This is a genomic window from Algibacter sp. L4_22 (genome assembly GCF_023473045.1).
Lineage (GTDB): Bacteria > Bacteroidota > Bacteroidia > Flavobacteriales > Flavobacteriaceae > Algibacter.
The window spans coordinates 1-57,671 of sequence record NZ_JAMCOK010000004.1 but is presented as its reverse complement, the minus strand read 5'-3'; the positions used below and the strand labels follow the sequence as shown (position 1 = coordinate 57,671).

Sequence of the window (57,671 nt, the reverse complement as noted above, 5' to 3'; positions counted from 1 at the left end):
TGTAATTGTCACAACATAGTTTATATCATCATAAAATGCAGGAATAGTACCTATCATTTTTGATGATGTTAATGATGTAATTTTAATTGTTGATAAACCAATATCTCCAACAATAGGATAATTGTAAATTAAAGGATCTCCAAAAGTTAATTGAGTTTTATCTGAATTAAAAACCCAAGTTGTTTCAATAATAATTTCTTCTGATAAATCTGTTACAACTAATGTACCGTCACTATCAAACTTAAAAGAATAGCTTTTCACTTCATCAGAATCCAGTACTGTAATATCTGATATTTCTATTCCTCCCAAATTGATAGAAGGTTCAACAATTTTACTTTGAACCACCCATGATTTAGCTGTAAGCATTTCACTTTCGGATGAGAGTTTCGATGACTCTTCTTCGCTACAAGAAGATAAACTTATTGAGGCACAAATAATAGTAATTAAAAAGTATTTAATTTTCATAATAGATTAGGGATTAAAGTTATTTTCATTTTTTTATTTAATATTCCCATTGAAAACCAACTAAAAAACTGGTTCCAATAGTATCTGCAAAACCATATTCACGATGTTTGCCTAGCATATTTTTAATAGATATATTTACTTCTGTTTTTTTCAAAATATTATAACTAACTTTTGAATTAATAATTGAGTTAGCCTTAATTTTTGCTGTTTTTCTATGATAAATACCTGTGTAATCCGAAATAACATTATCAATAGGCATTGCTTCAAATACTTGTTTTGAATACACATAACCGTTTATATTTAGGTTCAACTTGTTATTTGGTTTGTAATTCAATAAAAACCCACCATACAATGATGGTGTAAGCTCATCGCTCAATAAAGTCATATTAAGGTTAGAATATGCAGTAGTACTTAAAATATTAGTTTCTGGATTAAGTGAAAGTTTAGTATCGGTTGTGTTAATTTCAAACTCAGTATTATCATTTAAAAATGTTTTTTGCAATGTGCCATATAGCTTACAATCTAATTTGGAATTAGGGCTATAATTTAGCATAAAACTCGCACCAAGTTGAGAGGATCCGTAATCATAATTTTCAAAACTCATAAGTGCAGACCCAGAAACAGAAAGAACTGTTTCTACTTCATTTTCATTATTTAACTGAACTTCTGAATTTATTTCACGATACTCAATAGATGCCAAAAGATTGTCTGATTTCTGGAAAAACACCTCTATATCTATATTTAATTTAGAACTTAATTTACTTCTCCAACTTAATTCTAAACTAGAATTAGTTGGGTATTTTTGATCTCTATCGGCTTTAATATACTGTTCTACTGGAACATATACTGGATTAACATTTGTTTCTGTTTCCAGTCCGTAATAAAAATTCATCTTTGTATTTATAAATGTATCATAAAAAGAAGGAGAACGGTTAGCGCGAGAAATCACAGCTCGTAACAAATTGTTTTTATTTAAACGATAAGTACTAGCAAGTTCAAAATTCACAAAATGGTGTTTATTGATATTAAATTTATCAACACGAAACCCGGCAATCATCCTTAATTTAGATGATAGCTTCCAATCGGCAAGCATAGAACCGGAATAACTAATAAACTTTCTAGGCTCGTCTTTAATTTCATAATTAAGTTTTGAAAGATCAAATACCTCATCATACGTAACTGGACTATTATAACTACTTCTTTTATAACTCAAGCCTGGCCTTAAACTTAAGTTTTTATATCTGAATAAATATTCCAAATTCGCATCTAAATTATCAAATTCGAAAGTGTTAAAGGAATTTCCTAGAACCTCCCCTTGAGAGATATTCCATTGCCCGTAAAAATTATTAATTTTAAACTTATTATCTATATAGAAACTTTGAGATTCGTATTGTGATAGTGGTGTTGCAAAATTTAGAAATCCAATTTTCTGGCTTTCAGATTTTTGCCCACCAAATGAAAGATTAACGTTTGTGTTTTCATTAAATTCGTGTGAAAAGAAAAGATTAGCTGCTCTTTTTTGTAAACTTTGCTCGGTATTATATTCACTAGATACAGCTTCGCTAAAATCCTGATAAGTCCAAATTTCATGTGTATTTGGATCTTTTTCAATTTCCATCATCATGTGCATGTCTTCTAATTGAGTATATTCCTCATCCCACCAATTATAATACATATTATCAAACCTGTCTCTTACAGTAAAATTACCTGTTAATGTTAAGCTTGTTTGATTGTTCCAGTTATAACCAATATTTGCATTAGCAATTTTAGTGTTGGCATTTCCAATTTTACCAGAAGCAAAAATATTCAATCCTTTTACTTTTGAATGAGAGGTTATTATATTAATAACTCCAGTAGCCGCATTGGGTCCATATAAGGCTGAAGCAGGACCTCTTACAATTTCAATTCGCTCAATATCATTAATATCTATTGGCAACGTTTCCCATAGTGTACCTCCAGAATAATAATCGTAAACAATTCTATTATCAATCATTACAAGTATGGTAGTATTGTATGGTAGAGAAACATATGCATTTTTTGTAATATCATCAAAACCACGAATTTGTACATCAAAATTCCCCGGAGTTATTTCTCTTACAATTAGCCCCTGAGATAAACGTAAGGCTTCCATAATACTTGTAGCCCCGGCGTTATCGATATCTTCTCTACTAATAATTGTAACAGATAAAGGGGTTTCAAAAAGATCTTCAGGTTGTTTAGATGCCGTAATTACAACATCAATATTTAAAATTTCATCTAAAGACATGTTTTCATAAACACTTGTATCCTGAGCGAATAAGTGGCCACTAAGCAAAACAAGCAGTAGGTTTAAAATGAATATGCTTAGCCTATTTTTCATTAAATTTTAAATAACTATATGTTATAATTCCCATTTTAAGCCAATTAGCAATTGTCTCTGTATCTGATCAGTAAAACCATACTCAAGATGATTTCCTAAAATATTTTTTATTGTTAAATCTAATGATGTGTTTTTATTTAATTTAAAAGATGCTTTTGTGTTTAAAATTATATTTGTTTTAATGTCTATTTCTATCAAAGCTTCATCAATACTGGCTTCGTCTATTATTTTGTAATAATTATAGTTTGTGAATTTCTGATTAGTATATACATAAGCATCTGTACTAAAATTCCATTTTTTATTTGGCTTATAATTCAACAAAAAGCCTCCAAAAAATGAGGGTGTTGTCTCGTTAGTCCATTGCACAGGATTAGTTAATGTGCTAATTTTAGTATTAAGCACATTATCTGAAGTAATATCATCAAAGCTAATATTAGTAGTTTCAATACTAACATCTTTTTTTCCTGAAACACTAGTGTTTTGATAAGTTCCATATATTTTAGCTCCAAACTTATCAGAAAAACTATAATCTAAAGTAAACCCAGCACCAAACTGGTTTGCTTTTAAATCGTAATTTTCAAATAAAGCATCCCCATTTGCACTTGCAGAAATTACAGACTGTGGTTCCCCAAAGGCATTTAATTGCTGCCCTATATTAGTACTACGATAAATATTAGCATTCACAAAATTATTTACTTTTGAGTAAAACAATTCAACATCTAATTTCAAATTTGAATTTATTTTAGTTCTCCAACCAATTTCATGATTTATAATAGTTGGGTACTTCAAATCTTCTTGACCTCTTATATCTAAGCTTATAGGAACAGTTAAAGTAGTGCCTGAAACACCTGTGGGTTGCTCGTATATTACAAAAATGTTACTATTTAAATAGGAATCGAAAAAGAAAGGCGATTTGCTTGCTTTTGAATACACGCCTCGAATTAAATTGTTTTTATTTATACGATAAGTTAAAGCAGCTTCATAATTAGTAAAACTATTTTTATTAAACTCAAATTTATCATGACGAATAGCTCCTATTAATCTAAGCTTTGAAGTCGGTTTCCATTCTGTTAACAAAAAGGCAGAATAAGAAGAAGTAACTCTAGCTTCATCCTTATATTTATAATTAAGTGTGTTAAAACTGAATGGTTCACTATATGTAAGCGGGCTATTATATGATAAGTATTTATAACTAATTCCTGGACGAATACTAAAAGATTTAAACTGTTTAAAATATTCTAGATTACCTTCTATATTGGTGAACTTATAAGAGTTGAATTTGTAGTTGTTATTATCATGCCCTGAATTAATATTGAATTGTCCACTTAAATTATTATGATTTATTCTTGCATTTACATAATAGCTTTCCGATTCTGTTTGAGACAATGGTGTTGATAGATTTAGTCCTCCCGTTTTTTGGCTTTGAGATTTTTGAACTCCCACAGCAATGTCTATATTTGATTGTTCTGTGAAATTATGTGATAAAAAGATATTTGCACCTAATTTTCTTAAACTCAAGTCTGTATCATAATCGGCACCAAGAGCATTTTTATATTCATTATACGTCCAAACCTCGTTACTATTTTCACCTTTCATTGGTGAAACAAACATAGTAAGATCCTCTATTTCCGTATATCCTTTTTTATTAAAATCATAGTATGTATCATCAAAACGATATCGCTCTGTAAAGTTACCAGAAAATGAAAGTTTTGTTTTATCATCCCAATTATAACCAATATTTATACTAGTATTTCTAGCTTCATTAGTACCAATACTAGATCTAACAGATACATTTTTTCCTTTTTTATTTGCATGCGATGTAATAATATTAATGACTCCTGTAACGGCATTTGCTCCATATAGTGCGGAAGCCGAACCTCTAACAACTTCAATTCTTTCAACATCATTTAAATCAACAGGCAAAGTTTCCCAAAATGTTCCACCACTAAAATAACTATATACAACTCGATTATCAATCATAACAAGTATAGTAGTATTATAAGGAAGCGTTACATATACATTTTTTGTAATATCATCATACCCTCTAATATGAATATCATAATTACCTGGTGTCATTTCTCTAACAATTAACCCCTGTGATAAACGTAGTGCCTCTGGAATACTAGTAACGCCAGAGTTTTCTATTTCTTCCTTACTAATAATTGTAGTAGATAAAGGCGTTTCGAATAGATCTTCTGGTTTTTTAGATGCTGTAACAACCACATCAATATCCAATAATTCCTCTAAGGTCATTTCACTATAAATTTTATCCTTCTGCTGCGCATAAACCTCTACACATAAAGTAGCATTTAGTAACCAAATAAAAACGAATATTTTTCTTTTTATATTCATAACCAGTTAATTAAAAATTTTTGCTATCCTTAAAATATCAGAGGAGAATGACTGCCCCTCTTTATCTAAAGAAGTTAAATTAACCAATATTTTTGGCTTATTATTCTGAATTCCAAATCCGAGTGAAATTTTACCTTGCTCAACATATTGAGATATACCAGTTACCGATAACACCCTATTGTTCTTGCATATTTCTGAATAATCTTGAATTCCAGGCATAAAATAAACAACACTATAATTCGAAATATTTTGTTCTAATTCATTTTCACGAATAGCCTTAACCATCATTGAATTACCTAGCCCTGTAATAAATTCATCCTTATTTAATTCTGAATTATCATCAAATACAACTAGTATTTTAATTTTTATATTTTGTGGAATTTGTGAATCGTATTTTAACACTTTAGTTAAGAGTGCTGCTTGTATTCTTTCGGGCACAGGTATATTTTGTGAAAAAACTGAATTACCCCAACAGAGAAATATGAAAACAAAAAACAGCCCCTTAGCCAAGAAGATTTTATTTTTGGGGTAATTTAAGTTAATCATTTAGTAGGTTTCAATTTAACTTTAAATCAATATTTCTGCAAAATTAGTTGATTTATTTTCAATGTTTTATGACTTTTATCAAGTTATAAAATTTATTCATTTACATAACAGGCAAAGGCTAGAGTGATGGATTGGTAGTAATAAAAAAATATTTGGCTCTTTTTAACTAAACTATCCATTAAACCCCATCAAACAGAATAACTATTTAATTCACCAATTAGTGAGGCTTTGCTAACTATTATAGAAATATTTTATTCAACCTGAATTAATGGCAGAAAAGGATGCGAAAAGAGTGCGAGTACAACGCTTTTATTTGATATCATTTGGGACTATATTTTATTTAGCATTCACTTAAATTACATCTAAAATATAAGACATAAAGTAAATAAACCATAGGTTAATATTGCTAAAATAAACATTTTATCCGATATAAAGGCTTTTTATCGGTGTTTTGATGTAATTATTTTATTATCTCAGCTATCAGATTGAAAGATTGTGATTTTGCATCGGCATTAGAGTTAATTTTGTTGATTACTCAATAATATATCCACTATAAATTAAAAGCATACACCTTACTTTGTTAAACTTGTAACTTCCTTCTTAAAGTAAATAATGTGGTTTGGTAGAATTTTAATAATTGGGAGTATTCTAAAAATCTTATCTTTTTTTATAATTAAATACAATTGTATCTAATTATAAAAAATAAAAGCATCCTCAACTCTTATTAGCCCTTCGTGAAACGCAAAAAACCTTGTAAATTAAATTTACAAGGTTTTTATTAAGTCGGGGTGGCAGGATTCGAACCTGCGACCTCCTCGTCCCAAACGAGGCGCGATAACCGGGCTACGCTACACCCCGAATTGGTTATCTATATTTCATAATGAAATATTTTGCGGAGAGACAGGGATTCGAACCCTGGGTAAGTGTTTCCACCTACGACGATTTAGCAAACCGTTCCTTTCGGCCACTCAGGCACCTCTCCAGTAATATTTAATAAGAACTCTGCATTACCATTTTAATGCGGGTGCAAATTTAGGATTTCATCTTAGATCTAACAAACATTTTTGTGTTTTTTTTTGAAAATTATTCAGGATATTCAATTCTTAAATGATAAATGTTTGCTAGCTTGTGTTTTAGCACTTTTTTTATGGATTCAATTTCTTTAAAAGTAATGTTTGCATTTAAAAATTGTCCCTCACTTATTTGTTTATCTATAATATTTTCAACAAAAGCATCAATTTTTGTTGATGTTGGTTCCTTTAAACTTTTAGATGCAGCCTCAATACTATCACACATCATTAAAATAGCCGTCTCTTTACTAAAAGGTTTTGGACCAGGATAACTAAAATCTAATTTATTAACTACTTCTTCTGGGAAATCCTTTTTTTCTTGCATATAAAAATAATAAACTACACTTGTACCATGATGCGTTCTAATAAAATCTATAACGCGATCTGGCAAATTATTTTTTCTAGCAATTTCTATCCCATCAATAACGTGATCGGTAATTATTCTTGCACTTTCTTTAGATGATAACTCGTCATGTGGATTAATGCCTGTAGATTGATTTTCGGTAAAGTAAGTTGGGCTCTTCATTTTACCAATATCATGATACAAAGCTCCTACTCTAACCAACATGGAATTTGCTCCAATTTCGTTCGCGGATGCTTCGGCTAAATTAGCTACGTTTAATGAATGATGAAACGTGCCAGGTGCCTTATTCGATAATTCTTTTAATAACTTAGAATTTGTATCCGAAAGCTCCAATAAAGAAACATCGGAAACCAACCCGAAAACTTTTTCATAAACATAAATTAAAGGCTGCACAAAAAGAGTAGCTAATCCGCAAAGCACAAAATATCCAAATGTTTGCCATTCTAAAGTTTCTACTGTACCTTCATGAATTACAAAAAACGCAAAATAAGCAATAAAATAAACTAGTGTTATTTGCCCAACCGATATAAATAGATTAGCTCGTTTATAAAGTTCTTTTACTGTTAAAATAGTAACAATTCCTGCAATAATTTGTAAAAACATGTACTCATAGCTATTCGGTACAACAAAACCTAAAAGCAATACGGTAATAACATGAGAAAACAAACCCAATCTGGCGTCAAAAAAGGCTTTAAAAACAAGTGGTAAAATACATATTGGAACGACGTAAATAAACTTCGAATTATAGTTCACCACCAATGTGGTTAAAAATATTAATAAAAATATATTGAAAAATATAAATGTAACTTTCGTATTATTTTCAAACACATCTAATCTATATTTCATTAAAAACAATAACAGCATAAGTAATGCTAAAGCCACCAAAAGAGTATAAGCAAATAGAATCCATAAATAGTTGGATTTACTCCAAACTTGCGATTCGTATTCAGACTGTAAAGACTTTAATATTTCATATTTATCACCTTGTACAACCTCTCCTTTTGCTACAATCAATGTTTGTTTTTCTATACTGCCTCTTGCATAAATTATTTTATTAAGTTCATCTTGTAAAGCCTTATCTGTAAAAGATTTATCGAAAGTTAAATTAGGCTCAACCAAATCATAGAATAACGATACAAATTCAGTTTTATAAGCAGATAAACGGTGTTTTTTTAAAACACGTTCAATTACCGAAGTCACCTTATCGAGTTTAATTAAATCGAAATAAATACCTTCTTCTTTTTTAACCCGCTCGTCTAGAATAACAATTCTTTTTTCATCCGAAAAACTATAACTTTCATTTAAAACCCCAAAGGCATAAAGTTCGGAAATAATATCGGCTCCCGTTTTATACAATTCACTAGACTTGGCAAGCGAAATAGTATCAGAAAAAGCAGAAGAAAACTCACTCTTAAAAGATGTTTTTACTTTATTCTCAATACTATTATCAATAGTAAAATATAACGTTCCGTTATTAATAAGCTCCTCTTTTTCTTGAGCAATTTCATTTTCAGATTTTTTTATAGCAAAATCAAAAGGAGCATATAAATTCTCTGATTGCCAAGGCTTTCCTTTTTCAAAATTATATTTAAATTTCCCGCTTTTAGGAAACAAATAAACAATTAAAAACGTAGTAGTAATATATAAAAGCACTTTATATATTAAAGAATGGTTTCGGTATAATTTATTTATAAAGTCTTTCACGAGTAAATTTTCTAACTAAATTCTTAATTAAAATTCAGTTAATGATTTCATTTTCAAATGTAATAAATTATTAGGCTTTCACCACGTTTTATAATGAACACATCTCTGCATATTATTAAAAAAATCGTTATTTTCGCAATGAATTTATTCTATTCTTATTTTTTTATAATTTGATAAAATATATTCGAAGCTAAACCAAAGTAGATCATTATGAACAAAGAAGTCGTTATCGTTTCAGCCGTAAGAACGCCAATAGGTAGTTTTTTAGGAAGTTTATCAACTATTGCTGCACCTCAATTAGGAGCTATAGCAATAAAAGGCGCTTTAAATAAAATTAATTTAAACCCAAAATTGGTAGACGAAGTTTTAATGGGTAATGTAGTTCAAGCAGGTACTGGTCAAGCTCCGGCAAGACAGGCTGCCATATACGCTGGTATCCCAAATACTGTTCCATGCACAACGATTAACAAAGTTTGCGCTTCGGGTATGAAAGCTGTTATGCAGGCTACACAAAGTATTGCGCTTGGCGATGCAGAAATTATTGTTGCTGGTGGCATGGAAAACATGAGTTTAATTCCTCATTATTTACATGCTAGAACGGGCACCAAATTTGGTTCTGCATCATTAATTGACGGTTTACAAAAAGATGGTTTAGTAGATTCTTATAGCCAAAATGCTATGGGTGTTTGTGCCGATACTTGCGCTAATGAATATGAGTTTTCTCGAGAAGATCAAGATGCTTACGCTATTCAATCGTACAATCGTTCTGCAGCAGCTTGGGAAGCAGGGAAATTTGATAATGAAGTTATACCTGTTGAAGTACCTCAACGCCGCGGAGAACCTCTTATTTTTTCTAAAGATGAAGAGTTTACAAACGTAAAAATGGATAAAATTCCGCAACTGCGACCTGCCTTTAGTAAAGAAGGTACAGTTACAGCTGCTAACGCTTCCACCATAAATGATGGTGCCGGAGCAATGATTTTAATGAGTAAAGAAAAAGCTAACGAACTTGGTTTAAAAATTCTAGCCACTATAAAAGGTTATGCCGATGCTGCACAAGAACCAGATTGGTTTACTACTGCTCCTGCAAAAGCATTACCCAAAGCCTTAAAGAAAGCTGGTATGAAACTTGAAGATGTTAATTTCTTTGAATTTAATGAAGCATTTTCGGTTGTTGGATTAGCAAACATGAAAATTTTAGGACTTACCGATACTAATGTAAATGTAAATGGTGGCGCGGTTTCTTTAGGGCATCCATTAGGCTGTTCTGGTGTTCGAATTTTAATAACATTACTGAATGTGTTAGAACAAAACGATGCCAAAATTGGTGCCGCAGCAATTTGTAATGGAGGCGGTGGCGCATCGGCCGTAATTATTGAACGTAACTAAAAAACAGTAAGCAATGTATTTAGTTAGTTAATAATTGACTAAAATTGAAAAATAAAGAACCTAGAGATTTAAATAAAATATAATTTTATTTAAATTATTAAACAACGATAATTTATTAATGCAATACGGAATTTGTAATTTAAGCATTGTACCACTAAGACTTGAACCCTCGGATGCTAGCGAGTTAGTTTCGCAAGTTATCTATGGTGATTTGTTTAAAGTTTTAGAACAACGCAAAAATTGGAGTAAAATCAGAATTGCCTTTGATACGTACGAAGGTTGGGTAGATAATAAACAATATGCCGAAATAACTGAAGAGCAATATAGCGACTTAAAAATGCAACCGTTAAAACTTTCTGGTGATTTAGTTGAATTTATTCAAGATAAAAATGAACAACTCCATCCTATTGTTTTTGGTTCTGGCTTAAACGGATTATCTGTTTTAAACCATGGTTATGATGGTGGCCTCATTTCTGGAAGACACCCAAAATCACAAATAATACAAACAGCTTTCACGTATTTAAACGCCCCTTACCTGTGGGGAGGAAAAACGCCATTTGGCATTGATTGCTCTGGCCTTACGCAAATGGTTTACAAACTAAATGGCTATAAATTACTTCGGGATGCATCTCAGCAAGCCACACAAGGTGAAGCTTTAAGTTTTATAGAAGAAAGTGAACCTGGCGATTTAGCTTTCTTTGATAATAGTGAAGGTGTAATTACTCACGTTGGCTTAATTATGGAAGATAATTACATCATTCATGCCCATGGAAAAGTTAGAATTGATCGTTTGGATCATTCAGGAATTTATAATGTAGATAGAAATATACACACACACAAACTACGTGTTATTAAAAAAATAATTTAATTTTTATTTTTGAATTTAAAACATAAAAAAAGGTCGCAAATTGCGACCTTTTTTATTTTATAAAAGTAAGGTGATTTATTGAGCACCTTCTAAAGCTTCAACTTTAGCTTTTAAACCTTTTGCTTTATCCGATTCACCTAAAATATTGTAGATGTTCATTAAAGTTTTAGCTGCACTTAAGTTTTCAGTATCAATTTCTAATGCTTTAGATAAAAATGGAACTGCTTCTCTGTATAAGTTTTGACGCTCTTCTCTTAATTCATCGTAACGTAAATCATCTTTTTTAGAACTACCTAAACCATTCATTTCTGTAATAAGTGGCTCCTCTCTTGCCAATACAAGAGCAGAAATATTAATATAAGCATTAACATAAGTAGGATCTAACTCAATTGCTTTTTCATAATAAGCTTTTGCTTCAACTGGATGATCTGATTCTGCAGCAATTACACCTAAATTATACTGCAATTCTGGGTTAGTAGGATCTAATTCTGTAGCTTTACTTAAAAGCTCTTGGAACTTCTCGATATTCCCCATTTTGTAGTGCGCATTAGCTTCAGATAAAATTAAATTAATATCATTAGGGCTTTCTGCTCTAGCTTCTTGAAGTGCTCCAATAGCCTTATCATCATTACCTTGGCTTACATAAATAAGCGCCATGTTTTTAACGATCTCTGGTTTTTTAGATTCCGTCATACGCTCACCCGGTTTAATATGGCTCTTTGCTTTTACGTAAAGATCACGAGTTGCTTTATCAAGAATTTCTTCTTCACCCGTTTCATTATTAGTTGCAAAATATTGCTTTTGGATACCTGTGTAACCTAAACTCTTAAGCTCATCATATAAAACTAAAGCACGATCGTATTCTTGCACATTTACAGCTGTTGCAGCCGCATAATACAAGTAAACTGTATCTTTAGCTTTTACTCTATATGATTTTTCAAAATACTTTGAAGCAGTAGAGTAATCTTGTTTTTCGTAAGCTGTATTTGCTTTAGTTAACAACCCATTAGAAATAGTTTGTTTTAAATTAGTAATTTCCGCTCCATAAGTTCCTTCTGCTTTTGTTAAATTTTCTAGTGCTGAAGCAACATCTGCATCAGAACCTTTACCGTTAGCATAAAGTGCTTGTCCTAATAAATAGTAATATTTGGCTTTAGATTTTTCATCCATAGCACCTAAAAGACCTTCTGCGCTTGTTGCTGCTGCTTTTGCTGCTGCAAAATCACTCGATTTAATAGCTTTTTCAACGGCCCTCAATTCCTTCTTTTGTGCAAATGAAAATGCACCCATTGAAATGGCTAAAGCTATGATTAATTGTTTTTTCATTTTTAAATAATATTAAGTTTAAATTTCAGTGTTATTATCGTCTAAATTATTATCAAGAGTTGTGCCATCTTCAGAATCCTCAGTGTTTTCAATACTTTCAACGCCTTCTACTCCTTCAACTAATTCCTCTCCTTCAACTATTATTTCCTCTTCTTCATGCATTACTTTAGCAACTGCCGCGATAGAATCTTTTCCTTTAAGATTAATTAATTTAACCCCTTGAGTTGCACGCCCCATAACTCTTAAATTAGCAACAGCCATTCTAATCGCTATACCGGATCTATTTATAATCATTAAATCATCTTCATCAGTTACATTCTTAATAGAGACTAAGTTACCTGTTTTTTCTGTAATAGAAATAGTTTTAACGCCTTTTCCACCACGGTTGGTAATTCTGTAATCTTCTAAGCTTGAACGTTTACCATAACCGTTTTCAGACACCACAAGCACGTTGCTTTCCATATCATCAACAGCTATCATTCCGATAACCTCATCAGTTTCTTCATCTTGTAAACGAATACCACGAACACCAGATGCTCCACGGCCCATTGGTCGTGTTTTAGCCTCTTCAAAACGAATAGCTTTACCAGATTTTAATGCTAACATTACTTGGCTTTCACCAGTTGTAAGTTTTGCTTCTAATAAAACATCATCATCTTTAATTGTAATCGCGTTAATTCCATTTGTTCTTGGACGAGAATATTGCTCTAAAGAAGTCTTTTTAACTTGACCCTTTTTAGTTGCCATAATCACGTAATGACTATTAATGTACTCTTCATCTTTTAAATCTTGAGTACAGATAAAAGCCATAACTTTATCATCTTGCTCAATATTTACAAGGTTTTGAATAGCACGTCCTTTTGATGTTTTGCTGCCTTCTGGTATTTCGTAAACACGCATCCAGAAACATTTTCCTTTTTGAGTGAAGAATAACATGTATTGGTGGTTTGTACCAACAAATAAATGTTCTAAGAAATCTTCATTACGAGTTGTTGATGCTTTTTGACCAACTCCACCTCTATTTTGAGTTTTGTATTCTGTTAAAGAGGTACGTTTAATATAGCCTGCATGAGATATAGTAATTACTACACTTTCATTAGGGATCATATCTTCGATACTTAAATCGCCACCCGCATACTCGATAACCGAACGACGCTCATCTCCATATTTATCACGAACTACTACTAATTCTTCTTTAATGATATCCATTCTACGCTCTTTACGATCTAGAATATCTTTAAGGTCGATAATAGTTTTCATAATTTCATCAAACTCAGCACGTAATTTATCTTGCTCTAAACCTGTTAATTGACGCAAACGCATCTCAACAATAGCTTTAGATTGTATTTCTGAAAGTTCGAAACGTTCAATTAAATTACTCTTAGCTTCATCTGCATTTGATGATGCACGGATAATTTTGATAACTTCATCTATATTATCCGAAGCAATAATTAGTCCTTCTAATATATGTGCGCGTTCTTCCGCTTTACGTAATTCATAAACAGTACGTCTAACAACAACATCATGTCTATGCTCTACGAAATAATGAATTAACTCTTTTAAATTCAACATTTGTGGACGTCCATTTACTAATGCAATATTATTTACACTAAATGAAGACTGTAATGCTGTATATTTAAAAAGTTTATTTAAAACGATATTAGGAATCGCATCACGTTTTAAAACGTAAACGATACGCATACCATTTCTATCAGATTCATCACGAATAAGCGAAATACCTTCTAATTTCTTTTCGTTAATTAAATCGGCAGTTTTCTTAATCATGTCTGCCTTATTGACTTGGTACGGTATCTCGTCAACAACAATACATTCACGTCCGTGTACCTCTTCAATATTAGTTTTTCCACGCATAACAATACGTCCACGACCAGTATGAAAAGCTTCTTTTACACCATCGTAACCATAAATAGTTCCACCTGTTGGAAAATCTGGAGCTTTAATGTGTTGTATAAGTTCGTCAATTTCAATATCGCTATTTTCAATATATGCTATTGTTCCATTAACAACCTCTGTTAAATTGTGTGGAGGCATATTCGTTGCCATACCTACCGCAATACCAGATGCTCCATTAACTAAAAGACCTGGAATACGTGTTGGCAAAACTGTAGGTTCTTGTAAAGTATCATCGAAATTCAACTTATGGTCTACGGTTTCTTTATCAATATCTGCCAACATGTCCTCAGATATTTTTTTCATACGGGCTTCCGTATAACGCATTGCTGCCGGACTATCTCCATCGATAGATCCAAAGTTTCCTTGTCCGTCTACAAGCATATAACGTAAACTCCACTCTTGAGCCATACGTACCATTGCATCGTAAACAGAAGTATCTCCGTGTGGGTGATACTTACCTAAAACTTCCCCAACTATTCTTGCCGATTTCTTATGTGCTGTATTTGCTCTAATACCCAGTTCATGCATACCATAAAGTACACGTCTATGAACGGGTTTTAAACCATCTCTTACATCTGGTAAAGCACGTGACACAATGACTGACATTGAATAATCAATGTAAGCCGATTTCATCTCATCTTCAATATTAATTGGTATAAGTTTTTCTCCTTCTGCCATATATATTTTAATTAAGTTTTATGTAATTTTCAAAACATGCTAATATAACAAATCCTTGAGTTATACTAAGGGTTTTAAAATCATTTTTTCATGTTTTTTATTAACAATTTTAAACCCTTTTTTAGTTAATAAGTATGTAATTGAAAATTTTGATTGAATATCCTTTTTTTCGTCAATTAGCATTTTACACACAAAAAAAGGTATAGTTTTTGTCGTTGGTAAAATGTTTTAGTATTTTTAATGCAGAAAGGACAAGAATATGGATGATAATTTTTCCCCAAGAGTAAAAGATGTTATTGCTTATAGCAAAGAAGAGGCATTACGTTTAGGTCACGATTTTATAGGGACCGAACACCTAATGCTCGGGCTTTTGCGCGACGGTAATGGCAAAGCAATTAAAATTTTAGACGCTTTAGATATTGATTTAAATCATTTAAGGCGTAAAGTAGAGATATTAAGTCCTGCAAACCCCAATATAGCAGTAGGTTCCAACCAAAAGAAGAATCTACACTTAACTAGGCAAGCAGAGCGCGCACTGAAAACTACGTTTTTAGAAGCTAAATTATTTCAGAGCACCTCTATAAATACAGCGCACTTACTGCTCTGTATTTTAAGAAATGAAAATGATCCAACTACAAAACTTTTAAATAAGTTGAAAGTTTACTACGACAATGTTAAAGAACAATTTAAAATTATGATTACAAACGATGATAGTTATATAGAACCAAAATCTGAATTTCCAGATGATGATTCTAACATAGAAGACGAATCTTCTAAAGAAAACATTTTTAACGCGCCAACTGGAGCTAAAACCAACAAAAAGTCTAAAACACCTGTTTTGGATAATTTTGGACGCGATTTAACGGCTATGGCCGAAGAAGGGAAATTAGATCCTGTGGTTGGTCGTGAAGAAGAAATTCAACGTGTATCACAAGTTTTAAGTAGAAGAAAGAAAAATAATCCCCTTTTAATTGGTGAACCTGGTGTTGGTAAATCTGCCATTGCCGAAGGTTTAGCGCTTAGAATTGTAAAACGTAAAGTATCGCGTATTTTATTTAACAAACGTGTGGTTACTTTAGATTTAGCAAGTTTAGTTGCAGGCACAAAATACCGTGGACAGTTTGAGGAGCGTATGAAGGCCGTTATGAACGAACTTGAAAAGAACGACGATGTTATTTTGTTTATAGATGAAATTCACACCATTGTTGGAGCTGGTGGTGCTACTGGAAGCTTAGATGCTTCCAACATGTTTAAACCCGCTTTAGCAAGAGGAGAAATACAATGTATTGGTGCAACTACTTTAGATGAATACAGACAGTACATAGAAAAAGATGGCGCCTTAGAACGTCGTTTTCAAAAGGTAATTGTTGAGCCAACAACGGTAGAACAAACTATTGAAATCCTTAATAATATTAAAGGTAAATACGAAGAACACCATAATGTTGATTATACACCAGAAGCTATTGCGGCCTGTGTAAAATTAACAAATAGATACATGACCGAGCGTTTTTTACCAGACAAAGCTATCGATGCTTTAGATGAAGCTGGTTCTCGCGTACACATAACAAATATTGAGGTTCCAAAACAAATTCTAGAATTAGAAAAGAAACTAGAAGAAGTTAAGGAAACCAAAAATACAGTTGTTAAAAAACAGAAATACGAAGAAGCTGCGAAACTAAGAGATGACGAAAAACGTCTTGAAAAAGAATTAGCTATCGCTCAAGAAAAATGGGAAGAAGATACCAAACAACATAGAGAAGTTGTAACAGAAGATAATGTTGCCGATGTAGTTTCTATGATGACTGGTGTTCCCGTAAATCGTATTGCGCAAACAGAAATTAATAAATTGGCCGAATTACCAAACCTTATTAAAGGAAAAGTAATTGGTCAAGATAATGCTGTTGCTAAAGTTGTAAAGGCCATTCAAAGAAACCGTGCAGGGCTTAAAGACCCAAACAAACCAATTGGCTCATTTATCTTTTTAGGGCAAACAGGAGTTGGTAAAACGCAGTTAGCTAAAGTATTATCTAGAGAATTATTCGATTCGGAAGAATCGCTTATTAGAATTGACATGAGTGAATACATGGAAAAATTCGCTATTTCTAGATTAGTTGGTGCACCTCCGGGATACGTAGGATATGAAGAAGGAGGGCAACTTACCGAAAAAGTACGTCGCAAACCTTACGCTGTTATTCTTTTAGATGAAATTGAAAAGGCGCATCCAGATGTGTTTAATATGTTGCTTCAAGTTTTAGACGATGGGTATTTAACGGATTCTTTAGGTCGAAAAATTGATTTTAGAAATACCATAATCATCATGACTTCGAATATTGGAGCTCGTAAATTGAAAGATTTTGGTACAGGAATTGGTTTTGGAACTGCTTCGCAAAAAGCGCAAGAAGATGCCAATGCCAAAAGTGTGATTGAAAATGCTTTGAAAAAATCATTCGCACCAGAGTTTTTAAATAGAATTGACGATGTTGTTGTTTTCAATGCTTTAGAAAAAGAAGACATCAACAAAATTATTGATATTGAGTTAGAAAAACTTTTAGATCGTATTACATTGCTAGGCTACCACCTAACAATAACCGATAACGCAAAAGATTATATTGCAGATAAAGGTTTCGATAAACAATATGGTGCAAGACCTTTAAAAAGAGCTATTCAAAAATATGTTGAAGATGCTTTAGCTGAAGAAATTGTATCATCACATTTACAAGAAGGCGATAATATAAAAATTGATCTTGATTCAAAAACTGAAGAATTAAATATTTCGATTGTAAAAGCTGAAAAATCTACAGAATCATAAATTCTAATTTAGAATAAAACTAAAAGCTCGAAATTAATTTTTCGAGCTTTTTTATGTTTTAAATATTCACTATCTTAAGGATATGAAACACCTCATAAAAATACCCATTGGATTTATACATGTTTATGAGAACTTTGTAGTTTCTATAATTGATGAAGGTGAAACAGTTACCAAGGATTCTAATAATATTCTAGAAGAAATAGCAAGTAAATACTTTAAGTCTAGAAGCTTTGTTTACATCGCACATCGCTTAAACTCATATGCCGTAGACCCTGCTGTTTATAAAAAAACCTCTTTGATTAAAAACTTAGTTGGTTTTGCCGTAGTCTCTAAAAATCGAGTTGCTCTAAGCAATGCTGAAATTGAAAAACTATTTTTAAACAAACCTTTTGAATCATTTACAAATTTAGATGAAGCTATAAATTGGTCTAATATGATTGTAAGTAATAATAATTTAAATACCTTGGATCGTTAATATCTCTAATAAACTTAAAAAGTAAATCTCCTATCCCATCCAAAATGAAATAAAAATTTTACTTAAAGAGCATTTGGTAAATACAAATTACGGACTAAAAACAAGAGGTATTCCAAAAAATAAAAATGTTGTTTTAAGATTATCAATTAACCTTCTAAAGCAATCTTTTTCTTTTCCTCCGGAACTCTAAAAAGTAAAATAATTCCGCCAATAAAAAAGACAACAAGTACTAAGATTGCATTTCTCATGGTTCCGGTAATTTGATCGACAGTTGCAAAAATAACCATACCTATTACAATACCTATTTTCTCGGCAACATCATAAAAACTAAAATACGATGTAGTATCTTCTGTTTCTGGTAAAAACTTAGAATAAGTAGATCGACTAAGAGATTGCACACCTCCCATAACTAAACCTACAATACCAGCAGCTATATAAAATTGAACTGGTGTATGCATTAAATAAGCATAAAAACACAAAAACATCCAAATAATATTTACTGCAATTAATGTTTTAATGTTTCCAAATTTAGAGGACGCTTTCGATGTTATAAACGCTCCTAATATTGCAACTAACTGAATTACCAGTATACTAAAAATTAAACCAAAAGTTTTATCACTATCGGTACCCCAAGAAATTTCTTCTTCACCAAAATAAACAGCAACAAGCATAATAGTTTGTACCGACATACTAAATACAAAAAAGGCATATAAATAGCGCTTCAATCTTAAATTCTGTTTAAGTTCTTTCCATACTTCTCGTAATTCTTTTAAACCATTAAAAACAACAGCTCGAGTTACTTTATGCCCCGATTTAGTTCCTTTTGGTAAAAAGTAAAAAGCATATTGACTAAACAAAGCCCACCAAACTCCAACAGTAATAAAAGATATTTTCATAGCTTTAAATGATGCGGCATCTTTAACAGTATCTAGAGCTAATTGGATTTCGGCATCTGTTCCTGTTTCTCTTATAGATTCTGCAATACTTAAATCAAACCCGAAAAACTGAGGAAACATCACCATTACTAAATTAAACACCAACAAAAGCACACTCCCTAAATACCCCAAAGAAAAACCTTTAGCACTAACGCTATCTTGCTGTTCGGGATACGCAATATCTGGTAAGTAAGAATTATAAAACACCAAACTTCCCCAGTAACCAATTAACCCCATAAAATAGAATAATAAACTAAGGTGAATTTGATCTAAACTAAACCAATATAAACCTATGCAACCCGCGCTACCAACATAACAGAAAAATTTCAAGAAATTCTTTTTATTACCAACATAATCAGCTATTCCTGATAATATTGGAGATGTAAATGCAACCACTAAAAAGGTGAAAGCTGTAACAAAAGTGATTAAAGCTGTACTTTTAAAAACGGTACCAAAAGCTTCAACCATTTTAACTTCTGAAAGAAATAATGCCGAATAAAATATCGGAAAAATTGAAGACGTAATGGTTAAAGTATAAACCGAATTTGCCCAATCGTAAAAAGCCCAAGCATTTAATAGTTTTTTACTCCCTTTTTCAAGTTGAATCATATAAAATATAGCTAAATAAAAAAAGCTGCTATTGATTAGCAGCTTCTAAAGTAAACAAATATTTTTATTATAATGTTATATCGCTCTAAACGATGTTACACCAAATTTCGCAGCTTCCTTTTTTGCGTCTGGAGCCCATTGCGTTAAGTTATTAATTCGAGTATCATTTGATGGATGCGTACTCATAAATTCTGCTGGAGCATCTCCTCCACTGTTTGCTTTCATACGTTTCCATAATTCGGCAGCTTCATCTGGGTTATACCCTGCAACAGCCATTAAATACAAACCTATTTTATCTGCTTCTGTTTCATGACTTCTACTAAAAGGTAACATTCCTAAAACTTGAGATCCAACACCATAATATTGATTAAAAGCATTTCTAGATTGTTCATCTTGTATAGCAACATTACCCGCTACAGCTAAACCTTGTTGTACATATCCAGCACTCATACGTTGCTGTCCGTGATTTGCTAATGCATGTGCAACTTCATGGCCCATAATAGCCGCAACACCAGTTTCGTTTGCCGCAATTGGTAAAATACCTGTGTAAAATACAATTTTACCTCCTGGCATACACCAAGCATTTACGGTTTCATCGTTTACTAAATTATACTCCCATTTATAATCATTTAAATAACCTGCGTTTCCATTTGCTGTTAACCAACGTTCAGCGGCTACAGCTATACGCTGCCCTACTCTAGTTATCATTTCGGCATCTTTTGTACCTGTTACAACATTATTATCCGTTAAAAATTGATCGTATTGAGCAAAGGCTGTTGGAAACAATTGATCGTTAGATACAAATGCTAGGGTTTTTTTTCCGGTAAACGGGTTCGTTGCACACGAAAATATCATGGCACAAATTCCTAGTGATATAAAAGTTGTTTTTAGTTTCATTTTCTTGGGTTTTATTTGATCTCAAAAATACAAAAACTGTATCTTTAGTTATTAGACACAATTTTCTTTAATTTGTCACATCCAAATTAACAAACTTTGAATAGAATAAAATAGCTTTTTCATTAAAAATTTAACTCTATTAAAAATTAGGCTCATGTTATTTTTATGCCTTTAGTTCGACAAACATAATAAACATCCTTTATAATGAACAAAATATTAGTCGCACTCAGTATATTTTTAGTTTTTAGTTGCAACTCCTCAGCACAAAAGAAAAAAACGGAAACAAAGAAAATTTTTGAAATCACAAAAACAAAAACCGAATGGAAAGCCCAGTTATCGGCAACCGAATATTATGTATTGCGTGAAGCTGGAACAGAACGCGCTTTTTCTAGCGCCTTAAACAATAATAAAAAAGCAGGAACTTACGTTTGTAAAGCTTGCGAAACGCCTTTGTTTAAAAGTGAAAACAAATTTGACTCTGGATCGGGATGGCCTAGTTTTGATCAAGACATTAAGGGTAATGTAGATTTTTCTACCGATTACGATTTAGGATATGCGAGAACGGAAGAACATTGTGGCACTTGTGGCGGACATTTAGGTCATGTTTTTAACGACGGACCAAAAAACACAACCGGCATGCGCCATTGTATTAATGGTGTTTCTTTAACATTTGTTCCTGAAAAATAAGATTCAAAATACATGTTTATAATAAAGACTTTTAATTTGCTTTTTCACACGCTCTAAACTATTTTTATACCATGGAAAGTTATTTAGAAAGTATTATTAAACAGTTTGAATATTACAAAAGTTTAGGAGATAAAACTTTTGAGCAATTATCGTTTGAAGAATTACAAAATGAAATCGCTGAAGACGCTAATTCTATAGCTATTATTGTAAAACATATTTCCGGAAATATGTTGAGTCGCTGGACAAACTTTCTAACTGAAGATGGCGAAAAACCATGGAGACACCGCAACAGAGAATTTGATGATACTTACGAAACCAAAGACCAATTATTAGAAAATTGGAATGCTGGTTGGTATTGTTTATTTAATGCGATTAAACCATTAAAACCTGATGATTTAGAACGCATTATCTATATTAGAAATGAAGGCCATACGGTTACCGAAGCCATAAACCGTCAGCTAGCTCATTATTCTTATCATATTGGGCAAATTGTGTTTTTAGGAAAAGTTTTTAAAGGGAAAGATTGGCAAACATTATCTATTGCTAAAGGTGCATCTAAAACATATAATGATAAAAAGTTTAATGAAGAGAAGTCTAGAAAACATTTCACTGATGATTTGTAATGGTAATTTATTCATAGTGAAGAGTATTGAAATAGATATTTCAGTTTGAAAAACTTACTCTTATTTGATTTATTCTAGTGTCCAAAGAACTCAAGATACAATACTTTTTTTGGTGTTATAATGAATATTGAAACGCCCCAGTTTTAAAATTCTCCTCTTATAAAAACAAATCGCCCACGTCATTTCGATGTGAGAAGAAATTCCGTAATACTTTGAACGATTGTTTATACTCCTATGCGATGGTTTCTAGCATCGACATGACAAACTTACTTTTGCAAACACACACAAATATAAATACCTAAAAACACTTTTGCGGATATGCCTTGCGAGAAGGATTGATGCGGCATCCTTTTTTTGTGCTTGCCTATTTTTTTACTGTTTAGTGCTAAACTTATTGTTATCCTTATATTTTAAGGCGAGACTAAAGTTACTTGAGCACAAGAAAAAGATATAGCGGAAAGCCTGTTTGCCATTTTTCATGGCAACTCGCCCAAAACTATTTTCAATTTAAACATCTATAAAAATACAAATGGTATTTTAGGTTTTAAACTTCTTTTTAAACGGACGAATTATCAGGCGTGCTTCGCGATCGAAACGTATGTAATTGTAAACCCAGTTTATAAAAACAACCATACGGTTTCGGAAACCGATTAGAAAAAACAAATGCACAAACATCCAAACATACCAAGCAAAAATGCCTTGAAATCTAATGTTTTTTAAATCGACCACTGCTTTATTTCTACCAACAGTTGCCATGGCTCCTTTATCTTTATAGGAGAAGGGTTTCATGGGTTTTTCTTCTATAAGTTTAAGAATATTATCTCCCAACTGCTGGCCTTGTTGAATGGCTGGTTGCGCCATCATGGGTAAGCCATGCGGAAACTCATCTGTTACCATACAGGCAATATCCCCAATGGCAAAAATATGATCAAAACCTTTAACTTGGTTGCATTGGTTTACTAAAATACGGTTACCACGCGTTACAAAATCTTTGGCGTCTAAGCCTTTTATTATAGCTCCTTCTACACCTGCTGCCCAAACTAAGGTTGCTGTATCGAAAGTTAAATCGGAATTTGTAGTTACCGTTTTGCCATCGTAATTTGTTACTCGTACGTTTTTCCAGACATGAACTCCTAATTTTTCGAGAAAATCTTCAGCTTTCGCAGATGCATTTGCACTCATACCTTTTAATAAACAATCTCCAGATTGAATGATGTTTATTTGAGCCAAACGGGTATCTAAATCGGGATAATCTTTAGGTAGAATTCCTTTTTTTATTTCGGCTAATGCGCCAGCAAGCTCTACTCCTGTAGGCCCGCCGCCAACAATTACAAAGCTCATAAGAGCAATACGCTCATGCAAATCTGTTGTTAACAGTGCTTCCTCAAAATTTTCGAGAATTAAACTTCTTAAATCTAAAGATTGCGGTATGGTTTTCATGGCCATACTGTGTTTTTCTATTTCCGTATTGCCAAAATAATTGGTTTTAGATCCGGAAGCGACTACTAAATATTCAAACTTTAAATCGCCTATATTAGTTTTTATGGTATTACAAGTAGTATCTATTTCGTTAACTTCTGCTAGTCTAAAATGAAAGTTTGGAAAATCTTTTAAAATTTTCCGTATTGGGTATGCAATCGAGTCTGGCTCTAGTCCACCCGTAGAAACCTGGTATAACAACGGTTGAAACGTATGGTAATTATGTTTGTCTAAAAGCACCACTTGTACTTCTTGCTTCGATAATTTTTTTGCTAAGGCAACTCCTGCAAAACCGCCACCAATTATTACAATTCGTGGGTAACTTGTTTTAGGTATGTTCATAAATAATAACTTGCAAAGCAAAGGTAGTAAAACATTGATAGATTCCGTTATTGGTTGAAACTTCTAATACAACGAAACCTACTGAAGGCTAACAAAGTATTTTTTTACGATTTAAGGCTTAGTTAATTCATTATTACATTTCGATTTTGTAAATTCGTAACCTAAAATTTAACAAATGAGTAAATACGATATTATTGTTCTTGGAAGTGGCCCAGGTGGTTATGTAACAGCTATTCGAGCTTCACAATTAGGTTTTAAAACTGCTATTGTTGAAAAAGAAAATCTTGGTGGGGTTTGCTTAAACTGGGGTTGTATCCCAACTAAAGCCTTATTGAAATCTGCTCAAGTTTTTGAATATCTTAAACATGCTGAAGATTACGGTTTAAAAGTAACAGGTGCAGAACACGATTTTGATGCTGTTGTAAAACGTAGCCGCGGTGTTGCTGATGGTATGAGTAAAGGTGTTCAGTTTTTATTGAAGAAAAATAAAGTAGACGTTATTAACGGTTACGGAAAACTTAAACCTGGAAAAAAGGTAGACGTTGAAGGTACTGAATATAGCGCCGATAATATTATTATTGCTACAGGAGCCCGCTCTCGTGAGTTACCAAATTTACCACAAGATGGTAAAAAAGTAATTGGATACAGACAAGCTTTAACTTTAGAGAAACAACCTAAAAAGATGATTGTGGTTGGTTCTGGTGCTATTGGTGTTGAGTTCGCATACTTTTACAACTCTATGGGAACTGATGTAACTATTGTAGAATATTTACCAAACATTGTTCCTGTTGAAGATGAAGATGTTTCTAAATTAGTAGAACGTTCTTTCAAAAAAGCAGGTATTAAAGTAATGACTTCTGCCGAAGTAACTACTGTTGATACATCTGGAGAAGGTGTAAAAGCTACCGTTAAAACAAGTAAAGGCGAAGAAGTTCTTGAAGCTGATATTATTTTAAGTGCTGTTGGTATTAAAACAAACATTGAAAACATTGGATTAGAAGATGTTGGAATTGTTGTTGATAGAGATAAAGTTATTGTAAACGATTTTTACCAAACTAATATTCCTGGATATTTCGCTATTGGCGATATTACTCCTGGACCAGCTTTAGCACACGTTGCTTCTGCTGAAGGCATTCTTTGTGTAGAAAAATTAGCGGGACAACATGTTGAAGCTCTAGACTACGGAAACATTCCTGGTTGTACTTACTGTACTCCAGAAATTGCATCTGTTGGTTTAACTGAAAAGCAAGCTAAAGCACAAGGTTTAGACGTTAAGATTGGTAAATTTCCTTTCTCTGCTTCTGGAAAAGCTAGTGCTGGTGGAAACAAAGAAGGTTTTGTAAAAGTAATTTTCGATGCTAAATATGGCGAATGGTTAGGTTGCCACATGGTTGGTACTGGTGTTACCGATATGATTGCAGAGGCTGTTTTAGGTAGAAAATTAGAAACTACAGGTCATGAAGTATTAAAAACTATACATCCACACCCAACAATGAGTGAGGCCGTTATGGAAGCTGTTGCAGCTGCTTATGATGAAGTAATTCATATCTAATACAAAACGTTATTACACGTTAGAAATATAAAAAGTGCTATTCAATAAATATTGAATAGCACTTTTTTTTTAGAACTTATATTTAGCTCCTAATTTAAAAAGTGAGTTTGTACTTGGTAAACTTTGTTTAAACGGACTGTCGTTGCTTAAATTATAATTAAACCGAGCTTCCATTAAAAAAGACTCGGTAAAATCATATTGAACACCAAGAGTTCCTGATGCTGAAACATCTTCAACAGTTCCATTTTTTAGAAGTAAATTTGTGGTTGACCCAAAGAGCACACTAAACTTTTCAGTAAAGCTATATTTTGCTAATAATGGAAATTCTTTAATACGGTAACTCTCACCAAAACCTCCAAAGTTAGTTTCAATATTTTCGGCCCGAACAACCCAATTATCATTTAATCTATATTCTGAAAAATAGTTTGAAAATGGTAAAACCTCATTATTTATATTAACTTGATCACTAATTACAAATGAGTTTTCTTTCTCTTTCTCTTGAGCATTTAAAATAAAAAAAGCTGGATAGATTACACATAAAATAAGTAAAGCTTGCTTCATATCTAATTGGTTGTAAATTTAATACAACACAAAGCTAGCTTTAATATTTGTTAATCCTTCATAACGGTTTTATAATTTAAACTTAATTTTTTTACAAAAAACTCTGAATAGCTAACCCATAACTTGGCATTCCGAAACCTAAAATAACACCTTTAGCATTTGGCGAAATGTAAGATTGATGACGGAATTCTTCTCTAGAAAACGTATTAGAAATATGCACTTCTACAACAGGAGAGGAAATACCTTTTATTGCATCACCAATACCTATTGAAGTATGCGTATAAGCACCAGCGTTTAATATAACGCCATCATAACTAAAACCGACTTCATGCAACTTATCAATAAGTTCTCCTTCTATATTAGATTGATAATACTCCAAGCTTACTGTTGGATATTTTTCTTTTAAGTCCTTAAAAAATTCTTCAAAAGTTAAACTACCATAAATTTCAGGTTCTCTTTTTCCTAATAAATTTAAATTGGGGCCGTTGATGATGATTAGTTTTTTCATATGGTAAATATATTTAATTTTTAGGCATAAAAAAAAGGAAGCCATTACGACTTCCTTTAATTAAATATTTTTTTGAACTATTATTTAGAATACAAATAATACTCCAAAATTAGCCGTTCCACCAAAAGGGTTGTTTACCTCTCCTACTCCAAAGTTGAAGTTGCTTGTCGCTTTAGCTCCAGATACATCTACTTTAGAAGAAGAATATGCCAAAACATTATCTAATCCAAAAGTAAGTGCAATGTTTTCTTTTACAAAATAGTTAAGACCTAAATCTAAACCAGCTCCAATTGAATTAACTTTAACATCAGAAATTTTGTCGTCTAATGAGTTATACCCAACACCAAGCTCAGTATAAGTTTTAAAACGTTTTCCTAAATCTAAAAAGTAATAACGTCCAAAAGCACCAATTCCAATATTTGAGTTTTTAGAAGTATCTGTTCCAGATGTAGAGGTTTTAGCTGTACCAAAATCTAATTGAACACCAACTGCTAAATCATCATTTAAAAAATAACCTACTTTTGGAGTAAAGTTAAAAGCGCTAGATTTTGTATCAAAGTTTTTGTCATTAGTACTGTTAAAGCCTAGGCTCCCTTCAACAAAAACGTTACCTTCTTCAAAACCAAATTCACTAATATCATCTTGTGCATTTACTGAAGTAAATCCGAAAACTGCAATTGCTGCAGCAAAAAATAATTTTTTCATAATTTAAATGTTTTATTATAAATATTCCGCAAATAAAAGGCTGTTTATCCTTTTAATTAACCTTTAGTCTTGTTTTATGATAATTTTAACAATTTTTATACTACAAGTTATTGAGAATCAACATGTACAGAAAAAACTTTTTTTTTAACACAAAAAAGACCTAAAATCGTTTTTTTTATTTCTCTAAATTTGCAATTATTCCTTATTCATTTGTTTACTAAACACTTCCAAAAATATAAACAATTCTGCCTTAATTTAATCCGAAAAATTCTTTACTTTTATCCTAATGAAATGGAGTCAAGCCATAAAGGATTATACTTTTTATTTAAAGATAGAAAGAGGTTTATCACAAAACTCAATAAATAGTTATGTGTTAGATGTTCAAAAACTAATTTCTTTTTTAGACGATAAAGAGATTAAAGAAGCGCCTATTTCAATTACTGATACAACTATTAGGGAATTTATTTATAGCGTATCAAAAAAAATTAACGAACGCTCACAATCTAGACTCATTTCTGGTTTACGAAGCTTTTTCAATTATTTAGTTTTTGAAGATTATCGAATAGACAATCCGCTAGAGCTTATCGAATCCCCTAAAATTGGAAGAAAACTTCCCGATACCTTATCGGAAGAAGAAATTGACAATCTAATAAAAGCCATAGATTTAAGCAAACCCGAGGGAGAACGCAATAGAGCAATGCTAGAAACACTATACGGCTGTGGTTTACGGGTTAGTGAATTGGTTAATTTAAAATTATCGGATTTATTTTTTGAAGAGGGTTTCATAAAAGTGACAGGAAAAGGAGACAAACAACGTTTCGTTCCTATTATAGATATTACTAAAAAGTATATTAATATCTACAGAACAGAAATTAGAAATCATATGAATATTCAGGCTGGTTTTGAAGACACTTTATTTTTAAATCGCCGTGGCAAACAATTAACACGCGCCATGATTTTTACTATAATTAAACAATTAGCAGTAAAAATTGATTTAAAGAAAAGTATTTCTCCACATACTTTTAGACATTCATTTGCCACGCATTTACTTCAAAACAATGCCGATTTAAGATCTATTCAGCTCATGCTTGGGCACGAAAGTATAACAACAACTGAAATTTATGTACATTTAGATAGAAACCATTTAACTAAGGTTGTAGAACAATTTCATCCAAGAAAATAAAAAATTTAGTAAGCAACCCAAATAAATCAAGACCTATTGTGACGTGTAAATAATTAAGGAGTCTAAATTAATACCTACTTAAGTTTTATTTTAAATTTTAACCCTAAGAAAACCATATGGTAAAGAGCATATTCTCTCCGATTCGTAATCTTTTTAAACGCACATCAAATTCCACTGAATCTGACAGTTTAAAATGGCAATTTGCCGTAGAAAACTCTAAAATAGGAGTTTGGGATTGGGATGCAAAAACAAACAAAGTATTCTATTCTGCTGAATCAAAAAACATTTTAGGCTACGAAGACAACGAAATCGGAAGCAATGCAGACGAATGGAATAATCGTGTACATCCTGAAGACAGAGATGCTTATCATTATGATTTTCAAAAACATTTATCTGGAGAAATAGAAATATACAAGAATGAACATCGGGTACTGTGTAAAGATGGAACCTACCGCTGGATTTTAGATCAAGGAAAAATTGTTAGTAAAGATAAAATAGGCAAACCATTACGTATAATAGGTACACATATCGACATTACCAAACGTAAAGAAGATGAGATGCTTTTAAATGAAAATTTTAATGTAATCACTAGCCAAAATAAACGGCTTTATAATTTTACACATATTGTTTCTCATAATTTAAGAACTCATATTGGTAATTTTAAAAACGTTTTAGAATTTCATGATTCTGCTAAAACTCAAGAAGAAAAAGATGAAATGTTTAATTATTTAAAAACCATTTCTTCCGCTTTAACCACTACTATTAGCAATTTAAGTGATGTAATTAGTGTAAACTCTGAATATAACGACCTAACAAATAATGTTAATATAAGTAATGTTATTATAGATAGCTTAGATAATCTTTCTATTGATATAGCTTCAAAAGAAGCAATTATAAATACAGATATACCTTCTAATTTATTCCTTACGGGTAATTCGGCATATTTAGAAAGCATTTTTCATAATTTAATATCTAATGCTATAAAATATGTTGATGCCAGTGTTACTCCAAAAGTTAATATTAAGAGTACTGAAAAAAATGAAGGTTTCGAAATTTCTATTACCGACAATGGTATTGGTATTGATTTAAACAAATACAAGGATCAAGTTTTTGGCATGTACAATACATTCCACGAGAGTAACAGAGAAGACTCTGAAGGTATTGGTCTTTACCTAACCAAAATACAAGTTGAAGATTTAGGTGGGCAAATTACGATTGAAAGTGAATTAAATATAGGGACCACCTTTAAACTCTTTTTTCCAAAAGAAAAAGCTTTCCTTCTTAATAAAAAAAAGGAAAGCTTTAAAAAACTTTAACTCTAAATAATTACTTCGCGATATTCACGGCACGAGTTTCTCTAATTACAGTTACTTTTACTTGTCCTGGATACGTCATATCTGTTTGTATTTTTTGAGAAATACTAAACGATAAATCAGCAGCAGTTTGGTCGTTAACCTTTTCGCTTTCAACAATAACACGTAGTTCTCTACCTGCCTGAATAGCGTATGCTTTCTTAACACCGTTAAAACCGAAGGCTATTTCTTCTAAATCTTTTAAACGTTGAATATAACTATCTAAAACTTGTCTACGTGCTCCTGGTCTTGCTCCAGATATAGCATCACAAACTTGAATAATAGGTGCTAATAACGATTTCATTTCTATTTCGTCGTGGTGAGCACCAATCGCATTTATTACATCGTCTTTTTCTCCATATTTCTCAGCCCATTGCATACCTAGAATCGCGTGTGGCGTTTCCATATCTGTTTCTGCATCTGGCACTTTACCAATATCATGTAACAGTCCGGCACGTTTAGCTAACTTAGGGTTTAATCCTAATTCTGCTGCCATTACACCACAAAGCTTAGCAACTTCACGCGAGTGTTGTAGTAAGTTTTGCCCGTAAGATGAGCGGTATTTCATTCTACCAACCATTTTAATTAATTCTGGGTGTAGATTATGAATTCCTAAATCGATAACCGTACGCTTACCAACTTCTATAATTTCTTGCTCAATTTGTTTTTGAGTTTTCTTTACAATCTCTTCAATTCGTGCAGGATGTATTCTACCATCTGTAACTAATTTATGAAGTGATAATCGTGCAATTTCACGTCTCACAGAATCGAAACATGATAAGATAATTGCTTCTGGAGTATCATCAACAATAATTTCTACACCTGTTGCAGCTTCAATGGCGCGAATATTTCGACCTTCACGACCAATAATTCGTCCTTTAACATCATCAGATTCTATATTAAATACAGATACACAGTTATCAACTGCTTCTTCTGTTCCAATACGCTGTATAGTATTTATAATAATTTTCTTCGCATCTTGCTCGGCTGTTAGCTTCGCTTCCTCTAAAGAACTTTGTATAAAAGCCATCGCATCATTCTTAGCTTCACCTTTTAAAGACTCTACTAATTGCTCCTTAGCATCTTCTGCCGAAAGGCTAGAAATAACTTCGAGTTGTTGTACTTGGCTTCTGTGTAATCTTTCAACCTCTTCTTGTTTACTTTCTAGTACATCAAGTCGATGGTTATAATCTTTTATTTTACTATCTAAACTATCGTTAGCTTTTTTACTTTTAGAAAGCTCGTTAGATATTTGCGATTCTTTATCTCGGGTGCGCTTTTCAGCTTCTCCCATTTTTTTATCGCGACTTAAAATAACTTTTTCATGCTCTGCTTTTAGCTCTAAGAACTTCTCTTTAGCCTGAAGCATTTTATCTTTTTTAATACTCTCACCTTCTACATTGGCTTGTTTAAGTATTAACGCTGCATTTTTTTTTGCGTTTTTTATGAGTTTTGAAGCATTGTTTTTTTCTAACATTTTTGCTATAATAAAGCCTATTGCAAGCCCTAAAACAACACCACCTACTGCAAATATAATTGAGTTATCCATCGTTTAATTTAGTTAATAATAATATATAAAAAAGCCTACACCGGCATAAAGTTTTGTATAAACTCCTTAAAAACAAGTTTAGGGCTAACAAGCTGATCAAGGATCTGCCAAATACTAAATAAATTTAGTATTGCAGCCTGCTTTTACAACTTAAACTCACCCTTTTTAAAGAATTAACGTTGAGTTTATCAAAAAAAATAACCAATGTAGGCAGTAACTTTTTAGTTTATTTTAAAGAACGAATTAAGAAACTATAAACGAATCCAACAAATTATTAAGCGCCACAAGTTTTTCTTCAACATGCTCATTTACATTTGTTTTATCTATAGACTTCTGCTCTACTTGAGAGGCAAATTGTAAGGCACACATGGCCAAAACATCTTGTTTATCTCGAACAGAATAACTTTGCTCAAATTGTTTAATCATTACTTCAATGCTTTTTGATGCTTTACGGAGTCCTTCTTCTTGACTTGGATCAATAGTTAAAGGATATACCCGATTAGCAATAGACAGCTTTATTTTAAGCTTTTCCGACATTGAATTTAATTAGCATTACTCAGATAGTTGTCCAATACAATGGTCAATTTCTCTAATTAAGGCATTTATTTTAAGCTTAGTTTCTCTTTTATTATCGTCACCACCAAGCATTGAATTTGCAATTCTAAGAGCTTCATATTTTTCTTCCCAATTAGCATTTAGCTTTTTTTGGTTCAAAATTTCCTGCTTTGAAACTTCTAATTCTTCATTTAATTTCAAATTAGTTTGCTTTAAAAGCTCTACCTTGTGTAATACCTTGCTAATTTTGTTTTCTAACGAATCTACAATATCCTCAATATTACTCATTTACCAATTTCAATACTTATATCACAAAGTTAACCAACCTAGCTATAATTTACAATTGTTTTTCAATAAATTTTTAGATTATTCCTTAAAATTCTTTTTCAATACAATGCTTACTTTTTGCTTTATCCTTTGTGTTTTCATCTCAAATGAATATTTTTGCAGTTACAATTATCCTATGAAATTTATCCTTTCTCTTTTTCTGTTTTGTTCATTGTTTTTGAACGCTCAAAATAATTATCCGCAAGATTACTTTGCAAACCCTTTAGATGGAACTTTAGTTCTAGCTGGTACTTTTGCAGAACTGCGTTCCAATCATTTCCATTCAGGACTCGATATAAAAACGCAACAACGCACGGGTTTAAAAGTTAAAGCTTCGGCCAGTGGATTTGTAAGTCGTATTAAAATTGCACATTACGGCTACGGAAAAGCCCTTTATATTACGCATCCAAACGGTTACACGACGGTTTATGCGCATTTGCAAAAATTTTCGCCCGAGATTCAAGCTTACATTAAAAAGAAGCAATACGAGGAAGAAAGTTACGAAATTGAGCTATTCCCTACTCCAGAAGAATTACCTATAACCCAAGGAGATATTGTAGCCTACAGTGGAAACACAGGCAGTTCTGGAGGGCCACATCTTCATTTCGAAATTAGAAACAAAGAAGAACATCCAATAAACCCCATGCTTTTTGGTATAGATATTTTAGATACAACAGCACCAGTAATACAGTCGCTTTATGCATATCCGTTAGATAAAAATTCTTTTGTTAATAAGAAGAATAAAAAACAAAAAGTTAGACTCATTCCTTTAAAAAACGGTGATTTTGTTACAGAAAAAATTGATGCTATTGGTAATATAGGTTTTGGTATTAAAACAATAGACAGACAAGACTTAGCAGGAAACTCTAATGGCGTTTACAACATACAAACGGTTATTAATGGACAACGTAATTTTGAAATCGATTTCAAAGAATTTTCATTCGATGAAACCAAACACATAAATACATTTATAGATTACGAACATTATAAAACTAAAAAAGAACGTATTCAGCGTTTGTATAAAAAGCATAATCCGTTAAGCTTACTTAAATCGGTTACCAACAATGGTGTTTTAGCTATAAAAGACAGTACAAATTCTGTTTATAAAATTCGCGTTTCCGATTATAAAAATAATGAAACCTGGATAACCGTTAATATTAAAGGAACAAAAAAGACAATTACCGCAGTTAAAGAAGAAAAAACGACGCCTTATTTTATAAAAGCCAACCAAGCAACAAACCTAAAAGAAGGTAAAATTGCGGTAGATTTTTATAAAGACACCTTTTACAATGATTTCTATTTAGACTTCGAAGTAAAAAACGACACCTTATTTCTAGATGATGATACCGTTCCAACCAAAAAAAGTTTTAAAATTTCCTTTGATGTTAGCCAATACAAAAACGTCGATAAAAACAAACTTTTCATTGCTCGCTTAATTGGATATAAAGATTATCCAGCCTATTCTACCACAAAAAGAAAAGGTGATATTTTAACAACTAACTCCAAATATTTAGGTAAATATGCTTTAACAACAGACAGCATTGCTCCTACTATTAAAGCTGCCAATTTTAAAGACAAGCAATGGTTAAGTAATTTTAGATATTTAAAAGTTAAAATTACCGACGACCTTTCGGGAATATCTAATTATAGAGCTACCATTAACGGGAAATTCATTTTAATGGAGTACGAATACAAAACAAATACTTTGACTTACGATTTTGATGATGGCGATTTCACCAATACAAATAATAATTTAAAGGTGATTGTAACAGATAATGTTGGAAATAATTCTACTTTTGAAGCGTTATTTTACAGGAAGTAACACAAACTAACTCATCAACCATTTGAAAACAAAGCTTTTACTTGTCGGTTTATTTTTTTTCAGCCTTTATATAGGGTTCGCACAAACAGCAACTATTAAAGGTATTATTTTAGATGAAAACAATTTGCCCATAGAACAGGTAAATATTAAATCGGGAATAAATGGAACGGTTAGTAATGCCAATGGTTTTTACAGCCTAACTATAAATGTAAATGAAGATATTTTAGTTGAATTTACGCACCTTTCGTTTAAAAAAACATCAAGTTCTTTTAATCTGAAGAATGGAGAAACCTACGAATTCAATCCTGTTATGAGTACCTCGTTAGAGCAAATAGCAGCTATAACCATAACAAGTAACCGCCGGAAAGATGTTGAAGGTATAATCACCATGAAACCAGAGACTATTAGAAAAATTCCTGGAGCAAATGCTGGTGTAGAAAATTTATTGATGACTTTACCAGGCGTTAGCAACAACAATGAATTAAGTACACAATACGCTGTGCGTGGTGGTAATTACGATGAAAATCTAGTTTATGTAAACGATATAGAAGTGTATCGCCCATTTTTAATTCGTTCTGGTCAGCAAGAAGGATTAAGTTTTGTTAACTCCAATTTAGTCCAAAATGTCGATTTTTCCGCAGGTGGATTTCAAGCTAAATATGGCGACAAATTATCATCCGTTTTAGACATTACTTATAAAACACCATATCAGTTTGAAATTAATGCCGATTTGAGTTTACTTGGCGGGAGTCTTTCCGTAGAAAATATAAGTAAAGATTCAAAATTTACAAGTATTGTTGGCGTACGTTACCGCGACAATAGTTTATTAGTCGATGCCAAAGAAACAGAAACCAATGTAAAACCAAAATTTGCAGACGCTCAGGCCTTTTTTACTTATAAATTTACAGATAAATTTCAGTTGAGTTTTCTAGGAAATGCAGCAATCAATAAATATAATTTTGAGCCGCAAACTAGACAGACTAATTTTGGCACACTCGCCGACCCTATTGCTCTTTTGGTATTTTATGAAGGTGAAGAAAAAGATGAATACCAAACTTATTTTGGAGCTTTTAAAGGTACATACTTTGCTAACGACGATTTAACATTAAAGTTAATTGCATCAACCTATCACACAACAGAAGAAGAGTATTTTGATATTTTATCTCAATACCGTTTAGGTGAAGTTAATAGTAATATTGGAGATGAAAATTTAGGTGAAGTTGAATTTAGCGAAGGCGTTGGCAGCCAATTAAACCACGGCCGAAACGATCTAGATGCTTTAATTACAAATATTGAACATAAGGGTGATTTAAAAATTGATGATAACCGTATTGAATGGTCTGTTAAATACACACATGAAGATATTAGAGATCGCCTGGTAGAATGGGAAGTTATCGATTCGGCAGGGTTTTCAATTAGACCTCCAAAAACAGTTATAAACGAGCAACCTTACGCAGCTTTTAGCGGTCCGTTAACACCTTACCAAAACGTTCGCGCAACAAACAACACACAAATTAATCGCTTTCAAGCTTACGCTCAATGGAGTAAACGCTCCATGATTGGCAATAACGATGTTTGGTATAATGCTGGTGCTAGAATGCATAGTTGGTCTGTTTCCGGCGATGGTATTTCAAGTACAAGTCAAGTTGTATTTAGTCCGCGTGCACAATTCACCATAAAACCTAATTGGGAAAAAGATATGTTGTTTAGAGTAGCAACAGGTTTATATTATCAGCCACCTTTTTACCGTGAATTACGTGATGCTTCGGGAACTATCCAACCAGATGTAAAAGCTCAAAAATCGTTTCATCTCGTTTTAGGAAACGATTATAGTTTTAAAATGTGGGATCGCCCATTTAAATTAACAACCGAGCTTTATTTTAAAGGTATAACCGATGTTAATCCATATACATTAGAAAATGTACGTATTAGATATGCGGCTAACAATAATGCAAAAGCCTATGCTTACGGTTTAGATATGCGCCTTAATGGTGAGTTTGTGCCGGGAACGGAATCTTGGTTTAGTTTCGGGTATTTAAAAAATGAAGAAAACATTGACAACCGTGGCTATATTGCACGCCCAACCGATCAACGTTTAAAATTTGCTGCATTGTTTCAAGATTATGTACCCAATGTACCAAACATGAAAATGTATTTAAACCTTGTTTATAATACAGGTTTACCAGGAGGATCGCCTAGTTATGCCGATGCCTATGAATATCAAAATAGATTGCCAGATTATAAACGTGCCGATTTAGGGTTACAGTTTGTTTTAGTTGATGATAAAAAACAGTTTGAACATGGTTGGAAAAAACCTTTTAAAGCTTTGTCTTTTGGGTTTGAAATTTACAACATGTTCGATGCTCAAAACTCGATAACCAATACTTGGGTACGCGATGTATATAGCAAACGCCAATATGCGATTCCTAATTATTTAACACCGCGTGTTTTTAATGTGAAGACTAGTATGAGGTTTTAATGCTTTATTATCTAGCAATTAAATTTAAAGAAACCAATATTAAACCTCCAGTACCACTATAACGTTCTGCCCAAACTTCCACATAATCTCCTTCTGATAATTCAACAGTTCCCACAACAGCTGCAGCTCCAACATCATTATTGGCTCCATTTTCCCGATAAACTTTTGTCTGATCTATTACGTTACCATTTTTTGCTAGATAAAAAATAAAAATAGTATTACTACTATCACCTTGGAATGATAAACTGGCAGTAATACCAAAATATCTTGCCTTTTTACCTTCGTATGTTATCTTATTACTACCATCTTTAGCAAAGCGAAATAAACTATTAGAAACTGTAGTTCCTGATATTTTTTTTCTACTACCTATTCCTGTTCCTGTAAATGCAATACTTGTTCCTGAGCCAACATTTGCTGAAAAATTAATATCTCCAGTAGCAACACCATCAGTTTCTACTGGAATACCAGGACTATTTACATCCCATTCTTTAGGGAAATTATACCCAATATAAGGCGACGTACCATTAATATAATTGCCTCCTCCATAAAAATTAACATTACTTATATTTCCACTAGTCAAAGATGATACTCCTGTGATATCGATAGCCGCTGTTGCACCCACTACTTTACTAAAACCACCCTGCTTAGCTATAATATCAAAGTCACCCGTAAATGACTGATAAACACCTGTATTATCACTAGCCCATCCTTCAGAATTTAAAAGTAATTGGTGTATGTCGTCAAAAGTAATTCCTGCCGAATTATTTACATATTGAACAATACTAACAAAGACAAGGCCGTATGAAGAAATAGTACCAACCGAAGTTGAGTTCGCTACAACACAGTCTCTAAAGACAAAGCGTTCCGTTCCAGAGCTTCCAGACAAGTTAAAAACAGTGCCCCCAGGAGCTGTTAATGTAAGACCTCTTATTGAACCACCGGTAGAACCTTCAAATATAGTTCCTCCAGCACTATTTACTAGTATATCTTCATTTGTATCTTCTCCAATTAAATAAGCGCCATTTAAATTAATTGGAGCCGCTAAAGTTATTTGTCCATTAATTTCGTACATAAAATCGGTAGTTAATAAATACTCTGCGCCTCCACCAGCCGCAAGCTCATCTGCCAAATCGGCCACAGATTTAACTAACTTATAATTATCACGTTTTTCGGCGCCTTCTAGCGGTACCCAAGATGTTCCATTGTAAAAATAAAAGACACTTTCATCGATATCGAATACCAATAAACCATCGGCTGGTGTAGCAATAGCAACTCTTTGCAAGGTTGTCATTCTAGGCGTTAAAACGCCTTGAGTTGTAGATTCCATTTCTAAAACTGAAGAAATATGAGGATCGGTAGTTCCTATTCCTACCTGACTATAAGAGTTCATTTGAAAAAGGACAAAAAAAAGTAAAACGATAGAATAGTTTAGGTTCTTCATGATATTTTGGGCTTAAATCAACTCTTTTAATAAGAATTAATCTACAAGTATACAAAAAAATACTTAACAAATAAACATCTAACCGATTAACAACTCACTTAAACTGAATTATTTACCAAAAAACACAACAAATCTAAGCGAATTCTTTCAAAACAGAAATAACATAATCTATCTCTTCTTTAGTATTAAAAATACTAAAAGAAAATCTTAAAGACGGTTTTTCTAATGCATCGGGTGAAAGAATTTCTAATAACACATGAGATTTTTTATTACTCCCACTCTGGCAAGCACTTCCTTTAGAACAAGCGATCCCTTTTAGGTCTAGCTGAAATAATATCATATCCAACTTATTACTAACAAAAGGTAAACAAACGTTTATTATAGTATAAGCACTTTTCTCTAAATCTCCCGATAAGCCGTTAAATGTAACTCCTGGCAAAGCCTTGCTAATTTCATCTATAAAATACAATTTAAGTCCTTTTATATAGGCATGCTCTTTTTCGGCGTTTTCCTTCATTAACGTTAAAGCCAACTCTAAGCCTGCTATATTATGCACACTTTCGGTTCCTGCTCGTAAACCACGTTCTTGTTCTCCTCCAAAAATTAGAGGCTTAACGTAACCTACATTTTTTCTAATAAAAGCAAAACCAACACCTTTTGGCCCGTGAAACTTATGTCCTGCTGCTGTAATGAAATCCACTTTTATATCTTGTAGATCTAAATTGTAATGCCCTACAGATTGTACAGTATCACTATGAAAAAACGCATTATTCGCTTTACATAAATTAGCCACACGCTTAATATCGGTAATGTTCCCTATTTCGTTATTAATATGCATTAAGCTCACCAATGTTTTTTTATTGGTTTGTAATAAGGATTCCAAATGCTCGAAATCTAAGTTTCCGTTTGTATCCAAATTAATATAACTCACCTCAATATTAAATCCGTTTTGCAAAGCTTCTACGGTGTGTAAAACAGCATGATGTTCAATTCTACTCGTTATAATATGTTTAACCTCTAAATCTCTAACGGCACTATTTAAAATTAAATTATCGGCCTCGGTACCTCCAGATGTAAAAATAATTTCACTCGCCGAAACATTTAAACAACTCGCGATAGCTTTTCTAGATTTTTCGATTAAAGATTTTGACGATCGCCCAAAACTATGGGAAGACGAGGCATTTCCGAAGTTTGTTTTAAGAACCTTCGTTATTTCATTAACAACTTCATCTCTTAATTCTGTTGTTGCGGCATTATCAAAATAAACTGGTTTCATATTACTGTTTTGAGCAACAAAAATACTTCAAATAAAATTATTTCTAATATGGTTCGTTATTAGTTTGAATGAATTTTATAACATTCGATAATTATGTTTGGATCTTCCTTTTTATTCAACATTTCAGTTTGTTAAAAAACATGCTAAAAACTAATTTTATCGGTAATTTTAAAGTTTATTTGTTATCATTAACAATTCCACTATTTTTGTGGCAAAATAGATCTCCATGCGTAAGTTAATTTATCTTTTTATAGGTGTTTGTTTAATTTCAATTCAAGGTTGTGATGATGGTGATATCATTACCGTAGAACTTGAGTTTGATGAAACTTTTAGCGCCTGCGAAGGTGTATCTGATCTTGTTTTATATAAAACTAAAGATGACCCTTCGGAATCTTTATCGGTTTTAATTTCAAATTATACTTTAGACGAAATTCTTGCGGTTGGAACAAATGATTCTTTAGAACTTGAAGAAAGTGCAACTTTTTATTATAGAACTTATAGTGATGAAAGTTTACCTTCTTCTCTATTTTGCAATGATATTCCAGACGAAGTAACCATTACATCTAGCGAAAGTGATGATTGTACTGCAGAAATTATAACAGTATTAACAAAAGATGATGACGATGGCATTCTTGCCGATCTTGAAGATTTAAATGGAAATGGTGATTTAACCGATGATGATACCGATGGAGATGGTTTAGCAAACTATATTGATTTTGACGATGATGGTGATAATATTTTAACCGAAGATGAAAATCCTGATCCTGATGGAGATGGTGATTTATCTGATGCGCAAGATACAGATGGCGACGGAATTCCTGATTATTTAGATGATGATGATGATGGCGATGGCGTAAAAACACGAGATGAAGAAAACGACTCGCAAGATCAACGCCCAAATAACGATATTACAAATAGTGAAATTGGTGCAGATTACCTTAATCCAGAAGTAGCGACTACAGTTCCTGCAACAGCTTATAGAGAACATACTATTGACGAGGTTTATGTAGTAAGCGTAAACTTAAAAGATATTAGCTTAAGCTTTTTATCTCAAGACGATTTTGATTTTGGAATTTTAAGCGATTCTAGTTTATCGAGTTCAACTTCGATAACCCCCGATTTTAATTAGGTTTTACATTTTGATAAATATAAACTTCGGTAGCGCCTAAACCATACTTTTTGTAGTTGGCATCGTAAAATTTCACGTTATTGTATCTGCCAAATAGATATTCTAATTCTATTTTAAGCACGCCTTCTCCAACACCATGGATAAAGACTACTTTTTGTATGCGCTTAGAAATAGCCCAATCTAGTTTATGCCTTGCCGTATCTAATTGCGTGGTTAACATATCATGATTGCTCATGCCTCTAGGAGACTTTACCAATTGGTTTATATGCAAATCGACTTCCATTGTTGGCTCATATCGTTCTTTTGCTTTTACTTTAACCGATTTTCTTCTGCTTGGTTTTTCCTTTTCATCTAAAACAGAACTGATACTTTTATGAGAAAATATTCCTGATTTAAAATCACTTTTAGAAGTATCCTTCACCAATTCTCCTGCCTCAAAATCTAACAAAAAACCATCGGTTGTTTCAATAGAAATTGTGTTTCCCGATATACTTTTTATACTTCCAGATAAATTTTCATCTAAAACTAAAACAAAATCATTTACTTTAAATTTCATAATTATTGGTCCTCAATTGAATCGTTATTATCCAAATCTTCATCTTTTCTACTTGGTACCAATCTCGAAATTCTATAAACCCCCATCATTAAGAAAACGATCCCTACAATTAACAAATATTGATTCTGTTTGGCACCAACTTTAGCATACATTGCCACTATTGCACCTACCAAAATTAGCACATAATTTAAATACTTCATGCTGCAAATTTACATAAATCTTAGTCAAAAAAACTCAATTCGTGCCTTGAAACCTATCCGAAAAACTAATAAAATACTAGTTTACAATACTTTAAAGTGCTGTGTTTTTTAAAATGAATGTATATATATAAACTTTTAGTATATTTGCGTTATCCCATATTTAATCTAAATATCATGATAGAACCTATATCATTCACCCATAAAGAGTATATTAACTCGTTAAAACCTGTTTTTTTGAAGGAAAAAACACCCTGCATGAAATTTATTTTCAGCCTTTTTGTTACGTTTATTTCTTGCCAATTTGCAATAGCTCAACTTTCGGTAAGGAACAGTGCATATATTTTTGTAAAAGATGAAATTGTATTTGTTGAAGATGATATAAACTTAAAAGAGCCTGCAAGTACCATTTATTTGAGAACGGATGCGCAAGTAATACAAGGTACAGGTACAACTGGTAATTCTGGTGAAGGTGAATTAAGTGTTTATCAAGATGGAAATGTTGGTGCTTATGAGTATAACCAATGGTGCTCGCCTATAGGAAGCCGCGACGATACGTTAGTTAACAATCCATTTGGTATTGAGCTACTTAACGATATTGACGATTTAACAACTTCTATTGTAGCAGGTAAAACCCACCAATCTAACTATAACGGTACCGCTAGTCCTCTAAACATAGAACCTTACTGGATCTGGATGTTTAAAGCAGGGGCTGTATATGCTGACTGGGAACCTGTTGGAGACGCAACAACAATACCTGCAGGTTATGGCTTTACCATGAAAGGTACAGCAGGCACTAGCGCAAATAATCCCGGTGATAATCAAAATTACGATTTTAGAGGCAAACCAAATAACGGTGAAATTTCTATACCTGTTTTAAATAACCAATACACTTTAGTAGGCAATCCGTATCCATCTGCAATGGATGCTCATGCTTATATTTGGGATGCAAATAATAGAAACACAATTGATGGAACTTTATATTATTGGGAGCAAGACCCTGATGTAAATTCTCATTATTTAAATGCTTATGATGGTGGCTATGCAACTTATACCATTGAAGAATTCTCTCCCTTTAATGATACTAGAACCCCAGCTGTTTATAAAACATATAATAGTGACGGCTCTGACAATAGTAATAGCTTAACAACACCTGTAGGAAAGCAAGGGCAACGAAATATACCTATAGGATTAGGTTTTATGGTTTTAGGGACAGCTAACAGTTTTGTAAACGCAGAAAATGCTCATCGTGTATATGTAAAAGAATCTGATCCAAGTAGTACATTTTTTAAATCGGCAAATTCTAAAAATTCTACAACTCAAGAAAATTCGATCTTTACAACGATGTCTCAAGGTTATAAACGCTTTAGGCTGAATATTGATTTTAATAATACTTACACGAGGCAAATAGTAGAAACATTTAACGCAAATGCTACGGAAGAATTTGATCGTGGTTTGGAATCTAGGTTACACGAAGATGATATGTTATCCTCTGATGCTTATTGGCCAATTGGAGAGCATGGGTATCTTGCAGAAGCTTTAGCTTATAATGTGGACATGAAAATACCATTAACTATTAAAGTTGCTAATGATATGCCTCTAAAAATTAGAATTGCAGACGTTCAAAATTTCGATTCAGATTTACCTATTTTCATTCATGATAAAACAACTAATTTATATGTGAATTTAAAAACTCAAGACTTTAGTACAAACCTAGATGCAGGTAATTACACAGATCGTTTTGAGGTTACATTTAAAGAAGATACAACTTTAGATACCGAAGCATATGATACAAGTAGTTTAGATGCCATTCAAAATAACACAACACATATTCTAAAGGTTTTAAACCCTACTAACTTAAATATTACATCTATTTTAGTTTATGATGTGACTGGAAAACAAGTTTTAACAGAAAGACCTAGCACAACAGCAAACGCTTATACCATTTCTACAAAACAACTTAGTACAGGTGTTTATATTGTAAAAGCATCTTTAGATAACAGCAAAACATTTACTAAAAAGGTTATTATTAACTAGACCTTTTAATTATTACTAAGGAGTCAACTAACAAAAAAAACATTAAAGCATTTTTTTGTTAGTTGGCTTTTACTATTTTAGCATAACAAGAATATATAATACATGCAGTCTCTAGAAAAATATATGCTTCCTTGCCTTAATAAAAAGTTATTTGGCGTAGAATGTATGGGTTGTGGTATGCAACGTGCCATTTCACTAATTTTTCATGGTGAATTTGTGGCGGCTTTTAAAATGTACCCAGCTATTTATCCATTAACACTTCTTTTTATTTTCATCGGAAGTAATATTTTATTTAAATTTAAACATTCAAACATTGTTACTACAGCCTTAGCTATACTAACAGTAGTTACTATTGTAACAAGCTATCTAATTAAAATAATCAATTAAAAAACAAACACATGGAACAAGAAAAACTCAATGCAACGTTAGTTTACGTATTATCAATTATAGGTCTTTTATGCTGCTGCATTGCCGGTTCTGGATTTATATTAGCTGGTATTGCCTTTTTTATTGCAAACAGTAAAGTAAATGCCGCTAAAGCAAACCCTGAGCAGTACGACCCTGCAAGCGTAAAAGGTATGAATACTGCAAAAACCGTGGCATTGGTTATACTTGTTATAAATATTCTTTATTTAATTTATACCATTTATCAAATATCAACTATTGGTTGGGATCAAGTAATGATACAATTTCAAGAGACTATGGAGCAATATGAAAGTCAACAATAATTCATTGCTAATTTATTAAGCATAAAAAAAGCGACCAATTGGTCGCTTTTTTTATATCATTTTCAACTAAAACAATTACTTTTCAAATTGAGTTAGTGTTTTTGTTATAATCGAAACACAATCTAATAATTGTTCTTTCGTCATCACCAATGGTGGAGCAAAACGAATTATATTACCATGTGTTGGTTTTGCTAATAAACCATTATCGCGTAAAGCCATACATATATTCCAAGCGGTATCACTATCTTCTGTATCGTTTATTAAAATAGCATTTAGCAAGCCTTTTCCTCTAACGCCATTTACTATAGAACTTGTTTCTATAAATTTTGCTAATTCAGATCTAAATAATTCACCCAATTCAAAAGCGTTATTAGCTAATTCTTCATCTTTAATAACATCTAAAGCAGCAATACCAACAGCTGCTGCAATTGGATTTCCTCCAAAAGTACTACCGTGATTTCCTGGCTTTATAACATTCATAATTTCGTTATTAGCTAAAACAGCAGATACAGGATATGCACCTCCAGATAAAGCTTTCCCTAATATTAAAATATCGGCTTTTACTTCAGGAGTTCCAGAACAATGTTTATCTGCACAACTACAGTTTCCACAAGTGGCTAATAAACGTCCTGTTCTTGCTATACCTGTTTGTACTTCATCTGCAATAAATAAAACATTATGCTTTTCACAAAGTGCTTTTGCTGAAGCTAAGTAACCTTCGCTTGGCACGTAAACACCAGCTTCACCTTGAATTGGTTCTACAAGAAAACCTGCAACGTTTTTATTATTTGATAAAACATCTTCTAAAGCCGTAAGGTTATCGTATTCAATTTTAATAAATCCTTTTGTATATGGCCCAAAGTTTTTTCTGGCTACCGGATCGTTACTAAAAGAAATGATGGTTGTTGTTCTTCCATGAAAATTATTCTCGCAAACTACAATTTCAGCTTCATTTTCATCAATACCTTTTACTTCGTAAGCCCATTTTCTACATAGTTTTAAAGCCGTCTCAACCGCTTCTGCACCAGTATTCATTGGTAATAACTTATCGTAATTAAAAGTTTCTGTAGCGTATTTTTCAAACTTACCAAGCACATCATTATAAAATGCTCTAGAGGTTAAGGTCAATGTTTGCGCTTGTTTGGTCATGGCATCAACAATTTTTGGATGACAATGTCCTTGGTTTACTGCAGAGTAAGCCGACAAGAAATCGTAATATTTCTTACCCTCTACATCCCAAACATACACACCTTCTCCTCTACTCAATACTACGGGTAGTGGATGGTAATTATGTGCACCATACTTGTTTTCTAAATCTATCGCTTGTTGCGAAGTTAATTGGTCTAAAACAGCCATTTTAAAAAAAAATTTAAACGTTTATATCCAAAAAAATGGATATTATAAAATAACCATTCCTTCTCTACCTTTATCCTTTCGAGGTTTCGAAAATTCAGCGTGGGAGAGAAATCATCCCTAGGAATGCCAAATTTATGAAATATTCAGTTAAAATGTGTCTTTTTAATATTTAATGTGTCCTACTAGTAACTATTAGTTAATCAAAAACAAAATTTATGGACTATTTAACAAATGTATTAGAACAACTTTCACAATCTATTGGTGGCAATTTATCAAGTGCTTTAAGCGCTTTAATTATCATTATTATAGGTTGGTTTATTGCCGGATTATTAAAACGAGTTATTTTTAAATTACTCAATAAAACAGGCATCGACAACAAAATGAAAAATTCGAAAATTGGAATTTCAGGCTTTATAAGCAAACTGGTTTACTTTTTAGTAATGATTTTCGTTTTCACTTTAGCTTTAGAAAAACTAGGTATGAGTAGTGTACTCGATCCTTTAAAAAATATGTTGGACGAATTTACTGGGTTTATTCCAAATATTATTGGTGCTGGTTTAGTTTGTTATATTGGCTACATGCTTGCAACCATAGTATCAGAATTAGTTGAACTTTCAGGAGATTCTATTCAAAAGCTTACTCCAAAATTAAAACTACCAGAAAACATTGATATAGTAAATGTGATTAAAAAAATTGTTTTCATCTTTATTTTTATCCCTTTATTAATTTCAGCATTTAATATTCTGAATATGGACGCCATTTCAGAACCTGCAACAACTATGTTAAAGGATTTCTTTAGTGCTATTCCAAAAGTAATTTTAGCTGCAGTAATTATTATCTTATTTGTAGTTGGTGGTCGTTTTTTAAGCGAATTAATAAAAGACTTACTTAACAGTATGAACTTGAACAACTTCTTTAATAAAGCTGGTTTAGGCGCTGTTACAGGTAATACTAACTTAGTAAGTATTATTGGAAACTTAGTTTATTACTTTATTATTTTATTCGGACTTACAACAGCTGTAGATAAATTAGAATTCGGCTATTTAACCGATATTTTATATACCATTACAAACTATTCTGGTAAAATAATTTTCGGACTTATTATTTTAGCGATTGGAAATTGGATAGCTTCTGTTGCTGCTAATAATTTCGCAAAAAATGACGATAACACTTTTGTAGCTTCTATTATAAGAATTGCAATTATTGCCATCTTCTTAGCTATCGGATTAAGAACTATGGGTCTTGCTGATGAAATTATCAACCTTGCTTTCGGTATCTCTTTAGGTACAGTTGCCCTTACTATCATCCTATCTTTCGGACTTGGTGGACGTGATGCTGCAGGAAAACAAATGGATAAAATCCTTAACAAATTCAATAAAAAATAATTTATACCCCTCATATTATTTAAGCTGTTCAGTAATTTACTGAGCAGCTTTTTTTTATGCATGATGTTTTCTTATTTCATTCTAAAAAATTAGAGATTATTAATGCTTCTCCTCGCCTTCTTCACCTAAAAAAGAGACTATATTTTAATTGAAATTGAAATTCCATTAAAGTAATTGAAAATAATATGAAATTTATTTCTGGCTATTAGTATTTTTGCAGCATGTCTAGAAGAAAAACAAGAAAGCAAGTTTTTGAAAACGTCGAAGTAATTGATGCCGGAGCTAAAGGAAAAACCATAGCCAAAGCACCCGACGGAAAAGTTATTTTTTTACCTAATGCTGTACCTGGCGATGTGGTAGATGTGCAAACCTTTAAAAAGCGTAAAGCGTATTATGAAGGTAAGGCTACGGTATTTCATAAACTATCGGATAAAAGAACCACGCCTGCTTGCGAGCATTTTGGCACTTGTGGTGGTTGTAAATGGCAAGATATGGCTTACGAGCATCAGTTGTTTTACAAACAAAAAGAAGTTACAAATAATTTAACCCGTATTGGGCATATAGAATTACCAGAAGTCACTCCTATTTTTGGTGCGGAAAACAAGTATTTCTATAGAAATAAAATGGAATTTTCATTTAGTGATAGCCGTTGGTTAACGCTAGAAGAAGTACAATCGGACGAAGATTTAGGTGATCGAAATGCTTTAGGATTTCATATTCCAGGTATGTGGGACAAAATTTTGGATGTTAAAAAATGTCATCTACAAGCCGATCCTTCTAACGCCATTAGAAATGCAGTAAAAGCATTTGCGCTTGAAAATGATTTAGAATTCTTTAATACAAGAAACCAAACCGGATTATTACGTACCATGATGATTAGAACATCTAGTACAGGTGATATTATGGTGATGATTCAGTTCTTTAAAGAAGATAAAGAGAAACGTGAGCTAATTCTAGATTATTTAGGTGAAACGTTCCCGGAAATCACCTCTTTACAATATGTTATTAACGGAAAAGCGAATGATACTATTTACGATCAAGAAGTGATTTGCTACAAAGGCAACGATCATATTTTTGAAGAAATGGAAGGCTTAAAATTTAAAATTAATGCCAAATCGTTCTATCAAACAAATTCCGAGCAAGCTTACGAGCTTTATAAAATCACTAGAGATTTTGCAGGATTAACAGGAAATGAACTTGTATACGATTTATATACAGGAACCGGAACCATTGCTCAATTTGTTGCTAAACAAGCAAAAAGAGTAGTTGGCGTAGAAGCCGTTCCAGATGCTATTACTGCTGCAAAAGAAAATGCACAATTTAATAACATAAACAACGTTGAGTTCTTTGTAGGCGACATGAAAAATGTTTTTAATGCCGATTTTATTGAAGCCCACGGTACACCAGATATTATAATTACCGATCCACCTCGTGATGGTATGCATAAAGATGTGGTACAACAAATATTAAATATCGCTCCAAAAAGAGTAGTTTACGTAAGCTGTAATAGTGCCACGCAAGCTAGAGATTTAGCCTTAATGGACGAGCAATATAAAGTAGTAAAAACACAGGCTGTAGATATGTTTCCACAAACATTTCACGTGGAAAACGTAGTGCTTTTAGAAAAACGATAATTCATTAATTTTGGATTTAAGCGTTCGTTTTTCTTTTAATAGGAATACATTGTAATAAAGTATGAAATATTTTAAAATTCTTTTTATCCCCATAATTTTATTAATCGTGGGGATAACTATAAGTTGTGAGCGTGATGATATTTGTCCGGAAATCACACCTACAACCCCCAGTTTAATTATTGATCTTTTCGATTTTGATAATGAAGATAGTAGTAAAAATGTTTTTAAATTAGTTGTTATAGGTGTTGACAGTGATACAGCATTGCCAGGTTACGAAATTGTTACGAGTAGTGAATTGGTGCTACCTTTAAAAACAACCGACAATACCACGCAATACGCTCTTATAAATAACTATGTTATAGATGATAATGATACACCAGATGATGATACAGACGATTTTCTTTCAGATGAATCAAACATTGATATTATCACTATAAATTACAGCCGTACTGAAGTTTTTGTATCACGAGCTTGTGGTTATAAAACTATTTATGAAAACGTAACGGTACAACTAGAAAGTGATGAAGATAATTGGATAGAATCCATACAACCCATAAACTCAAACCAATCTGTAGAAGATGAAACAGAAGCACATTTTAACTTATTTCATTAATAGCGTATTGCTATTGTTATTTTGTGTGGCTGTAAATGCGCAAAACGATAGTATCCCTAAAACGGTTACCGACTCTATTAAAATCAAACAAAAATACGGTATTCGTATAGGTGGAGACATTAGTAAACTTGCACGTTCTTTTACTGAAGACAACTATAGCGGTTTTGAAATAGAAGCCGACTATAGACTTAAAAAAAATATTTACGCTGCAGCTGAAATTGGATTTGATAACAAAAATACAATAACCGATTATTTAGACATCAATTCTAAAGGAAGCTACCTAAAAGCAGGTTTCGATTACAACATGTACGATAATTGGCTCGATATGGAAAACATGGTTTACACCGGTTTCCGTTTAGGTTTCAGTACATTTAGCCAAGAACTTAATAGCTTTACTGTTTATAACACCAATCAATATTGGTTGCCACAATACACTTCTAGCGATTTAAAGGAATTCAATGATTTAAGTGCCGTTTGGGCAGAAATTATACTGGGAATGAAGATCCAAATATTTAATAACCTATTCGCTACCGTAAATGTGCAACTTAAACTATTAGTAACGGAAACTGAACCAGATAATTTCCAAAATGTTTACATTCCTGGTTTTAATAAAACATACGATAGTAATAGTATTGGTGTCGGTTTTGGCTATACATTATCATACCGAATTCCGCTTTACAAAAAAGATCACTAGTAAATTTTTAACGAGATTAAACCAACTAGAATGAAACGTTCCTTATACTTTATATTCACCATCGGTTTTTTAATGCTTTGGAGTTCTTGTCGAAAAGATTTTGAATTTTCTCCAAGCACAGGAAACCTAACATTTTCTAGGGATACCGTTTATTTAGATACCGTTTTTTCTAAAATTGGTTCTAGCACCTATAATTTAAAAGTCTATAATAAAGGTAATAAGGATATCAATATTCCATCGGTAAAATTAACTTTAGGTGAAACCTCTAATTACCGATTAAGTGTAGATGGTATTACAGGAAAAACCTTCGAAAATGTTGAGCTTTTAGCAAAAGACAGTCTTTACATTTTTATTGAAACCACTGTAAATATTGAAACTGAAGCAGCAATTTCAAACCAATTTTTATATACCGATGCTATTGAATTCGATAGTGGTACCAATCAGCAAAAAGTAGAATTAGTCACCCTTATTCAAGACGCTATTTTTATATATCCAGAGCGCGATAACACTACTAAAATTGTTGAAACATTAAGTCTTAACGTTGATGGCGAAACAATAGAAACCGAATTACAAGGTCGAGAATTATTGCCAAACGAACTCAACTTTACAAACGAGAAACCTTATGTAATTTATGGCTTTGCAGCCGTACCAAATAACGAAACACTAACCATAGATGCTGGGGCACGTGTATACTTTCATTCAGAATCTGGAATATTAGTAACCGATGGCGCTTCTATAAAAATAAACGGCGAATTAAGCACAAACCAAGAAGCCTTAGAAAACGAAGTAATTTTGGAAGGCGATCGACTAGAACCAGACTTTTCTGAAACTCCAGGACAATGGGCTGCTATTTGGTTATCCGATGGTAGTTTAGATAACTCTATAAACTATACCACAATTAAAAACGCTAATGTTGGTATTTTATGCGATGGCAATCCAAATGCCACAAACAACAAACTAAACATAACAAACACCCAAATTTATAATTCTGCTAGCTTTGGCATTATGGGTAGAAACACCTCTATTATTGGCGAAAATGTGGTAATCAATAATGCTGGACAATCTTCTTTTGCAGGAACTATTGGCGGCAGATATAATTTCACACACTCTACTATTGTAAATTATTGGGACAATGGTTTTAGACAATTGCCTTCTGTATTGCTGAACAATTTTATTTTAGATGAAGAAAATAACGCTACTCTAGCCAATTTAGGCGAAGCCAATTTTAACAACTGTATTATTTATGGAAATGATAATCCTGAGTTTTTATTAGAACAAATAGAAGACGAGTCGGTATCATTCAACTTTAAATTCACCAACTGTTTGATACGTTTTCAAGACGATAGTAATTTTTTCACGGAAGCTGTTTACGATTTAACAGATACCAATCATTTTGAAAACAACATCTTTAATAAAGATCCTAATTTCAAAGACACTACCTTAAATCAATTTGTAATAGGTGATGATTCTGAGGCCATAAACCAGGCAAATTCAACTTTTGCAATACAAGTACCTACAGATATTCTAGGAGTAAATAGAACCACATCTCCAGACATCGGAGCTTATCAGCATATTACATTTCCAGAAGAATAATAAACATATAAATTAAACGGTAAGTTTAACTTATAACTACAAACAATCCAAAAAAAAACGTCTGAAATAAATTTTTCAGACGTTTTTTTTATATTTTAATTTAAGAGTGTTTCAAACTCCAAGTGCTTATATTTTACAATCTTCAGCGCTTTAGAATAGCTGAGAATAAAATTAACCGTCTCCTTACTAGGCTCACGTTTTTTTGGGTTTCCAACAGATTCTTTAGAGTAAATTTTTTCCATTTCTATTAAATTAAGGGTTAATTTAAATAGTAAACGCAGCAAAATTTACTTTATTGTATTTCCCAAAGTTAATCGGTTAATACAATGTTATGCTTATCAATTATTTTACGCAAATTTATTAAAGCGTATCGCATTCTACCTAATGCAGTATTAATGCTCACCCCTGTTCTTTCAGATATTTCCTTAAAACTCATATCGTTATAAATACGCATTAAGAGTACCTCACGCTGGTCTTCGGGAAGTTCATCTACTAAGCGGCGCACATCATTTTCCACCTGTTCTTTAATAATTGCTTTTTCAGCATTTAAAGTGCTATCACTAAGCACAGAAAAAATACTAAACTCACCACTATTATCGAACTTAGGCATACGGCTGTTTTTCCTAAAAAAGTCGATTACTAAATTATGCGCAATACGCATTACCCACGGTAAAAACTTACCTTCTTCATTATAGGCACCACGTTTTAAAGTTTTAATAACCTTAATAAAAGTATCTTGAAAAATATCATCGGCGACATCTCCATCATATACTTTTGAATAAATAAAACTGTAAATTCTTTGTTTGTGCCTTTTTATAAGAACTCCTAAAGCGCTCTCATCGCCTTTAATGTAGTTACTAACTAGGATAGCATCTGTAGTAGGGTCGTGTTTCATAATCATTACTTTATTATAAAGAAAAACGGGGTTTTCTATAAAATTAAAATTTCTAAAGTAATGTTATGCGATAGGCAAGTGTTGATTTATAATTAATTAGCTGGTTCAAATATAACAAGAATCGTTCCTAAAATACAAAAATTTATTCATTTATTTAACATTTCTTTAAATTACATTCTATTTTTTAAGCTCATACACATGTCTTATCTTTGTAAACTATTCCTTTTAAGAGCCTATGAATACTAATCTTTCCGAAGTTGACCCAAAACAAAACATCATTATAAAAGGTGCAAAACTGCACAACTTAAAAAATATTGATGTTGTTATCCCAAGAAACAAATTGGTTGTAATAACGGGGCTTTCGGGTTCTGGTAAATCAAGTTTAGCTTTCGATACGCTTTACGCGGAAGGGCAACGTCGCTATGTAGAAAGTTTATCGAGTTATGCGCGTCAGTTTTTAGGCAGACTAAACAAACCAAAAGTAGATTACATAAAAGGAATCGCTCCAGCCATAGCCATCGAGCAAAAAGTAAATTCTACAAATCCACGATCTACGGTTGGGACAACCACAGAGATTTACGATTATTTAAAGCTATTATTTGCAAGAATAGGAAGAACAATATCTCCCGTTTCTGGAGATGAAGTAAAAAAAGATACTGTAACCGATGTTTTAAACTACCTAAAAACATTCCCGGAACGCGAAAAACTCCTCCTCCTCGCTCCTATTCATTTAGAAGAAGGACGAACTATGGAAGACAAATTAAAAGCACTAAACCAACAAGGTTACTCCAGAATAAAAATAAACGACAACGTTTTTAGAATAGACGAAGCCACCAAAATTGGTAAAAAAGACACTATTTTACTCGTTGTAGATAGAATTATCACCAAACACGACGAGGATTTTTATAATCGTCTAGCCGATGCTATCCAAACTGCTTTTTTCGAAGGCAAAGGCGAATGTTGTGTTGAAACCCTTTCCGATAATAAACAACGTACATTTAGTAATAAATTTGAACTCGACGGATTAAATTTTCTAGAACCAAACGTACACCTATTCAGTTTTAACAATCCTTACGGAGCTTGCCCAACCTGTGAAGGTTACGGTGATATTGTTGGTATAGATGAAGATTTAGTGATCCCAAACACGGCACTTTCCATTTACGAAAACGCCATTTTCGCATGGAGAGGCGAAAGCATGAGCTGGTATAAAGACCAATTGGTAAACAACTCGCATAAATTCGATTTCCCAATCCACAAACCCTACTTTGAGCTTTCCGAAGCACAAAAACAACTAGTTTGGGATGGCAACGAACATTTTGAAGGTTTAAATGCCTTTTTTGCAGAGTTGGAATCCAAAGCTTATAAAATTCAAAACCGCGTGATGTTATCACGTTACCGCGGAAAAACAAAATGTAAAACCTGTAACGGTAAACGTTTACGAGTAGAAGCCAATTATGTAAAAGTAGGTGGCGCAAGTATTTCAGATTTAGTAGAAAAACCACTAGATAAACTTGCCATCTTTTTCAATACATTAAAATTAAATGAACACGATACCACAATTGCCAACCGTTTATTAAAAGAAATTAATAACCGTTTAGAATTCCTAGCCAATGTAGGTCTCGATTACCTTACTATAAATCGAAAATCCAACACACTTTCTGGAGGTGAAAGCCAACGTATAAATCTAGCAACCTCTTTAGGAAGTAGTTTGGTTGGTTCCATGTATATTTTAGACGAACCAAGTATTGGGTTGCACCCAAAAGATACAGAACGTTTAATTATGGTTTTAAAATCCTTACGCGACTTAGGAAACACTGTAATTGTTGTGGAACACGACGAGGATATCATGAAAGCTGCCGATAGCATTATAGATATTGGTCCCGAAGCCGGAACCTTTGGTGGGCATGTAGTAGCACACGGCGATTACAAAGCTATTTTAGCATCTAATTCATTAACAGCACAATACTTAAACGAAACTTTAAAAATTGAAGTTCCTAAAAAACGACGTCAATCTAAATACTACGTCGATATAAAAGGCGCTCGCGAAAACAACCTTAAAAACATCGATGTGCGTTTCCCTTTGGGCATGCTAACCGTAATTACAGGCGTTTCTGGTAGCGGAAAAAGTACACTGGTTAAAAAAATATTATACCCAGCACTCCAGAAAAAACTAACCGATTTTGGCGACAAACCCGGTCAGTTTTCAAGTTTAGACGGTAATTACACGAATATAAAGCAAATAGAATTTGTAGATCAAAACCCCATTGGGCGCTCTTCACGTTCCAATCCGGTAACTTATATTAAAGCTTACGATGATATTCGTGCGCTGTTCTCTAAACAGAAATTAAGCATTATTAGGAACTACCAAGCCAAACACTTTTCTTTTAATGTAGATGGCGGACGTTGCGAAACCTGCAAAGGAGAAGGCGAAGTTACCATCGAAATGCAATTTATGGCAGATGTACATCTGGAATGCGAAACCTGCAAAGGTAAACGCTTTAAAAAAGAAGTACTCGAAGTTACTTTTGCCGACAAAAACATCGATGATATTTTAAATCTCACCATAGACGATGCAGTGGCATTTTTCGAGACGAATAATCAGGCTAAAATAAAGAACAAACTCCAACCGCTACAAGATGTTGGTTTGGGTTACGTAACACTCGGGCAAAGCTCCTCTACCCTTTCTGGTGGTGAAGCGCAACGTATAAAACTCGCATCATTTTTAGGTAAAGGTAACAAAAAGGAAAAAGCCTTATTTATTTTCGACGAACCCACAACTGGTCTGCATTTTCACGATATCCAAAAGTTACTAAAATCCTTTAATGCTTTAATAGAAAACGGACATTCCATTATTGTGGTCGAGCATAATATTGAACTTATTAAATGTGCCGATTTCATTATAGATTTAGGTCCAAAAGGTGGCGAAACCGGCGGACACTTAGTGGCGGTAGGAACTCCAGAAGAAATTATAAAAGTTAAAGCTTCGGAAATCGGGAAGTATTTAGTCGATAAAATCTAGCATTATCATTTGGGCGTTACCCGAAAAGGGTCGGGCTTTCACTACTCAATCTTTTTGTTTTTTCACAAAAACAAAAAAGATTTCAAACATGCCGTTTAATACCTAACGCAAGTATTCTCTGTTGTTGTTTTATTTCGTTTAATAAAAAAAATCTTATTAAGAGTAAAAGAATAGTAATGAATATTTTGAGAGATTATTCCGTATATTGGTGGCTATAATAGATATATAGTTAGTACTAACTATATATATTTGTTAGGCACAATTCCCCTTTTTTCGGGAAAGAAAATAATTACTTTAAGGTAACGTTTAGTTCCAGAAAAAAAGAAAAAGACAGCTGAAAATAAAAAACATAAGTAATTGATTTTCAGAACATTGAAAAAACGTTACTCAGAATTTGACAGACCAATGAAATTAACGATTTTAATATTACTTTTTTCTACCATTTCTGGATTTAGTCAAGAAATTAAATTCAATCTATTTTTGAAAGATTCTTGCTCAAACGAAATTGAAAGAAGTGATTACTATCATCTTGAAAAGGACGGAACCAAGTATAATATATCGGACTTTGACGGAACAATAATTCTTCTGACTAAAGGAGAGTATAAACTTGTCGCAACCGAAATTGGAGAAGTACGTAAAATTGTAATTGACAAACTAATAAATTCAGACACTTTAGTTAAACCGAGAATCGAAGAATATATAAAAAAGACAAATGTTTCCTATAAAAAAGGCACAAGTCGGGAACAACTTAAAAAACTTGGAATAATTCCTAACTATAAGTTTATGAATTGCGAAAAGGTTTGTGACGGAATTGAAACTGATTATTACTCAAACGGAAAAATTCGGCTGAAAGCGGAATTTAAAAACGGACTTGTAATCGGAGAATTAAAAAGATATTATCAAAACGGAAAAATTAAAGAAGTTTCTGTTTATGACAATGACGGAATTTTAATAAAAACAACTCTGTTTAACGAAAATGGAGAAATAAAAAAAGAATAAAAACTGTGCCTAACACCGTATAAAAATAATTGCGGTTTAGTGCTAAAAAAAAGGTAGTTGCGTGTTTGCTACATCTGATTTTCCTTCGGAAAATCCTCGCATACAAACCCGCAACTATTCTTATACATCAACGTTGCCATTCATGCTCACTCAGCTCTAAAAAAAGTTCTAAAACCGCTTAAAAAGTAGTTTAAAATAGTAACTCAAAATATTAATCAACTGACTTTAAAGAATCAATTCGCAAGGTGTACGCGCAAATGATTTCACTCTAATGTTTTTTAAAAAGTGGTTTAAAAGAATAACTCAAAATCTCACCCAACCGATTTTAAAGAATCTATTCGCAAGGTGTACGCGCTAATAATTTTACTCTTATGTTTTTTAAAAAGTGGTTTAAAAGAATAACTCAAAATCTCACCCAACCGATTTTAAAGAATCTATTCGCAAGGTGTACGCGCAAATGATTTCACTCTAATGTTTTTTAAAAAGTGGTTTAAAAGAATAACTCAAAATCTCACCCAACCGATTTTAAAGAATCTATTCGCAAGGTGTACGCGCTAATAATTTTACTCTTATGTTTTTTAAAAAGTGGTTTAAAAGAATAACTCAAAATCTCACCCAACCGATTTTAAAGAATCTATTCGCAAGGTGTACGCGCAAATAATTTTACTCTTATGTTTTTTAAAATCTGACTTGTGCCAAGTAATACGCAACTGTTGCGTCGGACTCTTTTTTGTTGCGTAAAATTTTTATATATTTAATTGCGCAAAAATAATAAAATCACGCATGGCAACATTGTATAAAAATAATACGTGTTTTGTGCTTTATCTAAATTAATAGTGTGTTTACTTGCTTCTGATTTTCCTGCGGAAAATCCTCGCTTACAAACACCGCACTATTCTTATACGTAACCGTTGTGTTTAATTAAAAAATTAACTACGAACTAAATAGTCCACTATAAAATGAATCGTAAAATTTTAATATTATTATCTGTATTTTTTTTAGCATTGACAAATATGTATGCTAGTAAAGATAAATATGAAAGTCCTATACAATATCAATTTATCTTTAAAAATAGCGACACCATATCTATCGCAAATACAGACAAAATTTCTCTTAATTCAATTTGCTCAAAAATTGTGAATAAGAAAAAAATATTAATAACTGCAATATTATCATTTAAGACTGGTAAACAGATAAAATTCAACTATTCGAAAGGAAGTTTAAATTCAATAACAATGATTCTTAATAATAAAGAACTATTTGTGCCCAATGACATTATTGATAAATTGGAAGAAATAAATCTTCAATCTGTTATTATAATATCGGGGAAATACTCTCACAGGGAATTGAAACCAAATTATAATATAATTCAATTTGATATAAATACAGAACCTGATTTTGGAAAACTTCCTTATATTCAACTTAAATTTTCTGATACAGAATTTAATGATGCAATTATTTGGAAATGGACAAGTAAAAAATCGAATCAGCGTTTTAATCTATAACAATAAAGTATTATTAAGGAATACAACTATTTGAAAATAAAAAAACTAAACACAACACCGTATAAAAATAATTGCGGTTTAGTGCTTAATCAAAGGTCGTTGCGTGTTTGTAACGTCTGATTTTCCTTCG

46 protein-coding genes, 2 tRNA genes and 1 other RNA gene (1 of these 49 running past the window's edge) are annotated in these 57,671 nt (G+C 32.4%); 23 read left to right on the top strand and 26 right to left on the bottom strand.

All coding sequences use genetic code 11. The features are described from left to right. The 7 genes from M4I23_RS11995 to M4I23_RS11965 all read right to left on the bottom strand — a co-directional run. Window positions 1-465: the 5' portion of a hypothetical protein gene (locus M4I23_RS11995; protein WP_249754536.1), read on the bottom strand. The gene continues 9 nt to the left of window position 1, outside the view; only the first 465 of its 474 coding nucleotides appear in the window; it begins with the start codon at window positions 463-465; its stop codon lies beyond the left edge, outside the window. Between the two features lie 37 nt (window positions 466-502). After that, entirely contained in the window at window positions 503-2,824 is a 2,322-nt protein-coding gene (locus tag M4I23_RS11990) for a TonB-dependent siderophore receptor (RefSeq protein ID WP_249754535.1), read from the bottom strand. Window positions 2,825-2,845: 21 nt separating this feature from the next. Then, complete coding sequence (locus tag M4I23_RS11985; RefSeq protein WP_249754534.1) at window positions 2,846-5,176, bottom strand: TonB-dependent siderophore receptor; 2,331 nt, start codon at window positions 5,174-5,176, stop codon at window positions 2,846-2,848. A 6-nt stretch (window positions 5,177-5,182) separates the two neighbouring features. Further along, complete coding sequence (locus M4I23_RS11980; RefSeq protein WP_158850841.1) at window positions 5,183-5,722, bottom strand: YfiR/HmsC family protein; 540 nt, start codon at window positions 5,720-5,722, stop codon at window positions 5,183-5,185. A 783-nt stretch (window positions 5,723-6,505) separates the two neighbouring features. Next, window positions 6,506-6,580, bottom strand: a tRNA-Pro gene (locus tag M4I23_RS11975). Window positions 6,581-6,615: 35 nt separating this feature from the next. Further along, window positions 6,616-6,704 (bottom strand) — tRNA-Ser (locus tag M4I23_RS11970). A gap of 101 nt (window positions 6,705-6,805) precedes the next feature. Further along, window positions 6,806-8,860, bottom strand: coding sequence for an HDIG domain-containing metalloprotein (locus M4I23_RS11965; RefSeq protein WP_249754533.1), 2,055 nt, complete (start codon window positions 8,858-8,860; stop codon window positions 6,806-6,808). A gap of 210 nt (window positions 8,861-9,070) precedes the next feature. On the opposite strand from M4I23_RS11965, the gene M4I23_RS11960 reads away from it, so the two are divergent. Together M4I23_RS11960 and M4I23_RS11955 are read left to right on the top strand one after the other, a co-directional pair. Next, the gene (locus tag M4I23_RS11960; RefSeq protein ID WP_249754532.1) at window positions 9,071-10,249 is read left to right on the top strand and encodes an acetyl-CoA C-acyltransferase; all 1,179 of its coding nucleotides are present in this window, start codon (window positions 9,071-9,073) and stop codon (window positions 10,247-10,249) included. Window positions 10,250-10,367: 118 nt separating this feature from the next. Beyond that, window positions 10,368-11,117 carry a C40 family peptidase gene (locus M4I23_RS11955; RefSeq protein WP_158850891.1) on the top strand — a complete coding sequence of 250 codons (750 nt, stop codon included), beginning with the start codon at window positions 10,368-10,370 and terminating at the stop codon, window positions 11,115-11,117. A gap of 75 nt (window positions 11,118-11,192) precedes the next feature. On the opposite strand, the gene M4I23_RS11950 is transcribed toward M4I23_RS11955, so the two are convergent. Both M4I23_RS11950 and gyrA read right to left on the bottom strand, forming a co-directional pair. Beyond that, a complete protein-coding gene (locus tag M4I23_RS11950; protein WP_249754531.1) occupies window positions 11,193-12,443 on the bottom strand; it encodes a tetratricopeptide repeat protein in 1,251 nt (416 codons plus the stop codon). Window positions 12,444-12,461: 18 nt separating this feature from the next. Further along, the gene (gyrA, locus tag M4I23_RS11945) at window positions 12,462-15,035 is read right to left on the bottom strand and encodes a DNA gyrase subunit A (protein WP_158850895.1); all 2,574 of its coding nucleotides are present in this window, start codon (window positions 15,033-15,035) and stop codon (window positions 12,462-12,464) included. A 259-nt stretch (window positions 15,036-15,294) separates the two neighbouring features. Here gyrA and M4I23_RS11940 point away from each other — a divergent pair, with 259 nt between their 5' ends. Together M4I23_RS11940 and M4I23_RS11935 are read left to right on the top strand one after the other, a co-directional pair. Next, complete coding sequence (locus M4I23_RS11940; RefSeq protein WP_249754530.1) at window positions 15,295-17,844, top strand: ATP-dependent Clp protease ATP-binding subunit; 2,550 nt, start codon at window positions 15,295-15,297, stop codon at window positions 17,842-17,844. Window positions 17,845-17,926: 82 nt separating this feature from the next. Further along, complete coding sequence (locus M4I23_RS11935; RefSeq protein ID WP_249754529.1) at window positions 17,927-18,319, top strand: hypothetical protein; 393 nt, start codon at window positions 17,927-17,929, stop codon at window positions 18,317-18,319. 146 nt (window positions 18,320-18,465) lie between these two features. Here M4I23_RS11935 and M4I23_RS11930 read toward each other — a convergent pair whose 3' ends face one another. Continuing rightward, entirely contained in the window at window positions 18,466-19,863 is a 1,398-nt protein-coding gene (locus M4I23_RS11930; protein ID WP_249754528.1) for an MFS transporter, read from the bottom strand. Window positions 19,864-19,938: 75 nt separating this feature from the next. After that, window positions 19,939-20,760: a M48 family metallopeptidase gene (locus M4I23_RS11925; RefSeq protein ID WP_158850903.1), complete on the bottom strand. Its 822-nt coding sequence runs from the start codon at window positions 20,758-20,760 to the stop codon at window positions 19,939-19,941. Between the two features lie 204 nt (window positions 20,761-20,964). Between M4I23_RS11925 and msrB the strand changes: the two genes are divergently transcribed. Together msrB and M4I23_RS11915 are read left to right on the top strand one after the other, a co-directional pair. Continuing rightward, window positions 20,965-21,447, top strand: coding sequence for a peptide-methionine (R)-S-oxide reductase MsrB (msrB, locus tag M4I23_RS11920; RefSeq protein WP_249754527.1), 483 nt, complete (start codon window positions 20,965-20,967; stop codon window positions 21,445-21,447). Window positions 21,448-21,518: 71 nt separating this feature from the next. Then, window positions 21,519-22,070 carry a DUF1572 family protein gene (locus tag M4I23_RS11915; RefSeq protein ID WP_249754526.1) on the top strand — a complete coding sequence of 184 codons (552 nt, stop codon included), beginning with the start codon at window positions 21,519-21,521 and terminating at the stop codon, window positions 22,068-22,070. 537 nt (window positions 22,071-22,607) lie between these two features. On the opposite strand, the gene M4I23_RS11910 is transcribed toward M4I23_RS11915, so the two are convergent. Beyond that, a complete protein-coding gene (locus tag M4I23_RS11910; RefSeq protein WP_249754525.1) occupies window positions 22,608-23,891 on the bottom strand; it encodes an NAD(P)/FAD-dependent oxidoreductase in 1,284 nt (427 codons plus the stop codon). Between the two features lie 175 nt (window positions 23,892-24,066). Here M4I23_RS11910 and lpdA point away from each other — a divergent pair, with 175 nt between their 5' ends. Further along, window positions 24,067-25,443 carry a dihydrolipoyl dehydrogenase gene (lpdA, locus tag M4I23_RS11905; RefSeq protein ID WP_158850907.1) on the top strand — a complete coding sequence of 459 codons (1,377 nt, stop codon included), beginning with the start codon at window positions 24,067-24,069 and terminating at the stop codon, window positions 25,441-25,443. 69 nt (window positions 25,444-25,512) lie between these two features. On the opposite strand, the gene M4I23_RS11900 is transcribed toward lpdA, so the two are convergent. The 3 genes from M4I23_RS11900 to M4I23_RS11890 form a co-directional block, all read right to left on the bottom strand. After that, a complete protein-coding gene (locus M4I23_RS11900; RefSeq protein WP_249754524.1) occupies window positions 25,513-26,004 on the bottom strand; it encodes an outer membrane protein in 492 nt (163 codons plus the stop codon). Window positions 26,005-26,095: 91 nt separating this feature from the next. Beyond that, window positions 26,096-26,512: a type II 3-dehydroquinate dehydratase gene (gene aroQ / locus M4I23_RS11895; RefSeq protein WP_249754523.1), complete on the bottom strand. Its 417-nt coding sequence runs from the start codon at window positions 26,510-26,512 to the stop codon at window positions 26,096-26,098. A gap of 84 nt (window positions 26,513-26,596) precedes the next feature. Continuing rightward, entirely contained in the window at window positions 26,597-27,217 is a 621-nt protein-coding gene (locus M4I23_RS11890; protein ID WP_158850913.1) for an outer membrane beta-barrel protein, read from the bottom strand. A gap of 286 nt (window positions 27,218-27,503) precedes the next feature. Between M4I23_RS11890 and xerD the strand changes: the two genes are divergently transcribed. Further along, window positions 27,504-28,400 (top strand): site-specific tyrosine recombinase XerD, encoded by an 897-nt coding sequence (xerD, locus tag M4I23_RS11885; protein WP_158850915.1) that lies wholly within the window; start codon window positions 27,504-27,506, stop codon window positions 28,398-28,400. A gap of 116 nt (window positions 28,401-28,516) precedes the next feature. Further along, on the top strand, window positions 28,517-29,716 hold the full coding sequence (locus tag M4I23_RS11880) for a PAS domain-containing protein (RefSeq protein WP_249754522.1): 1,200 nt from the start codon (window positions 28,517-28,519) through the stop codon (window positions 29,714-29,716). 10 nt (window positions 29,717-29,726) lie between these two features. Here M4I23_RS11880 and rny read toward each other — a convergent pair whose 3' ends face one another. From rny to M4I23_RS11860, 4 genes are all read right to left on the bottom strand, one after another. Next, complete coding sequence (rny, locus tag M4I23_RS11875) at window positions 29,727-31,301, bottom strand: ribonuclease Y (RefSeq protein ID WP_158850919.1); 1,575 nt, start codon at window positions 31,299-31,301, stop codon at window positions 29,727-29,729. Window positions 31,302-31,360: 59 nt separating this feature from the next. Beyond that, window positions 31,361-31,486, bottom strand: a non-coding RNA gene (gene ssrS, locus M4I23_RS11870) — 6S RNA. 58 nt (window positions 31,487-31,544) lie between these two features. Then, on the bottom strand, window positions 31,545-31,838 hold the full coding sequence (locus M4I23_RS11865) for a cell division protein ZapA (RefSeq protein WP_158850921.1): 294 nt from the start codon (window positions 31,836-31,838) through the stop codon (window positions 31,545-31,547). A gap of 15 nt (window positions 31,839-31,853) precedes the next feature. Then, window positions 31,854-32,144, bottom strand: a complete 291-nt coding sequence (locus M4I23_RS11860; RefSeq protein WP_158850923.1) for a hypothetical protein — start codon at window positions 32,142-32,144, stop codon at window positions 31,854-31,856. A 175-nt stretch (window positions 32,145-32,319) separates the two neighbouring features. Here M4I23_RS11860 and M4I23_RS11855 point away from each other — a divergent pair, with 175 nt between their 5' ends. Beyond that, on the top strand, window positions 32,320-34,005 hold the full coding sequence (locus M4I23_RS11855) for a M23 family metallopeptidase (RefSeq protein ID WP_249754521.1): 1,686 nt from the start codon (window positions 32,320-32,322) through the stop codon (window positions 34,003-34,005). Between the two features lie 22 nt (window positions 34,006-34,027). After that, the gene (locus M4I23_RS11850) at window positions 34,028-36,484 is read left to right on the top strand and encodes a TonB-dependent receptor plug domain-containing protein (RefSeq protein WP_249754520.1); all 2,457 of its coding nucleotides are present in this window, start codon (window positions 34,028-34,030) and stop codon (window positions 36,482-36,484) included. Window positions 36,485-36,491: 7 nt separating this feature from the next. Here M4I23_RS11850 and M4I23_RS11845 read toward each other — a convergent pair whose 3' ends face one another. Together M4I23_RS11845 and M4I23_RS11840 are read right to left on the bottom strand one after the other, a co-directional pair. Then, window positions 36,492-37,925 carry a hypothetical protein gene (locus M4I23_RS11845; protein ID WP_249754519.1) on the bottom strand — a complete coding sequence of 478 codons (1,434 nt, stop codon included), beginning with the start codon at window positions 37,923-37,925 and terminating at the stop codon, window positions 36,492-36,494. Between the two features lie 133 nt (window positions 37,926-38,058). Further along, window positions 38,059-39,201, bottom strand: a complete 1,143-nt coding sequence (locus M4I23_RS11840) for a cysteine desulfurase family protein (protein ID WP_249754518.1) — start codon at window positions 39,199-39,201, stop codon at window positions 38,059-38,061. 226 nt (window positions 39,202-39,427) lie between these two features. Here M4I23_RS11840 and M4I23_RS11835 point away from each other — a divergent pair, with 226 nt between their 5' ends. After that, the gene (locus M4I23_RS11835; protein ID WP_158850934.1) at window positions 39,428-40,330 is read left to right on the top strand and encodes a hypothetical protein; all 903 of its coding nucleotides are present in this window, start codon (window positions 39,428-39,430) and stop codon (window positions 40,328-40,330) included. Here M4I23_RS11835 and M4I23_RS11830 read toward each other — a convergent pair. Together M4I23_RS11830 and M4I23_RS11825 are read right to left on the bottom strand one after the other, a co-directional pair. Continuing rightward, window positions 40,323-40,886, bottom strand: coding sequence for a Smr/MutS family protein (locus M4I23_RS11830; protein WP_249754517.1), 564 nt, complete (start codon window positions 40,884-40,886; stop codon window positions 40,323-40,325). The genes M4I23_RS11835 and M4I23_RS11830 overlap by 8 nt on opposite strands. A gap of 2 nt (window positions 40,887-40,888) precedes the next feature. Then, window positions 40,889-41,086, bottom strand: a complete 198-nt coding sequence (locus M4I23_RS11825) for a hypothetical protein (RefSeq protein WP_158850938.1) — start codon at window positions 41,084-41,086, stop codon at window positions 40,889-40,891. Between the two features lie 255 nt (window positions 41,087-41,341). Between M4I23_RS11825 and M4I23_RS11820 the strand changes: the two genes are divergently transcribed. The 3 genes from M4I23_RS11820 (at window position 41,342) to M4I23_RS11810 (ending at window position 43,848) form a co-directional block, all read left to right on the top strand. After that, window positions 41,342-43,120 (top strand): T9SS type A sorting domain-containing protein, encoded by a 1,779-nt coding sequence (locus tag M4I23_RS11820; protein WP_249754516.1) that lies wholly within the window; start codon window positions 41,342-41,344, stop codon window positions 43,118-43,120. 102 nt (window positions 43,121-43,222) lie between these two features. After that, entirely contained in the window at window positions 43,223-43,507 is a 285-nt protein-coding gene (locus M4I23_RS11815) for a DUF2752 domain-containing protein (protein WP_158850942.1), read from the top strand. 11 nt (window positions 43,508-43,518) lie between these two features. Continuing rightward, on the top strand, window positions 43,519-43,848 hold the full coding sequence (locus tag M4I23_RS11810) for a CCC motif membrane protein (protein WP_158850943.1): 330 nt from the start codon (window positions 43,519-43,521) through the stop codon (window positions 43,846-43,848). A gap of 75 nt (window positions 43,849-43,923) precedes the next feature. On the opposite strand, the gene rocD is transcribed toward M4I23_RS11810, so the two are convergent. Then, the gene (rocD, locus tag M4I23_RS11805; RefSeq protein WP_249754515.1) at window positions 43,924-45,204 is read right to left on the bottom strand and encodes an ornithine--oxo-acid transaminase; all 1,281 of its coding nucleotides are present in this window, start codon (window positions 45,202-45,204) and stop codon (window positions 43,924-43,926) included. 215 nt (window positions 45,205-45,419) lie between these two features. On the opposite strand from rocD, the gene M4I23_RS11800 reads away from it, so the two are divergent. The 5 genes from M4I23_RS11800 to M4I23_RS11780 all read left to right on the top strand — a co-directional run bounded on the left by M4I23_RS11800 (window position 45,420) and on the right by M4I23_RS11780 (window position 51,123). Then, the gene (locus M4I23_RS11800) at window positions 45,420-46,589 is read left to right on the top strand and encodes a mechanosensitive ion channel (RefSeq protein ID WP_158850945.1); all 1,170 of its coding nucleotides are present in this window, start codon (window positions 45,420-45,422) and stop codon (window positions 46,587-46,589) included. A gap of 221 nt (window positions 46,590-46,810) precedes the next feature. After that, window positions 46,811-48,223, top strand: coding sequence for a 23S rRNA (uracil(1939)-C(5))-methyltransferase RlmD (gene rlmD, locus M4I23_RS11795; protein WP_249754514.1), 1,413 nt, complete (start codon window positions 46,811-46,813; stop codon window positions 48,221-48,223). Window positions 48,224-48,284: 61 nt separating this feature from the next. Beyond that, window positions 48,285-48,836: a DUF6452 family protein gene (locus M4I23_RS11790; protein WP_158850947.1), complete on the top strand. Its 552-nt coding sequence runs from the start codon at window positions 48,285-48,287 to the stop codon at window positions 48,834-48,836. Then, a complete protein-coding gene (locus tag M4I23_RS11785) occupies window positions 48,802-49,530 on the top strand; it encodes a DUF6048 family protein (protein WP_249754513.1) in 729 nt (242 codons plus the stop codon). Before M4I23_RS11790 ends, M4I23_RS11785 begins: the two co-directional genes overlap by 35 nt. Before the next feature lie 30 nt (window positions 49,531-49,560). Then, complete coding sequence (locus M4I23_RS11780; protein ID WP_249754512.1) at window positions 49,561-51,123, top strand: hypothetical protein; 1,563 nt, start codon at window positions 49,561-49,563, stop codon at window positions 51,121-51,123. Window positions 51,124-51,218: 95 nt separating this feature from the next. Here M4I23_RS11780 and M4I23_RS11775 read toward each other — a convergent pair whose 3' ends face one another. Continuing rightward, entirely contained in the window at window positions 51,219-51,365 is a 147-nt protein-coding gene (locus M4I23_RS11775) for a hypothetical protein (RefSeq protein ID WP_249754511.1), read from the bottom strand. Window positions 51,366-51,433: 68 nt separating this feature from the next. Then, on the bottom strand, window positions 51,434-52,018 hold the full coding sequence (locus M4I23_RS11770) for an RNA polymerase sigma factor (RefSeq protein WP_249754510.1): 585 nt from the start codon (window positions 52,016-52,018) through the stop codon (window positions 51,434-51,436). A 235-nt stretch (window positions 52,019-52,253) separates the two neighbouring features. On the opposite strand from M4I23_RS11770, the gene uvrA reads away from it, so the two are divergent. From uvrA to M4I23_RS11755, 3 genes are all read left to right on the top strand, one after another. After that, complete coding sequence (gene uvrA, locus M4I23_RS11765; protein ID WP_249754509.1) at window positions 52,254-55,037, top strand: excinuclease ABC subunit UvrA; 2,784 nt, start codon at window positions 52,254-52,256, stop codon at window positions 55,035-55,037. A gap of 405 nt (window positions 55,038-55,442) precedes the next feature. After that, the gene (locus tag M4I23_RS11760) at window positions 55,443-56,036 is read left to right on the top strand and encodes a toxin-antitoxin system YwqK family antitoxin (protein ID WP_158851749.1); all 594 of its coding nucleotides are present in this window, start codon (window positions 55,443-55,445) and stop codon (window positions 56,034-56,036) included. A 959-nt stretch (window positions 56,037-56,995) separates the two neighbouring features. Continuing rightward, window positions 56,996-57,541 (top strand): hypothetical protein, encoded by a 546-nt coding sequence (locus M4I23_RS11755; protein WP_249754508.1) that lies wholly within the window; start codon window positions 56,996-56,998, stop codon window positions 57,539-57,541. Window positions 57,542-57,671 lie beyond the last annotated feature (130 nt).

Bases quoted from the DNA above. Each gene is read 5' to 3' on its own strand.
- M4I23_RS11925 (WP_158850903.1), bottom strand. From the start codon at position 20,760: ATGAAACTAAAAACAACTTTTATATCACTAGGAATTTGTGCCATGATA.
- M4I23_RS11865 (WP_158850921.1), bottom strand. From the start codon at position 31,838: ATGTCGGAAAAGCTTAAAATAAAGCTGTCTATTGCTAATCGGGTATAT.
- M4I23_RS11940 (WP_249754530.1), top strand. From the start codon at position 15,295: ATGGATGATAATTTTTCCCCAAGAGTAAAAGATGTTATTGCTTATAGC.
- M4I23_RS11785 (WP_249754513.1), top strand. From the start codon at position 48,802: ATGAAACAGAAGCACATTTTAACTTATTTCATTAATAGCGTATTGCTA.
- M4I23_RS11915 (WP_249754526.1), top strand. From the start codon at position 21,519: ATGGAAAGTTATTTAGAAAGTATTATTAAACAGTTTGAATATTACAAA.
- msrB (WP_249754527.1), top strand. From the start codon at position 20,965: ATGAACAAAATATTAGTCGCACTCAGTATATTTTTAGTTTTTAGTTGC.
- M4I23_RS11755 (WP_249754508.1), top strand. From the start codon at position 56,996: ATGAATCGTAAAATTTTAATATTATTATCTGTATTTTTTTTAGCATTG.
- M4I23_RS11935 (WP_249754529.1), top strand. From the start codon at position 17,927: ATGAAACACCTCATAAAAATACCCATTGGATTTATACATGTTTATGAG.
- M4I23_RS11985 (WP_249754534.1), bottom strand. From the start codon at position 5,176: ATGAATATAAAAAGAAAAATATTCGTTTTTATTTGGTTACTAAATGCT.
- M4I23_RS11815 (WP_158850942.1), top strand. From the start codon at position 43,223: ATGCAGTCTCTAGAAAAATATATGCTTCCTTGCCTTAATAAAAAGTTA.
- M4I23_RS11960 (WP_249754532.1), top strand. From the start codon at position 9,071: ATGAACAAAGAAGTCGTTATCGTTTCAGCCGTAAGAACGCCAATAGGT.
- M4I23_RS11775 (WP_249754511.1), bottom strand. From the start codon at position 51,365: ATGGAAAAAATTTACTCTAAAGAATCTGTTGGAAACCCAAAAAAACGT.
- M4I23_RS11930 (WP_249754528.1), bottom strand. From the start codon at position 19,863: ATGATTCAACTTGAAAAAGGGAGTAAAAAACTATTAAATGCTTGGGCT.
- M4I23_RS11860 (WP_158850923.1), bottom strand. From the start codon at position 32,144: ATGAGTAATATTGAGGATATTGTAGATTCGTTAGAAAACAAAATTAGC.
- M4I23_RS11910 (WP_249754525.1), bottom strand. From the start codon at position 23,891: ATGAACATACCTAAAACAAGTTACCCACGAATTGTAATAATTGGTGGC.
- M4I23_RS11780 (WP_249754512.1), top strand. From the start codon at position 49,561: ATGAAACGTTCCTTATACTTTATATTCACCATCGGTTTTTTAATGCTT.
- M4I23_RS11770 (WP_249754510.1), bottom strand. From the start codon at position 52,018: ATGAAACACGACCCTACTACAGATGCTATCCTAGTTAGTAACTACATT.
- M4I23_RS11760 (WP_158851749.1), top strand. From the start codon at position 55,443: ATGAAATTAACGATTTTAATATTACTTTTTTCTACCATTTCTGGATTT.
- M4I23_RS11830 (WP_249754517.1), bottom strand. From the start codon at position 40,886: ATGAAATTTAAAGTAAATGATTTTGTTTTAGTTTTAGATGAAAATTTA.
- M4I23_RS11890 (WP_158850913.1), bottom strand. From the start codon at position 27,217: ATGAAAAAATTATTTTTTGCTGCAGCAATTGCAGTTTTCGGATTTACT.
- M4I23_RS11840 (WP_249754518.1), bottom strand. From the start codon at position 39,201: ATGAAACCAGTTTATTTTGATAATGCCGCAACAACAGAATTAAGAGAT.
- M4I23_RS11980 (WP_158850841.1), bottom strand. From the start codon at position 5,722: ATGATTAACTTAAATTACCCCAAAAATAAAATCTTCTTGGCTAAGGGG.
- M4I23_RS11880 (WP_249754522.1), top strand. From the start codon at position 28,517: ATGGTAAAGAGCATATTCTCTCCGATTCGTAATCTTTTTAAACGCACA.
- M4I23_RS11810 (WP_158850943.1), top strand. From the start codon at position 43,519: ATGGAACAAGAAAAACTCAATGCAACGTTAGTTTACGTATTATCAATT.
- rlmD (WP_249754514.1), top strand. From the start codon at position 46,811: ATGTCTAGAAGAAAAACAAGAAAGCAAGTTTTTGAAAACGTCGAAGTA.
- rocD (WP_249754515.1), bottom strand. From the start codon at position 45,204: ATGGCTGTTTTAGACCAATTAACTTCGCAACAAGCGATAGATTTAGAA.
- M4I23_RS11900 (WP_249754524.1), bottom strand. From the start codon at position 26,004: ATGAAGCAAGCTTTACTTATTTTATGTGTAATCTATCCAGCTTTTTTT.
- M4I23_RS11845 (WP_249754519.1), bottom strand. From the start codon at position 37,925: ATGAAGAACCTAAACTATTCTATCGTTTTACTTTTTTTTGTCCTTTTT.
- aroQ (WP_249754523.1), bottom strand. From the start codon at position 26,512: ATGAAAAAACTAATCATCATCAACGGCCCCAATTTAAATTTATTAGGA.
- rny (WP_158850919.1), bottom strand. From the start codon at position 31,301: ATGGATAACTCAATTATATTTGCAGTAGGTGGTGTTGTTTTAGGGCTT.
- M4I23_RS11800 (WP_158850945.1), top strand. From the start codon at position 45,420: ATGGACTATTTAACAAATGTATTAGAACAACTTTCACAATCTATTGGT.
- M4I23_RS11855 (WP_249754521.1), top strand. From the start codon at position 32,320: ATGAAATTTATCCTTTCTCTTTTTCTGTTTTGTTCATTGTTTTTGAAC.
- M4I23_RS11790 (WP_158850947.1), top strand. From the start codon at position 48,285: ATGAAATATTTTAAAATTCTTTTTATCCCCATAATTTTATTAATCGTG.
- M4I23_RS11825 (WP_158850938.1), bottom strand. From the start codon at position 41,086: ATGAAGTATTTAAATTATGTGCTAATTTTGGTAGGTGCAATAGTGGCA.
- xerD (WP_158850915.1), top strand. From the start codon at position 27,504: ATGAAATGGAGTCAAGCCATAAAGGATTATACTTTTTATTTAAAGATA.
- M4I23_RS11835 (WP_158850934.1), top strand. From the start codon at position 39,428: ATGCGTAAGTTAATTTATCTTTTTATAGGTGTTTGTTTAATTTCAATT.
- lpdA (WP_158850907.1), top strand. From the start codon at position 24,067: ATGAGTAAATACGATATTATTGTTCTTGGAAGTGGCCCAGGTGGTTAT.
- gyrA (WP_158850895.1), bottom strand. From the start codon at position 15,035: ATGGCAGAAGGAGAAAAACTTATACCAATTAATATTGAAGATGAGATG.
- M4I23_RS11990 (WP_249754535.1), bottom strand. From the start codon at position 2,824: ATGAAAAATAGGCTAAGCATATTCATTTTAAACCTACTGCTTGTTTTG.
- M4I23_RS11820 (WP_249754516.1), top strand. From the start codon at position 41,342: ATGAAATTTATTTTCAGCCTTTTTGTTACGTTTATTTCTTGCCAATTT.
- M4I23_RS11950 (WP_249754531.1), bottom strand. From the start codon at position 12,443: ATGAAAAAACAATTAATCATAGCTTTAGCCATTTCAATGGGTGCATTT.
- uvrA (WP_249754509.1), top strand. From the start codon at position 52,254: ATGAATACTAATCTTTCCGAAGTTGACCCAAAACAAAACATCATTATA.
- M4I23_RS11955 (WP_158850891.1), top strand. From the start codon at position 10,368: ATGCAATACGGAATTTGTAATTTAAGCATTGTACCACTAAGACTTGAA.